Genomic DNA, 54,320 nt, shown 5'->3' with positions numbered 1-54,320 from the left:
TGCCGCCGGCCATGCCGGCGATGCCGCCGATGCCGACCTGGAGGATCTTGCCGAGCGGGGCAAGGGGCAGGAAGAAGATGATGAAGCCGCCCAGGCCGGTCCAGATCGCCGACCAGAAGGGGCGGGCGTAGCGCCAGCGGCGGAACGCGGCGCGCGCTCGGCGCGGTCGGGAGACGGGTGGTGCCGTGTCGGTGGTCATGGCGTGCCTCGCAGAAGACGGGGTGGGCGCGGTGAGGTGACACCGTGCCGTGCGGTGACGGTGGGGCGCCGTGCGGTGCGGTGACGGTGGGGCGCCGTGCGGTGCGTGACCGTGGGGTCGCGGGTCTGTGTGACGGTGGGGGGAGGGCGGGGCCGGGGTGGTGCGGACCCCGCCCGGAGCGCTGTTCCTCAGGCGTCAGCAGCCGCTGTCGCCGTGGGCGACTCCGATCGCGAGGTCGGGCAGGGTGATCGCACCGGCGATCGTGGCGCCGTTGGCGTCGGCGTTGAGGTTCTTGATGTCGGTCCGGCCGCCGGTGGCGTCGAGGCCGAACTGACCCGGCGTACCGTCCTGGATGCCGGTGGTCTTGATGTTGGCGCCGTCGGCTGCGGCACCGATGACGTTCGGTGTGGTGTCGCTGGCGTTGAGGGTGGCCGTGGCCGCCTTCAGCGACTGGGCGTCCAGGATGAGCTTGTTGGCCTGGAGGCCCGCACCCGAGGCGAGCTGGTCGGGCGTCAGCGGCGTGGCGGCCGCCGGCGAGGAGATGTTGAGCGACCAGGTGCCCAGGTTGCCGACGACGGGCAGGTTCACCGACTGCGTGGCGTGGACGCAGATGCCGTCCAGACCGGCCTTGGCGAGACCGACCTCGGCGGCGGTCTTCGCCCCGCCCGCGTCGACGGTGTGCATCACGGCGCCGATGCCGTTGGGCGCGGCCACGGTCTTGGAACTGAGTTTGAACGGAACGCTGGTGAGCGACAGGTTCGCGGCGAGCGCGCCCTGCATCATCGCCGTCACCATGCCGCCGATGGCCGCCGCCGCCGGAATCGCGAGGCAGGCGGATCTCCGCCAGCGGGTGACGCCTCTGGTCTCGTTCTGCATTTGCTCTCTCCAACCGTCGTCCTGCGCTCCTGGCGCAGGCAGGGGATGTGTCGCAGCCGGCCGACCCGACTGACAGACTGACAGATTCAGGCTGCCTGTTCGGAAGCTAGACACTTTGAGATAGACCGTCAATAGATTGGTCAGAAGCTGCCTGACTGTCGGCTCATGCGGCGGTCTAGGCTTGGCCAATGGCGAGGTTCAGAGAGACGGTGCGGACGCTCCTGCGGGAGCGGTTGTTGGACGCCGCGTACGAGGCGACGGCGGCGGACGGCTTCGACAAACTGCGCATGGCCCACCTCGCCACCGCCGTCGGCGTGAGCCGGCAGACGGTGTACTCCGAGTTCAGCTCCAAGGAGGCGCTCGGCGAGGCCCTGTTCCAGCGCGAGTTGGAGCGCTGTCTCGTCGGCATCCAGGAGAGCCTGGACGCCCACCACGACGACCTGCGCACCGCGGTCGGCGCGGCGGTCGGCTTCTGCCTCCGGCTGGCCGCGCGCAATCCGCTGGTGCGCGCGCTGCTCTCCAGCACCGACGCGGACCTGCTCCCGGTGCTCACGACCCGGCCGGACGCCGTGTTCGGCACGGCCACGGCGGCGCTCGACGCGTACGTCGCGGAGTCCTGGCCCGAGGTGGACGGCCGCTCGCGGGAGCTGGCCGTCGACGCCGCGATCCGGCTGACGGCCAGTCATATCGTGCAGGCCGCCGCGACCCCGGAGCAGTCGGCGGAGTGGATCGCCGAGAGCGTCGCACGCATCGCCCTCGGCGCGGCACGCTGACCCCCGTCGCTCGGAACCGTCCGGGCGGGCTCACGGCCCCGCCACCGCCACCGGTTCGTGCACCGGGACGAGTCCCGGCCGGTTGCCCAGCTCGTGCGGACCGGCGAGCGGCCAGACCCGTAGCGCCACCCGGCCCGTGACCCGGCGGACGTCCCCCCAGCCGTAGGCCCGGGAGTCGTCCGACAGGTCGGGGTTGTCACCCAGGAAGAAGAACGCCCCCGCCGGCACCGTGCGCATCTCCGGTCGGGCCGAGCGCAGGCCCGCCTCGGAGCAGCAGTTGCCGGTCCGCCGGGCCCGCTCCGTCCACGCCGGGTCGGTGACCCGGTACGTCGGGCCGGCGCCGCCGATCTGGAGCAGCACCTGGTACGGGTCCTGGGGCGTCGACACGATCCCGACCCGGTCGCCCGGCACGCCGATCACCCGCTTGACCACGAGGGCCTCACGGCCGGCCGGGCGCAGCAGCACCACGTCGAACCGTCGGACCTCACCGCCGGAGTCCGGTGCGGCGAGCAGCCGTTCGCCCGCCCGCAGGGTCGGCTCCATGCTGTGCCCGTCGACCCGGACGCTCAGGGTCAGGACGGCGGCCACGCCGACGGCGGCGAGCACCAGGGCCGCGCCGAACAGCCCGCCGACCACCCGACGGGCCGTCATCCGCGCCCGCCCGGCGAACCCGCCGGCTCGGCCGGGGCGACGGACACCGCGCCACCGACCCGGACATTCGGTACTTCGTTCATGCCCGGACCCTAGGGCGCGAGCGCCTCCGCTCCTGTGACCGTACCGCTCGGTCTGATTGACTCCGGACCGCTCCCGTACGACCGCGGCGTCGAACCTGTCCAGCGGCGGAACGCCCGGTGGAAGGCGCTCGGTTCGGAGAAGCCGAGCCGGTGCGACAGCTCCTCGATGGAGGCCGTGCCGCCGGCCAGTGCGGCGATCGCGTGATCCCGCCGCAGGTGGTCCCGGACCTGCTGGAACGACGTCCCCTCCGCGGCCAGCCGGCGGCGCAGCGTCTGCGGGCTGACCGAGAGCCGCTCGGCGACCGCCTCCGGCGCGGGCAGCGCGCCGGGCAGGGCCTGCCCGAGCAGCCGCCGGACCCGCGCGGCCAGGGTGCCGCCGTAGTCGATGCGGGCAAGGATGTCGCACGGCGCCCGGCGCAGGAACGCCTTCAGGTCGGCAGCGTCCTGCACCACCGGTTCGCCGAGCAGCGCGCGGTCGAAGACGACGGCGGTGCGCGGGGCGTCGAAGACGCAGGGGGCGCCGAACAGCAGGTCGTACTCCAGGACGTGCGGGGGCGCCGGGTAGGCGAACTCCAGGCGCCGCAGCGCGATCCTTCGCCGGATCAGCCAGCTCGCGAACCGGTGGGCGACCGCGAGGGTGGTCTCGGTGCCGAAGTGCAGCGGGTCCTCGTAGTCGGAGACGTCGAACTCGACGGCGGCGGCCCGCTCGTCCGCTCCCGCGGGTTCGACGAGGCGGAACCTCGGTCCGGCCGGGAAGAGCGCGTAGAAGGCCTGGGCGCGGCGGATCGCGGAGCGCAGGTCGGCGCTGCCGTGCACGACGGCGTGGCCCATCATCGCGAAGGTGCCGACCTTGCTCGGCAGCCTCCCGAAGCCGACCAGCTCGTCCTCCATCGTCGCCCACAGCGCCCTGACCAGCCGTGAGAACCGCTCCGGTGACACCCGCGCCCGGTCCTCGTCGAGCGACTCGGCCGCGATGCCGGCCTGTTCGAGCAGCGGCGCGACGGGGATGCCCTGCCGTTCGGCGCCGAGGAGCACCGCGCGCACGTGGTGCATGCTCACCGACCGGGGCGGCATGCCCGGGTCCTGCTCGTGGGCGGCGTGGACGGTGTCGAGTGCCGGGGTCATGGACGTCCCCCTCCGGTCCGGGCGCGCGGGGCGGCTTGCGTGCGGGTGGCGGGGGCGCGCCGCGACCCCGCCGACCGGGCCGCCGCGCACTCCCGCGCCCGCAGCTTCACCGACCACCCGGCCGAACGCATCGGTGTCTGCGCGTCATACGTATACGTACCTATCCGGACACGGTCCGCAGGGCGGTGCGCGAGGTGACGCGGAGCTTGGCGAGGATGCGCTCGACATGCGTGTCCACGGTCCGCTTGGAGATGACCAGCCGCTCGGCGATCTCCCGGTTGGACAGGCCCTGCGCGACGAGCCCGGCGACCTCCCGCTCCCTGGGGGTCAGGTCCTCCCCCGGCGCCCGCGCCGGCCCCTGCCTCCGGCCGGGGGGCAGCGGTCGCGCGGTCGGCGGCACGTCGGCGTCGGCGCGGACGGCGGCGAGCACCTCCGTGCCCGACATGCGGGCGCCGATCGCGCGCCAGTGCTCGTACAGCGCCTCGTCCAGCGCGGCCCGTACGGCCCTCTGCACGGCCTGCCGCTCCTCGAGCAGGGAGGGCAGCATCGCGACCGGGTCCGCGCCGAGGAGGCGCGCGCCCTCCGCGTAACCGAGCAGCCAGGCCGCCTTGGTGTACCGGCCCTGCCGGGCCGCGTGCCAGCCGAGGCCGAGGCAGCACAGCGCGGCGACGAGCACGTCCCCGATCTCGCTGACGACCTCCAGCGCCTCGCGCAGCGGCGCCTCGCTGCGGTCGTAGGCACCGTCCAGCCACAGGATGAAGCCCTGCACGGCCAGAGTGGAGGCGCGGAGCTGGTGGTCCCCGGTGCCTTCGAGGCGGGCGAGGCCCGTCCCGCACAGCTCCAGCGCCCCGCGGGCGTCGCCGAACACGGCCCGCAGCAGGGCGCTCTCGTAGTGGACCACGCCGATCCCCAGGGCGTCGTCGGCCGCCACGATGCGCAGCCTCCCCCGCTCCATGGCGGCGAGCCCTTCCTCGACCTCGCCGCCGAAGGCGCGCATCGCCCCGACGTACGGCTCGGCGAACATCGTCACCCGCTCCTCGCCGCAGCGCAGGGCGACCTCACGGGCGGCGACGAAGAGGTCCGGAGCTTCCGCCAGATCACCGGCCCACACCGCCGACACACCGCTCAGCAGCAGCGCCCAGGCCCTCTCCGGGCAGTCCTCGGGCACCAGCGCCAGTCCCTGGCGCATCCAGTACCGGCCCTCCGACAAGGTGCCGGCCGCGCGCCAGTACGGGGTGAGCTGCGTCGCCAGCCACAGTCCCCGGACGGCCCGTCCCTCGGTGGCGAACGCGAACCGCAGCGCGGCCCGGATGTCCGCGGTCTCGGCCCGCACCTCGCGGTGCAGCGCGACCTGCCGGGGCGTGACGAGCCCGTCCCAGAACCGCCACCCGAGTTCCTGGCAGTGGGCGAAATGCCGCTCGGCCAGGGACGCGTCGCCCTCCGTCGCAGCGAGCCGTTCGGCGCCGTACGCGCGCAGCGTGTCGAGCAGCCGGTAGCGCTCGCCCTCGTCGCCGGCCCGGCCCACGACCGACTTGTCGACGAGTCCGATCAGCGCCTCGAGGACCGCGCGGTGCGGCAGCTCCTCGTCCGCGCACACCCGCTCCGCCGCCACCAGCGAGAAGGAGCCCGCGAAGACGGACAGCCGGGCCCAGAGCAACCGCTCCGCCGGGGTGCACAGTTCGTAGGACCAGTCGATGGCGGTGCGCAGGGTCTGGTGCCGGGCCGGGGCGGTGCGCCGGCCGGCGATCAGGACGTCGAAGGAGTCGTCGAGCCGGCCGACCAGCTCGGCGAGCGGCACCGCCCTGAGCCGTACGGCGGCCAGCTCCAGCGCGAGCGGGATCCCGTCGAGCCGTTCCGCCAGCGTCGCGAGCACGTCCCGGTCGACGCCGGAGGGGGTGAATCCCGGCACCGCCCCGGCGGCGCGATCGACGAACAGCTCCACGGCCTCGTCGCGGGCGAGCGGCGCGATCGGCAGACAGCGTTCGCCGGGCGCGTCCAGGGGCTGCCGGCTGGTCGCGAGGACGCGGACGCCGGCGGCCTCGCCGAGCAGTGCGTCACTGAGCAGCGCGCAGGCGTCGAGGAGGTGTTCGCAGGTGTCGAGCACGATCAGCAGGCGGCGGTCCCGCAGATGCGCGACGATCGCGTCCAGCGGCCGCATGCCCGGCTGTTCCGGCAGGCCGAGCACCGAGGCGAGGGTCGCGGGCACCAGGGCCGGGTCGCGCAGCGCCGACAACTCGGCCACCCACACCCCGTCCGGGAACGTGTCGGCGAGCCCGGCGGCGGCGCGCAGCGCGGTACGGCTCTTGCCGACTCCGCCCGGCCCCACCAGCGTGACGAGCCGGGCGTCGGTCAACGCCGCGGCGACCCTGGCGAGTTCCCCGGCCCGTCCGACGAAGCTGGTCCGCTCGACCGGCAGCCGGCCGCCGTGCCGCTGCCCGAACCCGAATCCCATCGCCACCCCCGCGACCGTCGTCGGCCGTCCGTGCCTCGTTCGGCACCCAGAGTAAGCGCGACAGGTGTTCTCGGGGCCTGTGCGGAACCTTCGCGAAATCACACAGGTTCGCGCAGGTTTCAACGCGGCCCTCAAGGACCAGACCCGTTACGAGTGTTCACGCGGACGCAAGCGACCGGCCATCCCCCTGCTCCAGCCTTCCGTGGTCGGCGTCCGCGCGACGTACGTCGACGCACAGCCATGCGACCAGGAGGGGAACACGACGATGGACCGGAGAAGCTTTCTCGGGCTCGCGGCCGGAAGCACCGCGGCGGCCGGGGCCTTCGCACTGCTGCCGCCGAGCGTCCAGCGCGCGCTCGCGGCGGAGGCGCCGACCGGCGGGCTCGAGATGATCGAACACGTGGTGATCCTGATGCAGGAGAACCGTTCGTTCGACCACTACTTCGGCTCGCTGCGTGGGGTGCGCGGGTTCAACGACCCGGCCGCGATCACGGTCCCCGGCGGGCGGTCGGTGTTCCACCAGCCGGCCGCGGTGACCACCAACCTCAAGACCGGACACCCCGACGGGTACGTGCTCCCCTACGCCGTCGAAGACCAGCACATGGCGGGCACCCCGCACGGCTGGACGGACGGTCACAGCGCCTGGAACAAGGGCCGGTTCGACAACTGGGTGCCCGCCAAGGGCACCAACACGATGTCCGGCTACCGCCGCGACCAGCTGGCCTTCCACTACGCGCTCACCGAGGCGTTCACCGTCTGCGACGCGTACCACTGCGCGGAGATGGGGCCGACGAACCCCAACCGGAACTACCTGTTCTCCGGGAAGATCGGGTACGAGCCCGGCACCACGACCTGGGCCACCGGCAACGCTCCGTACGGCAACCCGAACCACACCGGGTACACGTGGTCGACCTACGCCGAGCGGCTGGAGGGCGCGGGCGTCGGCTGGAGGGTCTACCAGGAGTGGGACAACTTCACGGACAACCCGCTCGAGTACTTCAAGACCTTCGTGGACGTGGGCAAGAAGGCGCTGGCGTACACCGGTCACGCGAAGGTCGAGGCGTTCTACAACGCCGTCCTCGCCGCGACCCCGGCGGGCCGCGACGACCTGCTCGCCAAGCTCGCGCAGGGCGTGGCGACCCTCACGCCCGCCGAACGCAGTCTGTACGACCGGGCGTTGCGCCGCGAGCCGAGCGGCACGCTCGCCCAGGCGTTCCGCGCCGACGTGGCGGCCGGCCGCCTTCCGAAGGTGTCGTGGCTCGTCGCCAACACCCTGGAGTGCGAGCACTCCACGAACGGTCCCTCGCAGGGCTCGGTGCTCATCTCGAAGCTGCTGGACGCGCTCGCGGCCCACCCGGACGTGTGGAACAAGACGGTCTTCCTGATCAACTACGACGAGAACGACGGGTTCTTCGACCATGTCCCGCCGCCCTCGCCCCCCGTGATCGGCGACGGCAGCGACGGCATCAGCACCGTGCCGAACACCGGCGAGATCGTCACCGGCGCCCCGATCGGCCTCGGCGCGCGGGTGCCGCTGATCGTCGTCTCGCCGTGGACCCGTGGCGGCAACGTCTGCTCCGAGGTCTTCGACCACACCTCCGTACTCCGGTTCCTGGAGCGCTGGACCGGGGTGGCCGAGCCGAACATCTCGCCCTGGCGCCGTGCCGTGTGCGGTGACCTGATGAGCGCCTTCGACTTCGGCACGGCCGTCCCGGCGTTCCCCGCGCTGCCGACGCCGGTCGCGGTCGAGGGCCCGCGCGGCACCTACCGGACTCCCCCGTCGACCCAGAAGTTCCCCGCCCAGGAGCCCGGGGTCCGGCCGGCGCGGGCGCTGCCGTACGCGCTCGCCGCCGACGGGCGGGCCACCGGCGGCGGTTTCGTCATCGACTTCGTCAACACCGGCACGACCGGGGCGTACTTCGGCGTGTACGCGAACCGGTTCCGCACCGACGGGCCGTGGCGCTACACCGTGGAGGCGGGCAAGACGCTGTCCGACACGTGGGTGGCGGGCACGCCCACGGGCGCGTACGACCTCACCGCGTACGGGCCGAACGGCTTCCTGCGCCGCTTCGCCGGCAACCGCACCACCGCCACCACGACCGGCAACGCCAACCCGGAGGTGACGCTCCGACATGAACCGGGCACGGACTCGGTGGTGCTGGTGCTGACGAACAGCGGCTCGGCGTCCTGCACGGTGACCGTGCGCTCCGGGAACAGTGCGATACCGGCCCGCACCCACACGCTCGCGCCCGGCGCCCGGGCGGAGGACACGTACGGCGTCGCCGCCACGGGACACTGGTACGACCTGACGGCTACCGCGAACACCACGGACGGCTTCCTGCGCCGCTTCGCCGGGCACATGGAGACCGGCCGGCCCGGCACCAGCGACCCCACGATGGCGTCCGGCGCCCTGCCGTGCACCGTGGCCTTCGTCGACAGCCAGGAGGTGAGCGGCGAGAACGGAGCCGGTGCGAACGCGGTCGACGGCAGCACGGCGACGATCTGGCACACCAAGTGGACGGGCACGGCCGCGCCGCTGCCCCACGAGATCCAGCTCGACCTCGGCTTCGCCCGTACGGTGACGGGACTGCGGTACGTGCCCCGCACGGACGGTCCCAACGGCCGCGTCGGGTCGTGGGAGCTGTATCTGAGCTCGGACGGGAAGAGCTGGGGCACACGGGTGGCGTCCGGGGTGTTCGCGGACGACGCCACGCCGAAGGACATCCGGTGCGCGCCGTCCCAGGCCCGCTACGTGCGGCTCGTCGCGCTGACCGAGGCCGGCGGGCGCGGCCCGTGGACGTCGGCGGCGGAGGTCGTCCCGCTGGGCTGGTGACCCCCGGCCGGTGTGCCGCGGGTCCCGGAGGCGGCGGACGGCCGCCTCCGGGACCCGCGGGCGCCCCGTACTACTGGATGCCGGGGATCTGGCGGGCCTTGAACGCGGTGCGGACCGCGTCCGCCGCGCTCGCGCCGTACATGCGCTGCGCCGTCGCGATCGTCGTGTTCGCCGCGGCCGAGAAGCTGGTGTCGGGCGCGAAGCCGAACTGGGCGTTGACGATGATCCGGTCGGCCACCCGCGGGCCCAGGGCGGTGCGGATGTCGAGGAGGGCGCGGGACCAGATCTCGCCGTCCGCGTGGACCTCGCCGGTGCGGTCCGCGTACGTCTTGTTCCCGTCGATGCGGCGCAGGCAGTGCGGGGCGCCGCTGTACGGGACGGAGTCCCAGTCGGCGACGCACGCGAGGTCGGCCTTCAGGGGCCAGCCGTACCGGGCGGCGGCGTTGCTGCCGACCTCGACGGCGAGGTAGTCGCCGAACGCCTCGCCGATCGAGCCGGCCTCCACGGAGGTGCCGAAACCGGGCACCTGGGCGTGGTGCACGGCGTGGCCGTACTCGTGCACGATCACCTCGGCGTCCTCGGCGTCGTCGACGCCGCCCTTGCCGAAGCGGATCTCGGCCTTCTTGTCGGTGAAGAAGGAGTTGTCCGCGCCCCACTGGTTGATGCGGACCGGCTGCACGCGGTCGTTGGCGCCCGGCAGCTCGCTGCCGAAGCCGAGGCCCTGCAGGTACTCCTGCGCCTCGTTGACCCAGAAGTAGGCCATGACCTGCTCGAACTGGTCGTCGTGCCGGTCGTACGAGGCGGCGTCGGCGACCTTCGCCGAGGCGCCGGTGTCCGACCTGACGGACGCCCAGCGGCCGGAGAGACCGCCACTGGCGTCCAGGTTGCGCAGGACCGCCGAGGCGTAGGCGGAGGCGGGGACGGCGGAGGCCGCGTCCTTGCCGTCCGTCAGGGACTGGTCGCCCGAGGACTGGACGGGGTTGACCATGAAGACCCGGGCCTGGGGCCCGGTCGCTGCGGGGACGGTCCCCGAGGCCGAGGCCGAGGCGGCCGGAACGATCAGGGCCACGGTGGCGGTGGCCGCGGCGAGCAGACCGCGGGGTATGCGGCGAGCCATGTACATCCTCCCGTTGGGATGTGGGGTGGTGGAAAGCCGAAAAGCGGGGGGTGGTGTGGTGCGGGCGTGATCCTTTCGTACGCACCCCCGGTTTGACCAGGTACATGGCAGGTGACGCCCGTTACCGAGGGCCGCGCCCCGCGCCCGACAGGGGGATCTTGGTGGTTCCACGCCGCCGCTGCCGCGCGCCCCTCCCGGCACGCTGCCTGAGGGCGGCCCCACGGGCCTACGCGCGTGCCCCGGAGGCGACGAACAGCGGCACCGCGACGAAGAGCCGGTCCGCCCGCGCCCGCTCCTGCTGCTCGGCGAGCCACGCCCGGGCCTGCTCGGGGCGGACCGCGGCGGACTCCGCCGCACCCTGCGCAAGCCCGGCGAGCAGGGGCAGGGCCACCTCCCCGGTGAACACCCCGGTCCGCACCTCCACCTCGACCTCGCGGAACCCCGCCTCCAGGAGCAGGTTCCGGTGGCGCCGGGCGGTCCGCGCCCCCGGGACCCGGTCGGCGCGCGCGTGGACGAGGCGCCGGGTGAGGTCCGCGTCGTCGGCGTCGATGACGAAGGTGTCCCAGTCCTGGCCGATCAGGACGGCCCGCCCGCCGGGGGCGAGGACGCGGGCGGCCTCGGCCAGCGCACGGCGCGGATCGTCGAGTTCGTGCAGGACCTTCTCGGCCCGGTAGCCGTCGAGCGTGCCGTCCCCGAAGGGCAGCGCGTACGCGCCGGCGGTCCGGACGTCGGCGTCGGGACGGCGCCTGCGGGCCTCCGCGACCGTCCCGGGTTCGATGTCGATCCCGGTGGCCCGGGCCCCGAGGCCGGCGAGCTCCGCCACCGCACGGCCTGCGCCGCAGCCGACGTCGACGATCCGGCTGCCGGACCGGGCGGCGAGGAGTTCGTAGGAACGCGCCCTCAGTTCGCGCGCCGCGGGCAGTTCGTCGAAGGCGTCGAGGGCGGCGAGGAGCCGATGGGCGGGGTGCACGGAATCGCCGCGCCGCAGTGCGTCGGTCATGACCGTCACGCTGCCGCTTCAGGTCGACCTGAAGTCAACCGGCACCCTGGTTCGAGCATCGCTCCAAGTCTTGTACAGTATTCAACGGAAGCCCCGGTGCCGGGTATCCCCCGTGTCCGGCACCGGGGCTTCCGTCATGTCCGCGGTCAGCCCGCGAAGCGGGCCATCCACGCCTCGACGTCGTCCGCGGACCGCGGCAGGCCGTCCGACAGGTTCTCGTGGCCGCCCTCCGTCACCAGCAGGTCGTCCTCGATCCGGACGCCGATGCCGCGCCACTCCTCGGGCACCGTGAGGTCGTCCGGCTGGAAGTACAGACCCGGCTCCACGGTGAGCACCATGCCCGGCTCGAGCACGCCGTCGACGTACTCCTCGTTGCGCGCCTCCGCGCAGTCGTGGACGTCCAGGCCGAGCATGTGGCCGGTGCCGGCCATGGTGAAGCGGCGCTGCAGGCCGAGCTCGTACGCGCGGTCCGCCGGGCCCTCGATGAAGCCCCACTCGACCAGCTTCTCCGCCAGGTACCGCTGGGCGGCCACATGGAAGTCGCGGTACGCGGCCCCCGGCTTGACCGCGGCCATTCCGGCCTCCTGGGCCTCGTACACCGCCTCGTAGACCTTGCGCTGCACGGGCGTGAACGTGCCGCTGATCGGCAGCGTGCGGGTGACGTCGGCGGTGTAGAGGGAGTGCGTCTCCACACCGGCGTCGAGCAGCAGCAGGTCGCCGGGGCGCACCGGGCCGTCGTTGTCCGTCCAGTGCATGATCGTGGCGTGCTCGCCGGCGGCGCAGATCGAGCCGTAGCCGACGGAGTTGCCCTCGACGCGGGCGCGGCGGAAGAAGGTGCCCTCGATCCACCGCTCGGAGGAGGCGACGGCCCGCGAGAGCTCGAGGACGCAGTCGGTGAAGCCGCGCACGGTGGAGTCCACCGCCTTGCGCATCTCGCCGATCTCCCACTCGTCCTTCACGAGGCGCAGCTCGCTCAGCGCCTCCTCGAGGTCGGAGTCGCGCTGCTCGTCGGTGCTCACCGCTGATTCGAGCGTCGGGTCGACACCCCGGACGATGCGGGTGGGCACGCCGGCGCCCGCCGCGAGGTCGGCGGCGGCGTTGCGGACGTCGCGGCAGGGCAGGCCGAGCACGCGCTCCGACTCGGCGAGGGAGCGGCGCCGCCCCATCCAGAGTTCGGCGGTGTAGCCGATCCAGAACTCGTCGGTGTCCCGGCTGTCGCGGGGCAGCTGGTAGCAGTACGCGTCGTGGCCGCCGTCCGGGCGGGGTTCCAGGACCAGGGCCCCGTCGCGGGCCTGGTCGCCGGTCAGGTGCACGTAGCCGGTGTACGGCCGGAAGGGGTAGGTGTCGTCGTTCGAGCGGGCCTTGAGGTTCCCCGAGGGCACGACCAGGCGCTCGCCGGGGAAGCGCGCGGAGAGCGCGGCGCGGCGAGCGGCCGCGTACGGGGCCTGCTCGTCGAGCTGGAGGTCGTGCTGTTCGGTGTCCGCCCAGCCCGTCCGCATCAGAGCGGACAGTTCCTCGGAGATCCCCGAGTAGATCCCGTTCTTCCGGGCCTTCGCCACGTCGTGCACCTTCTTCCGGATGGGTTCGGCCGCCGTGCGAGCGCCTCGGCGGCTCCCGGACGGTACTGCCGTGGAGAACCCTCCAGGGGCTCCGCGGTGCCAGTGGCACCGATCGGCCATCGCAGGCCCGCGAGCGTCGATAATTGCGTGCATGGCGAACGCGAAACTGGGCGAGGCCCTGCGACTCCTGGGGATCGACGGCGCGGCCGGCCGGGTCTACCTGGCGCTCCTCGAACTGGCCCCCGCCCCGCTCGGCGCGATCGGCACCGCCGCCGGGCTGGCCGGCGAGGAGCTCACCACGGCGTACGGCCGGCTGGTCGACGCCGGTCTGGCCAGCGCCGCCGAGGAGGGCGCGGACGTGGTGGCGCCGGTGCCGCCCGCCGCCGGTCTGGAGATCCTCGCCCGGCACCGGGCGGCCGAGCTGGAGGAGTCGCGTCTCACCGTGGGGGGCGCGTTCGAGTCGTTCCGCCGGCAGCGGTTCGCCGCGCACCACGACAACCTCGTCGAGGTGGTGACCGGCGATGCCATCGGCCCGCGGATGCGCCACGCCTGGGCCAGCGCCCGCGAGCAGATCCGGCAGCTCGACTCGCCGCCGTACTTCCCGCTGGCCGGCGCCACCGACGACGCGCTGGCGACCCTCGCCCGCGGCGTGACGCAGCGGGTCGTCTACTCGCGGGCCTCGCTGGAGGAGCCGGGTCAGCTGGAGACGGCCATCGAGCCGTGCATCGAGGCCGGCGAGCAGGCACGGGTGCTGCCCGCGGTGCCGGTGAAGTTGGTGATCATCGACGAGGCGTACGCGCTGGTGTCCTTGTCCATCGAGGAGGCGGACGTGCACAGCACGATGCTGGTCGTGCAGCCCTGCGGCCTGCTCTCCGCGCTGATCGCCCTGTTCGAGCAGACCTGGCAGACCGCCCTGCCCTTCCACGGCCGCGCCACCCGCCCGGCCGGCCTCCCGCCCGCCGACCGGCGGCTGCTCCGGCTCCTGGCCGGCGGCGCGAGCGACGAGATCATCGCCCGCGAACTCGGCATCAGCCGCCGCACGTTCTTCCGCCGGCTCCAGATCCTGATGGCCCGCCTCGGAGCGGCGAACCGCTTCCAGATGGCCCTCCAGGCGCAGCGCGCCGGGTGGTTGTGATCCGGCGCGCTGCCGACCGGCCCGGTGCTCGGGCGGTGCGGCGGTCAGACGTGCGGCGGTCAGACGGTGGTGCGGCCGCGTGAGCGGGCCGTAGCGCCGAGGACGAGCGCGACCAGGCCGACGATGATGGCCACGAAGGCGCCGCCCAGACCGTTCCCGGTGCCCAGACCGCCCTCGGCCGTGGCCGCGATCAGCCCGCCGACGACCACGGCGATCACACCGGCCACCAGGGCCGTGACGATCCCCCGTCGCCTGACCCAGGTCGCGAGGTGGCCGCTGCCGGTGCGGCCGGCCAGCGCCAGGCCACCGTTGACCGCGCCGAACAGCCCGACCACCGCGGCCAGGGAGGATCCGACCCGCCCGACGCTCAGGGTGTAGACGCTCGCGGCGACCGGCCGGGCCGACGCCTCCGCGGCGGCGGCCGCCGCCGGCTCGGCGAGCGCGAGGCCGCCGATCAGGACGGTTCCGGCCACGGCAAGCACAGTACGGACGGACATGACGTGCTCCTTGATCCTCGTCGCTCCCCATCGGAACGGGACGCTTCGAGCATGTCCGCCGGACCCGCCCCCGGTCGTCCGGCGGACGCGGACACTTCGCGCTGCCACGAACGCCGTAGACCACGACCGTGTACTGCGAACGCGGTAGCCGGCCGCTCATCCGCCGGCGGGACTCGCCCGGGGGCTTCCGACGGCTACGGTGCACGCATGCGGAAATGGTGGTCCGGTGTCCCGGACGGCGTGAGGGATGCGGCGATCGCCGTGGGCGTCGCGGCGACGCTGCTGATCACCGGCCTGTCCGGGCGGCACTCCGCCGCCGGCCTCGACCTGCTCGGCTACGTGCTGCTCGCGGCCGGCGGCCTGGCGCTGGTCGCGCGCCGCCGGACTCCCGTACCGGTCCTGATCGTCACCGCGCTGTGCGCGGTGGGGTACCAGGCGGCCGGTTTCGACGTGCCCGCCGTGGCGTTCCTCTTCGCCGTGTACGCCGCCGTACGGGAGGGCCGGCGCGTCGTCACGGCGGTGACGAGCGTGGCCGTGCTGGCCACACTGCCCCTCGCGGCCCTGGCCTCCGGGCTGCACGACACGGGCGAGGCGTTCGCGCAGGCCCGCGGCGCTCTGGAGATCGCCTGGCTGGTCGCGGCCGCCGCGGCCGGCGAGGCGCTGCGGCAGGCCGAGCGACGGGCGGACGAGGCCGAGCGCACCCGGGAGGAGACCGCGCGGCGCCGTGCCGACGAGGAACGGCTGCACATCGCGCGTGAGTTGCACGACTCGCTCACCCACCAGATCTCGATCGTGAAGGTGCAGGCCGAGGTCGCCGTGCACGTGGCGCGCAAGCGCGGCGAGGAGGTGCCGGAGGCGCTGCTCGCGATCCAGGAGGCCGCGCGCGAGGCGGCCCGCGAACTGCGCGCCACCCTGGAGGCGCTGCGCGACGACGACACGAGCCCGCCGCGCGGCCTCGACGACGTGCCGCACCTCGTGGAACGGGCCCGCACGATCGGCCTCGACGCCTCGCTGACGATCGAGGGCCGGCCGCTCGACGTCCCGGCCGCGGTGGACCGGACCGTCTACCGGATCGTGCAGGAGTCGCTCACCAACATCGCCCGGCACGCCGCCGCCGACACGGCCTCGGTCCGGATCGACTGCCGCCCGGACGTGCTCGCGATCCGCATCGACGACGACGGCCGGGCCACTTCGGACGACGCCCCGGTGCCCGGCGTCGGACTGCTCGGGATGCGCGAACGTGTCACCGCGCTCGGCGGCCGGCTGCGGGCCGAGCCGCGCAGTGGCGGCGGCTTCACCGTCCAGGCCGAACTCCCCGTGGAGCAGGCGTCGTGATCCGTGTCCTGCTGGTGGACGACCAGCGGCTGCTGCGCAGCGGGTTCCGCGCGCTCCTCGACATGGAGGACGACATCGAGGTGGTGGCCGAGGCCGGCGACGGGGCGGAGGGGGTGGCCCTCGTCAGGGAGCACCGGCCGGACATCGCGCTGATCGACGTGCAGATGCCGGTCATGGACGGCATCGAGGCGACCCGACGCATCGCCTCGGACCCGGAGTTGGCCGGGACGCACGTCGTCATCCTGACCAACTACGGCTTCGACGAGTACGTCTTCGACGCGCTGCGGGCCGGCGCGGCCGGCTTCCTGGTCAAGGACGTCGTCCCGGAGGACTTCCTGCACGCCGTGCGCGTCGCGGCGCGCGGCGACGCGCTGCTGGCCCCCTCCATCACCCGCAAGCTCATCCACCGGTACGTCACCCAGCCGCCGCCCCGCTCTGACGCGGACGCGGGCCTCCATGAGCTGACGGCCCGCGAGCGCGAGGCCGTGGTCCTGGTCGCGCAGGGCCTGTCGAACGACGAGATCGCCGGTCGGATGGTGATCAGCCCGCTGACCGCCAAGACCCACGTCAACCGGGCGATGGTGAAGCTCCACGCCCGCGACCGCGCCCAACTCGTCATCCTGGCCTACGAATCCGGCCTCGTCTCGCCCGGCGGCCGCTGACCGGTCGCACAGGGCCGTTCGATGGAGATCGACCACGGAAATTCGTGGATTGTCAGGAACCGACCGCCACGGTTGCCCCTCCTGATCGTTGGAGGCGGGGAACATCGCGTCTGCCGACCCGAGTTCCCGAAGCCGCCGCAGCCCGATCTCCGGATCCCATCGAACGAAGCCGAGGAAGCAACGTGCCCTTGACTCCGCTGTCCGCGTCGTCCCCGCAGTCCCCGCTGTCCCAGCGCCGGCGCCGCCTGACCGTGAGCGCCACCCTGATCGCCGCGCTCGTCGGAGGTGCCGCCGGCACGAGCGCGTACGCCGCGCCCGCGACCACGCCGAAGGCCGCCCCCGCCGCGGCACCGGCCCCGGTGCCGGCTCCCGACATGGACGGCGTGGCCAAGGTGCTCGACGCCGCCCTGGCAAAGGGAGCGCCGGGCGCGATGGCCCGGTTCAGCGGCCCCGAGGGCGTCAGCATCCGTAAGGCCGGAGTCCGGAACCGGGTCACCGGTGCCGCCATGGACACCAGGGCGCGGTTCCGGATCGGCAGCGTCAGCAAGACGTTCTCGACCGTGGTCCTGCTCCAGCTGGTCGACGAGGGCAAGGTCGAACTCGACGCGCCGGTCAACCGGTACCTGCCGGGGCTGCTGCCCGACGAGCGCATCACGGTCCGTCACCTGCTCACCCACCGCAGCGGCCTGGCCGAGTACACCGACCCCATGTTCGAGAAGACGGTGCCGGGCTTCGAGGCCGTGCGGAAGCGGGTGTTCACGTACCAGGAGCTGGTCGCCCTCTCCCTGAAGCTGCCCCGCACCACCGAGCCGGGCGTCGCGTACAAGTACTCGAACGCGAACTTCGTCGTGGTCGGCATGCTCATCGAGAAGATCACCGGCAAGCCGGTGGCCACGGAGTACGAGAACCGGATCTTCAAGCCGCTGGGCCTGCGGAACACCTCGTACGTCCACCCCGGGACCCGGATCTCCGGCCTGCACGTCCGTGGCTACCTGCACCCCGACGAGGCCGGCGGTGCGCTGGTCGACTCGACGGAGCAGACGGTCTCCTGGGCGCAGTCCGCGGGCGCGGTCATCTCCAATCCGGTCGACCTCAGCCGGTTCATGGCGGCGCTGATGAAGGGCCGGCTGCTGTCGCCGCGGATGATGGACGCGATGACCACGGTCACCCCGACCGACCCCGTCAACGGCCGGCACTACGGGCTCGGCCTGCGGCGCTACGACCTCTCCTGCGGCGTGCAGGTCTACGGGCACACCGGAACGGTGCAGGGCTTCTACACGTACGCCTTCGCGACCCGGGACGGCCGGCGGAGCTTCGCCGCGATGGCGAACACGTCCAACAAGGGCGAGGTGAACACCACGCTGGGCGGCACGCTGGAGCCCGCGTTCTGCGGCAAGAAGCCCGCGACGGCCCGCGCCCTGCCCACGCCGACGGCGCCGGCGAAGGCCGAGGCGGACCTGCCTGAGAACCGCTGACCGGTCGACCGATCGACCGGTTGACGGTTGACCGGTTTGCGTCACCGCCTGCGCGGCCCGGGGAGCGGACTGACCACCGCTCCCCGGGCCGCTTCCGTCCTGCCGGTCAGGCCCTGGGGCGGGCGCTCTGGATGTGGAAGTTGAAGTCGAGGTGACCGAGCGAGCCCATCAGGCGCAGCCAGATCGGGAGCACCATCTCGGCGCCGCGGGCACTGGTGATGTCCCCGAGGTCGATCACGCTCTCCTCGGGCCAGCCGAAGGACATCAGCAGCTGCGCCACCGTCTTCTTGGCGCCGTCGTCGTCACCGGAGACGAAGACGTCGTGGGCGCCGGGCACCCGGGACGGGTCCACCATGATCTGCGCGTTCATGGTGTTGAGCGTCTTGACGACCTTCGCCTCGGGGAAGGTCCGCTGGATCCGCTCGCCGAGGCTGTCGGTGTCGACCGGGTCGAGGTGCGGCGGCATGCCCCGGGAGAAGTCGAGCGGGTTGGAGACGTCGATCAGGATCTTGCCGGCCAGCCGGTCGCGACCCGCGGCCTCCAGGGCCCGCAGCGAGTCGACGCCCGCCGTGGCGTTCACCACGACCTCGGCGGACTCCGCGGCGTCGGCGAAGGCCAGCAGCCGCACCTGCGGGTGGTCGGCCAGCCATTCACCGACCGGCGGATTGCCGTGGGCGTCGGCGCCGACGCGGGCCAGCGTGGCCTCGGGGTCACGGGTGCCGACGGCGACCTCGTGCCCCAACGAGGCCAGTTTGCCCGCGAGGGCCCGACCGACGGCACCGGTCCCGAGAACTGCGTAGCGCATGAGAAAGGTCCTTTCGAAGAAGCACGGAGCGACAGAGCGACATCGGTGGAGCGACGTGGAGCGACGTGGAGCGACAACAACTCCGACCACGGAAAGTATCCCGGCGGCGACCTCGCGTACACATACATGGACAACCGGCCCCGTGGACGGACACTGGAGTCGGGACACCACCGCTCCGCTCCGAGGAGGCCGTCATGAGCACCGCCGCCGTCCCCAAGGTCAGCACGCTTCCGGCAGAGCATCGGGAACGGCTGATGGCTTTCGCGGAAGACGTGTACTTCGAGTCCGGCCACCGGCTCTTCGAGGAGCAGGAGCGCGCCGACCGGTTCTGGATCGTGAAGACGGGCGCGGTCACCCTGGACGCCAAAGTGCCCGGCCGCGGCGCTCCGGTGATCGAGACGCTGCGGCACGGCGAACTGGTCGGCCTCTCCTGGCTCTTCCCGCCGCACCTGTGCCAATCCGGCGCGGAGGCGATGACCCCGGTCCGGGCCCACGAGTTCGACGCGGCGGCCGTACGGTCGATGTGCCACACGGACCCGGAGTTCGGCGCGGCGGTGTTCTTCTGGGTCGGCCGGATCCTGGCACACCGGCTCCACGTGACCCGGGTCCGCCTCCTCGACCTCTACGCCCCGCACGGCAGCGGCATCCTCGCCTGACCGGCCTCGTGCGGGCGGCTGCGTCATACTGATCGCCGGAGCACAGGGGGAGGCTTACAGCGCATGAGGCACGGGGCGGACGGCACGGGCGCGGGGCTGCCGGAGCGCATCGGCGGGTACGCCGTCGAACGGGAGTTGGGCGCCGGTGGGATGGGCACCGTCTACCTGGCGCGCTCCCGCGGCGGGCGCGCGGTCGCCGTGAAGGTGGCGCGCCCGGAGCTCGCCGCCGACCCGCACTTCCGGGAGCGCTTCCGCGCCGAGGTCGCGGCGGCCCGCAGCGTCGGCGGCTTCCACACGGCGCCGGTGGTGGACGCGGACCCGGCGGCGCCGGCCCCCTGGCTGGCCACGGCGTACGTACCGGGGCCCACGCTGTCCGCACTGCTCGAGGCCGAGGGGCCGATGGACGAGGCGCGGCTGCGGCAGCTGGGCGCGGCACTCGCCGAGGCGCTCGCGGCGATCCACGGCTGCGGCCTGGTGCACCGCGACCTCAAGCCCGGGAACATCATCATGGCCGCGGACGGCCCGCGGGTCCTCGACTTCGGCATCGCGCGGGCGCTGGAGTCGACCCGCCTGACGGCCACCGGCACGGCCTTCGGCACGCCGGGGTTCCTGGCCCCCGAGCAGGCGCAGGGGCAGGAGGTCGACGGCGCCGCCGACGTGTTCGCCCTGGGCGCGGTGCTGGTCGCGGCGGCGGGCGGCAGCGCGTTCGGCGCGGGGACGCCGATGGGTCTGATGTACCGGTCGGTCCACGAGGCACCCGACCTGACCGCGGTACCGGACGGCCTGCGGCCGGTCGTGGCATCGTGCCTGGCCAAGGATCCGAGCCAACGGCCCACGCCGGACGGCTTGTTGGACCTGTTCGCCCCGGAGACGGCGGCACCCGTTCCCACCCCGTACTCCCCCACGGCGGCGTACCCGCCGGCGGTGACGCCGCCCCCGCCCCCGGCGTATCCGCCCTCGGCGTACGCACCGTCGCCGTTCTCGCCCTCGCCGTTCTCGCCCTCGCCGCATCCGTCCCCGTACTCGGCGTCCCCCTATCCCCCGTCCGACGCGGTCCCGCCGCACATGGCGCCGACCGCGGCCGCCCGCGGGGGCGGCTCGCCGGCCGACGCCGAGCTCGCGTTCGTCGCGGTGGCCGCGACGCGGTCCCTCCTGATCGACGCCGGGGGCGTCATGCTCGGCCTGGAGACCGGGGACGTGCAGTTCGCCTGGGCGGAGATCCACTCTGTCGGGTTCGCGCCCGAGGGTCCCAAGCACCTCCGGGTCACCGTCCACCTCCACAACGGCGCCGCCCCTCAGATCCTGCTCGCCGCCCGCCGGCGGGCCCAGCTCCGGGAGTGGCTGGAGGACCTGCCGCTGATCCTGGAGTGCTTCGCGTAGGCCGGGCCGGGAACCTCGAAGATCCTTCGCACGTTGGGGGTGCGACCTGATCGTTCGTCGGATGCTTGTTGTGTGACACGACGGCGGCGGCGCCGCCGTCGGGGGAAGTGAGCAAAGCCATGGCCATGGTGGGGCTGTTCTGGATCGCCGAGGGCGACGTGTACGTGGGCGCGAAGCCGTCCGGAATGGCTCCCGGGGTGCGCCTGACCCCCGAGGGCGTGCTGGGCCTCGGCGACGGGCAGTCCAGCCTCCATCTGTGGGAGGACGTGCGGGCCCTGACGGTGGCGGACGTCCCCGTGAAGACGCTGATGCGACAGGTGGGCGCGGCCAAGGACATGGCCATCGGCACCTTGCTGGAACTGGCCCTGCCGTCGGGCATCGGCCCGGGCGTCGACGCCCCCGCCCTGATGACGGTCTCCGTGGAAACCCCCGAAGGAACCCACGAACTGAGCACCTACGTCGCCGCCGCCGTCGGCTACTCCCAGACGGAGGTCGACCTGTCCCGCACCCTCCTCACCCGTCTCACGGCGGGCGCCGCCACCCTGAACACGACCCTGGCCGCGATGTCGGACTGGGGCCGCGCCTGGGAAGGCGGCTCCCCCCGCCGCGCGGATCGCGAGGAACTCCTGCGGAAGTGGCTCGACTGACCCCGGTCCGCCGCTGAGCGGCCGGACGCGCCTGCCGCGCGCGGTGTACGCGTCGCGGCGCGTTCCACGGCGCGGACTCACCGGGACGGCGGCCCTCGGGAGGGGCGTGCGGGGGTACACATCCCCACCGGGGTCGCAGCAGTCGTCGCCTTCCCGCGGCGTCCACGGCGCCCGCCGAGACACCGGAAGGAAGCCGTCATGAAGGCACTGCAGTACCGGACCGTGGGCGCCGAACCCGAGGTCGTCGACGTTCCCGATCCCGAGCCCGGTCCCGGGCAGCTGCTTCTCAAGGTCACTGCCGCGGGCGTCTGTCATTCGGACATCGCCGTCATGAGCTGGCCGGCCGAACAGCTGCCGTTTCCGCTTCCGCTGACCCTCGGTCACGAGGGAGTGGGCACCGTCGCCGCCCTCGGTCCCGGCGCCACCGGGTTCGAGGTCGGCGACGCCGTCGCCGTGTACGGCCCCTGGGGCTGCGGCAGCTGCCACATGTGCGCGCAGGGCAAGGAGAACTACTGCCTCCGGGCTGCGGAGTTGGGGATCAGGCCGCCCGGTCTCGGCGCGCCCGGCGCCATCGCCGAGTACCTGCTCGTGGACAACCCCCGGCACCTCGTGCCGCTCGGCGTTCTCGACCCCGTCCGGGCCGCGCCGCTGACGGACGCCGGCCTCACCCCGTACCACGCCATCAAGATCTCCCTGCCGAAGCTCCTCCCGGGCAGCACCGCCGTCGTCATCGGCACGGGCGGACTCGGGCACGTCGCCATCCAGCTGCTGCGCGCGATGACCGCCGCGCGGGTCGTCGCCCTGGACCTCACGGAGGAGAAGCTCGCCCTCGCCCGGGCCGTGGGCGCGCACGAGACCGTCCTCTCCGGGGCCTCGGCCGCCGCGTCGGTGCGGGAGCTGACGAACGGCCGGGGTGCCGAGGTCGTCCTCGACTTCGTGGGTGCCCCGCCCACCACGACGGCCGCCGGCGCGATGGCCGCGGTCGAGGGCGACGTCACCATCGTCGGCCTCGGCGGCGGCACCCTGCCCGTGGGCTTCGGGGCCCTGCCCTACGAGGCCTCGGTCACGTCCCCCTATTGGGGGACCCGGGCCGAACTGATCGAGGTCCTGGACCTCGCCCGGGCCGGCAGCGTCGACGTCCACGTCGAGACGTACACGATGGACGAGGCACCGAGGGCGTACCAGCGCCTCCACGACGGCCTGGTGAACGGCCGGGCCGTCATCCTCCCGAACGGCTGACCGTCGGGAGCCGGGGGCGCCGCCCGCCGGGGACCGCCCGCACCCACGCGATGGCACGTCACCGCAGGTCAACCCTTGTCCGTAACCCCTCGTGCGACATCCCGCGGATATTCCCGCGGATCCATCGGAAAGCCGATGCCGGACATCGACTTCCCCATTGGTCACGCCTCCGAGACGGGTCTAGGTTCGATGACGTCGCCGCCGCCGCACCGACGATCCGCACCGAGAACGCCACCGGGAGCGGCGCGGCCCTTGTCCCCACTCTCCTCTCCCCGGCCCCGGGCCGGCCCGCATCCTCGGAGTGACCACCCATGTCGAAGATCCTTTTCGTGCTGACCGGCGCCGACCACTGGACCCTGGCCGACGGCACGAAGCACCCGACCGGCTTCTGGGCCGAAGAGGCCGTCGCCCCGTACGAGGCGTTCACCGCGGCCGGCCACGAGATCGTCGTCGCCACGCCGCGCGGCGTGGTCCCCACCGTCGACAAGGGCAGCCTGGCGCCCGAGTTCAACGGCGGCCAGGAGGGCGCCGACCGGATCGCCGCGGCCCTCGACTCCTTCACCCAGCTCAAGAGCCCGATCCGGCTGGAGGACGTCCGGCTCGACGAGTACGACGCCGTCTTCTACCCCGGCGGCCACGGCCCCATGGAGGACCTCGCCGTCGACGCCACCTCCGGCAAGCTGCTCGTCGACGCGCTCGACTCGGGCAAGCCGGTCGCCGTCGTCTGCCACGGCCCGGCCGCGCTCCTCGCCGCGACGCACGCGGACGGCACCAACGCCTTCGCCGGCTACAAGGTCGCGGCCTTCACCGACGCCGAGGAGACCCAGGGCGGGCTCGCCGACCGGGCGAAGTGGCTCCTGGAGTCCCGGCTGGTCGAGGCCGGCGTGGACGTGCAGGTCGGTGAGCCGTGGGTGCCGAAGGTCGTCGTCGACCGCAACGTGGTCACCGGTCAGAACCCCGCCTCGTCCGCCCCGCTCGCGGCCGAGGTCCTCAAGAAGCTGGCCTGACGCCGGCGGGGCGGCGGGGCGCTCACGCGCCCGCCGAGTTCCCCGCCTCCCCGGCCTCGCGGGCGATCCGCTCGAACTGGGCCCCCATGGCCTCGGACAGCGCCTTGGCCGCCGAGAGCGGGCGGACCATGACGGTGAAGTCGTCGATCCGTCCCTCCTCGTCGAAGTGGAGGAAGTCGCACCCCTGGATCCGACGACCGTCGACGGTGGCCGTGAACACGAAGGCGTGGTCACGGCCGTCCGGGTTCGCGATCTCGCGGACGTACGCGAAGTCCTCGAAGACACGCAGCACTCCGCGCAGGATCGCGGCGGTGATCGCCTTGCCGGCGTACGGCTTGAAGGCGACGGGGCTGGTGAAGACGACGTCCTCGGCGAGCAGCGCCTCGATGGCGGCGACGTCGCGGCGCTCGACCGCGGCGCGGAAGGGGTGCGTGTGCATGGACGGACGCCTCGCTTCATCTCGTACCCAACAAATTGAATAGGTGCACCGGAGACTACGCCCGCCCCGACCGCGCCGCCAGACCCGCAGGCGGGCCGGCGCGGCAGCCATCGGCAAGCAGATAGTGTTCCGACATGTCCCATAAGGATCCCGATGGCACGCCCCCGGTGGGGCCTTCCGGCGCGGTGCCCGTTTCGGACCTGAACCTGCTGCGCACGTTCCTGGCGGTGTACCGCTCCGGCTCGTTCACCGCCGCCGCCGGAGTCCTCGGCCTCTCACAGCCCACGGTCACCGCCCAGATCCGCTCCCTGGAGCGCCAGACGGGCCGCGAGCTGTTCGCCCGCCAGCCGCGCGGCGTCGCCCCGACGGCCGTCGCCCACGACCTCGCGGCCCGGATCGCCTCACCTCTCGACGCGCTCGCCGCCACGACGGGACACCAGGCCGCGCCCGACGAGCACGCCACCCCGGTCCACCTGGCCGGCCCCGCCGAACTGCTCTGCACCCGCGTGCTGCCCGCCCTCGCACCGCTGACGGCCGACGGCGTGCGGCTGCGGGTCTCCCTGGGCCTGACCGACCCGCTCCTCGACGAACTGCGCGCCGGCCGCCACGACCTGGTCGTCGCCACGTTCCGCCCGCGCGGCCGAGCCCTGACGGCGGTACCGCTGATGGACGAGGAGTTCGTCCTGGTAGCCGCCCCCGACTGGGCCGACCGCCTCAAGGACAGGCTCGCCGCGGACGTCCCGGCGGCCCTGCAGGCGGTCCCCCTGATCACGTACGCCGAGGACCTCCCCATCGCCCGCCGCTACTGGCGCCACGTCTTCGGCACCCGCCTGTCCTGCCCCGCCGCCGTCACGGTCCCGGACCTCCGCGGCGTCCTCGCGGCGGTCGCCGCGGGCGCCGGCTTCACTGTCCTCCCCCGCTACCTCTGCGAACCGGAACTCGCCTCGGGCACCCTGGTCCCCCTGCACACCCCGGAGGACCCACCCATCAACACCGCCTACCTGACCCAACGCCCCGGCCGCCCGAACAACCCCGACGTCACCCGAGTCCGCGACACCCTGCTCACCGCGGGCCGCTCGTGGTGACGCCCCGAGGCGAGGGTTGATCCGGTAGCGCTTCGCCAGGGCCGCAGATCCATCGGGCCCGACGAACGGTCAGCCGCCGTGGAGCCCCCACTCGTCGAGGCCTTCGTCAGGCCCCCGCCGCCGCGGAGGCCATCAAGGCTGCGGCTGCGCGATCCAGACCCGCCACTGATCCGCCAGGACGAGATCGGCCAGACGCCGGTAGCCGCCGCTGCCCGGGTGGGCGCCGTCGCCGGCCAGGGCCTCCTCGGTCCAGACGGGGTCCGCGGCCAGGCGGTGGGTCGTGGGGATGAACGGGATGCGGTGCGACTGGCACAGCACGCTCATGGCGTCGGCGAGCTTCGCGGTGCGCGCCAGGTGTTCGGGGCCTGCGTCGACGACCGGTGGAGGGCCGACCACCAGGGGTGCGACGGCCCTGCGCCGGCTCTCGTCCAGGATCGTGGCCAGGTTCCCCAGGGACCGGGCCGGATCGACGCGCACCGCGCCGTTCTCCTCGATCGTGTCGTTGCTGCCGAAGGAGACGACGAGCCGGTTGTCGGCACCGGGCAGTGTCCTCGGCAGCATCTCCTGCCGGCAACGACGCACGACGTCCTCGGAAGTGTTGCGCCTGACACCGAGGTTGAAGGCCGTGAGGTCCCCGCCGGTGGCCTCCAGCACCCTGCCGACCCATCCCCGGTACTCGGGGTCGCCGATCCCCTGCACGAAGGAGTCGCCGATGAAGCAGATACGTATGTCCTGGATCATCCGGCAGACCCTAACGGCCGCCCGGGCAACGGCTCGTCATCGGTCAAAGAGTGGACAAGTGGACCACGCAGGGGATCGCCGCCGACGAGACCTGGCAGCTGACGCCCCATCAGCACCACTGGCGCCTCACCGCCGGCCGCCTCGCCCAGGGCGATCACCGAGAGCGGCCGCGGCCGTCGTGGGCTCGTCGGGTTCCACCGCTCCGGACGGCCGTCGGCGACCCGCGCGGTCAATGTAGATTTACACACTCCAGCACGTCACGACCGGAAGGACGACGACATGGGTGTGAGCCTGTCCAAGGGCGGCAACGTCTCGCTGAGCAAGGAGGCGCCGGGGCTGACCGCGGTCCTCGTGGGCCTGGGCTGGGACGTCCGTACGACCACGGGCGCGGACTACGACCTCGACGCGAGCGCCCTGCTGCTCAACGACACGGGCAAGGTCGTCTCCGACCAGCACTTCATCTTCTACAACAACCTGACCAGCCCTGACGGTTCGGTCGAGCACACCGGCGACAACCTCACCGGTGAGGGCGAGGGCGACGACGAGTCCATCAAGGTCAACCTCGCGTCCGTGCCGGCCGACATCACGAAGATCGTGTTCCCGGTCTCCATCCACGACGCCGCCAACCGCGGCCAGAGCTTCGGTCAGGTCCGCAACGCGTTCATCCGCGTCGTCAACCAGGCCGGCGGCGCCGAACTCGCCCGCTACGACCTCTCCGAGGACGCGGCCACCGAGACCGCGATGATCTTCGGCGAGCTGTACCGCCACGGCACCGAGTGGAAGTTCCGGGCCGTCGGCCAGGGCTACGCCTCCGGTCTCGCCGGAATCGCCTCGGACTTCGGCGTCAACGTCTGAGCCACACAGCTGTGTGCGAGACGGCCGCCCCTTTCCCGGCGTGAGGGTGTGCGTCCGGGAAGGGCGGCCGGACGCAGTGCGAGCAGGAGAGCGACGATGACGACCGACCCGGTCGGCCACGGGCCACAGGCCCTCCCGGCGGAGCAGCCCACGCGGGAGCAGCCCGCGCAGGAGCGGACCCCGCAGATCCAGTCCCCGCATCCCCCGGCGGCCGCGACGATTCGGGTGTTCATCGCCCTCGCCCCGCCCGACGAGGCGAAGGACGAGCTGGCGCGCGCCCTCGGCCCCGCGTACGCGGCGTACCCGCGCATGCGCTGGAACCGCATCGAGGACTGGCACATCACCCTGGCGTTCCTCGGTGAACTCCCGGTCACGACCGTGCCGTCGCTCCAGCCCCCGCTCGCGGCTCTCGCGGCGGCGCGCCCGCCGCTGGAGCTGGCATTGCGCGGCAGCGGGCACTTCGACGAACGGGTGCTGTGGAGCGGTGTCGAGGGGGACCTGGACGGGCTGTACCAGCTCGCCACGGAGGTGCGCGCCGCGGTCGCGGAGTGCGGGATCCCGTTCGAGGGCAGGCCGCTGCGGCCGCACCTCACCCTGGCCCGCGCCCGCCGCGACGACACCTCGTGCATCGTGGCGGCGGCAGAGGGTCTCTCGGGGTTCACCGGCCGGCCGTGGCGGGCGGCGCGGCTGCACCTGGTCGGCAGCAACTTCGGTCGCGGCCCGGGGCCGATCCGCTACCGCGACATCGTGTCCTGGGACTTCGAGGGCCGCTGAACGGCGGTCCCCCGTCACCACACCCCCCGTCACCGCCCCTCCGTCACCGCCCGCCCTCCGCCTCCCCCGCCGTCCCGGCCACTTGCCGGGTCGGCACGGTGTGGGCGGTGGCAGCAGCCGCCGCCGCGTAATGGGCGGGCGTGGGCGGGCCCGAGGGGCGGATCCGGCCGACCAGGAGGGCCAGGGCGACGCCGAACGCGCAGAACAGTGCGAGCCCGATGGAGGCCCGGGAGAACCCGCTCGCGAGGGCGTCCGTCACCTCGGCCCCGCCGGTGTGGTGGCGGGTGTACACCGAGTCGAAAAGCGCTGCCGTCACGGCGGTGAGAACCGCCGCTCCGACGTAGCGGCCCATGTTCGAGATCCCGGAGGCCGCGCCGACCTGGTCCCCCGCGACGCTCGCGGTGGCGATGGAGGACGAGGGGCCGTTGGCCAGTCCCAGCCCGACGGCGAGGACGATCAGCGGGACGACGAACGTGGCGTAGCCCCAGGAGGCGTCCACGAAGGCGAACACGATGAAGGCCGCTGTCGCGATCCCGAAACCTCCGGCGATCACCGCCCGCGCGCCCAGCTTGTCGACGAACGGCGTGATCAGGGGCGCGGTGACGACGATGCCGGCCGCCGCGGGCAGGGTGGCGACGCCCGCCTCGAGCGGACTCATTCCCAGGCCCTGGGGGTTCTGGAAGTACAGACTGCTGATGTACATGATCGCGTTGATGCAGCCGGCCACCACGAGAATGGCGACGGTCGAGCCGACGAGGTACTTGTTGCGCAGCAGTGCCAGGTCGATCAACGGCGTGCGCACCCGCTTCTCCACCACCACGAAGCCGACCACCGCCACCGCCGAGATCACGAAGCACACCAGGGTCGGGGCGCTGAGCCAGCCCCAGTCGGAGCCCTCGGTGACCGCGAAGACGAACGGGACGAGCACGGCGGCGACGAGCGCGGTCCCCAGGAGGTCGACGGAGCGCGGACGCGACGGGTCGCGTGATTCCGCCACGGTGCGCAGGGTCAGCGGCACACAGGCGGCGGCGATGCCCGCGTCGATCCAGAACAGCCCCTGCCAGCCGGTGATGTCGACGAGTACACCGCCGAGCAGCGGCCCGGCGGCGGCGCCGGCCGCCGAGGCGGCTCCCCACAGCGACACCGAACGCATCTGCGCCTCGCCGGAGATGCCCGCCGACAGCAGGCTGAGCCCGCAGGCCAGGATGGTCGAGCCGGCCGCACCCTGGATCGCGCGACCGGCGATCACGAGCCCGGCCCCCTGGGCCAGCGCGATCACCACGCACGACGCCACGAACAGCAGCAGGCCGCCGATGAAGATGCGGCGTCGCCCGAAGATGTCGCCGAGGGCGCCCGACGTGACGATGACGGCGGCGCCGACCAGCGAGTATCCGGTGACGGCCCACTGCAGGGTGGCCAGGGAGGCGCCGGTGTCCTCGCTGATGGCCGGCAGCAGAATGCTGACCGCGGAGGTGTTCGCGTTCACCACGAACGCGGAGACGCAGGTGGCCGCCAGTACCCCGCCCGCCGCTCGCGCGGGGGCCGCCGCGGCCTCGGCGCCGGTGGTCACCGCGCGGTCCCGCGTCGGTACGAGCCGTGCACCATGTCAGTCCTCCCGACTGCGACCGTCCGATCGGGCAGCCGGCCCCCTGGTGATCACCGGGACTCCATGGTCGGCGGAGTCGCCGCGCCCCGTCCCGCCGGACAGGTCCGTACGGGTGACCCGGGCAGGCATGACTCGTCGGTCGCCACGGCCTCGCGGGAGCTCAGCGGGCGGGAGTCTCCCGTACCGGGTGCTTGCTGAGGATCGAGACCCGGTTGAAGGCGTTGATGGTGATGGCCACCCAGATCACGGCCGAGATCTCGTCGTCGCCGAGCACCTCGCGGGCCGCCTCGTACGCCCGCTCCTGGGCGAGGGCCTCGGCGGGGTGCGTGGTGGCTTCGGCGAGGGCGAGGGCCGCGCGCTCGCGGGCGGTGAAGAGCTCGGTGTCCCGCCAGGCGGCCAGCACGCCCAGGCGCCGCGTGGTCTCGCCGGCGCGCAGCGCGGCGCGGGTGTGCACGTCGAGGCAGAACGCGCAGCCGTTGAGCTGGGAGACGCGCAGGTTCACCAACTCGATCAGGATCCGGTCGAGTCCGGCCTCGGCGGCCGTCGCGCGGACGGCGTCCGAGGTCTCCACGAGCGCGCGGTACGCGGCGGGGCTCTGCTTGTCGAGGTAGACCCGGCCGTTCGTCCTGCGGGCTGCCGTGACCTGCACGGTCTCGCTCACCTTGTGCTCCTCCGACTGTTGTCCTGGCTTGTGTTGTCGTGGCTTGCCATCGGGACTATGATCATCCATGATAGTTGAAATCGCAACTACATGGTGAAGAAGGGCCGGAGATGGATCATACGGAGATCGAGATCCTCACCGCCCGGGACGTCCCGCTGGGCGGACCGCGCGCGATGACCGTACGGCGCACCCTGCCGCAGCGGGCCCGTACGCTGATCGGCGCCTGGTGCTTCGCCGACCACTACGGCCCCGACCGGGTCTCGGAGTCCGGCGGCATGGACGTGGCCCCGCACCCGCACACCGGACTACAGACGGTCAGCTGGCTCTTCAGCGGTGAGATCGAGCACCGCGACAGCCTCGGCACGCACGCCTTCGTCCGGCCCGGCGAGATCAACCTCATGACCGGCGGGCACGGCATCAGCCACACCGAGGTCTCCACGCCCGGCACCACCGTGCTGCACGGCGTCCAGCTCTGGGTGGCGCTGCCCGACGAGCACCGCCACGCCCCGCGCGACTTCCAGCACCACGCCCCGAAGTCCTTCCGCGTCGACGGCGCCGAGATCCGGGTGTTCCTGGGCACGCTGGTCGGCGCGACCTCCCCCGTCCGGACCTTCACCCCGCTCCTCGGCGCCGAGATCCTGATCGACGCCGGAGCCACCGTCACCCTCGACGTCGACCCGGACTTCGAGCACGGCCTCCTCGTCGACGAGGGCGACGTCCGCCTCGACGGCACCGTGCTGCAGCCCGCCGAGCTGGGCTACACCGCCCCCGGCCGCGCCGCCCTCACCCTCACCAACGCCTCCGACCGTCCGGCCCGGACGGTCCTCCTGGGCGGCCCGCCCTTCGGAGAGGAGATCGTCATGTGGTGGAACTTCATCGGCCGCAGCCACCAGGACGTCGTCGAGGCACGGGAGGAATGGGAGCGGGCCTCCGACCGCTTCGGCCACGTCGACGGCTATCCCGGCGAGCGGCTGCCCGCCCCGGCCCTTCCGAACGCCGTCATCGCACCCCGCAAGAACCCCGCCCACCACTGACCCCCGTACCGAAAGGTCCGTCATCATGAGCGAGCAGGCCACCACCGCCCCCGTCGTCCGTCGCGTCGACGCCCGCCACCGCTACGAGATCCTCGTCGACGACAACCGCGCCGGCCTGACCGCCTACCGCGACCGCGACGACCGCCGGGTCTTCTTCCACACCGAGATCGACGACGCCTACGCGGGCCAGGGGCTCGCCTCGATCCTCGTCGAGCAGGCGCTGACCGACGTCCGCGCCGCCGGGATGCGAATCGTGCCCGTGTGCCCGTACGTGGCCAAGTTCCTGAAGAAGCACGACGAGTTCGCCGACATCACCGACCCGGTGACCCCCGAGGTGCTGTCCTGGCTCGACGCCCAGCTGGGGCGCTAGGGGCGCCGGCCGAGGCCCCCGGCAGCGGCCGCCGGGGCTCCGGCGGCCGCCTCCCGGCGGGCGGCGCGTACAGTGGGGGCCGGCGCGGCGTGATCACGAGGAGTATGTGTGACCGCGGTCAGCTTTGAGCACGCCACCGTCCCCGCCGACGCGGGCGAGGTGACGCTCCTGATAGCCCGCCGGGTGGAGCCCGGCCACGAAGCCGCCTTCGAGGTATGGGCGAAGGGCATCCTCGACACGGCGGCCACCTTCCCCGGCCACCTCGGATACGGGCTCTTCCGCTCCTCCGGCGGCGACGCCCCCTGGTTCCTCGTCCACCGCTTCCGGGACGCGGAGGCCTGCCGGATCTGGCAGGAGTCGCCCGAGCGGGCCGCCTGGTTCGCCGACTGCCAGGGACACCACCACACCGAGATCGCCCGCCGCAAGCTCACCGGCATGGAGACCTGGTTCGCCAAGCCGGGCTCGACCCGCCCCGCGCCGCCCCGCTGGAAGATGGCGATCAGCGCGACCCTGGCGATCTACCCGATCTCCGTGCTCGGCAGCCTCTTCCTCGTCCCCCACCTGACCGCGCTGCCGCTCCTGCTCAGCAGCGCGGTCGTCGCCGGTGTCTTCAACGTGCTCATGACGTACGTGGCGATGCCCGCCGTGAGCAGACTCCTGCGCGACTGGCTCACGCCGTGACACCCGGCGAGTGCCGGCGTCGCCGGCACTCGCCCGGGGGTCGGCACTCGCCGGGGGGCCGGAGCGGGACTACGGGGCGTCGAGCTGCGCCTTGCTGTGGGCGTAGAGCACGCGCTCGCACACGAGGTACAGGCACTTCGCCGACTGCCCGTCCTCGAGGGCATCGGCGTTCACCGCCGGGCCGTAGTGCTCGGACACCGACCACAGGCGCTGCGCGCCGCGCTCCCAGTAGAGGTCCTCGGCACCCGTGGCGGTCTTGATCGCGGAGCCGTTGGACACCAGCGCACCGCTGCTCCACCTGTACCGCAGCAGGTTGCCCGGATCGTTGTGACCGTTGCTCTGGTTGACGTACAGCTTGTCGCCCATCGCCAGCGCACCCTGGGCGCCACCGTCCGTCATCGGCAGGAAGTTGGCCCAGCCTTCGGCCGCCACCTCGCCGGAACGGTTCTCCAGCGACTTGACCGGGTACGAGGCGATCCGGCCGGGCGACATGAAGCCGCTCTCCGGACGGCAGTACTCACCCATCAGCAGCCGGTCCGGGGTCGTGCTGCGGTCGAGCGAGAGGTAGGACGCCTTCGGGGCGCCGGCGTCGACGCACTTGAACTCACCCAGGGGGTTGTCCTGCGGGGCCTTGAACTTCCAGGCCGCCACCTGCGGCATCACGTAGCGGTAGCCGAAGCTGTACCAGACGTTGTTCTGGCGGCCGACCTTGGTCTTGTCGTCGATGTCGGACGTGGTCTGCACCCCGTCGGTGTCCGCGCCCATCGCGTCACCGCCCTTGCCGTCCCCGTTGGGGTCCAGATCCATGATCTTCTCCATGTCGAAGATCCGGATGCCGTTCCGGGTGTCGGCGACGTAGAGGTAATGGCCGTACCAGACCATGCCGCCCGCGTGCAGGCCGTTCTGCATGTTCTTCGGGTCCGGCGCCGTGGAGCCCTCGGCGGAGTGCACGCCGTCGAAGGAGATGTGCTGGGAGTTGTTCACGTACGCCCAACCCAGCAGCACATGACGGTACTTCACCGTGCCGTCGGCGCGACGCTGCACGAAGGAGATCCGCACGCCCTTCTGGTTGCAGGCGTCGTTCGCCTCCAACTCGTCGGGGTTGCAGTCGCCGACCTCGTTGTCGTTGCTGTCGCGGCCCGGGTCCCAGTTGTCGTAGGACGCGTAGAGCTGGATGTTCGTGTCGTTGCCGACGCCGTACTGCTCACTGTCCGCGGCGTCCGAGACGCCGGTCATGGCCTGCGGGATCCACTCGCGCGAGGTCGAATCGTCGATCTCCAGGCACCACTTGAGGGCCGGAGGGGGCGCCGAACCGAACGGGTCGCGCGCGCACGACGAGGTGTTGATGTCGCGGTTGGCCTCGGAAAGGAGCTTCGACACGCCCGACTTGGGCAGGACGCCGTCGAGGCGGGCGACGCGATCGGCGGTCGTCCCGTTCATCGCGCCGGCCTGCAGAGTGAAGCCCGAGGGGTCGGCCGCCCCACCGGGGTCGGCCGCCGACGCCATGAGGCGCGGGGCATCGGGCACCCCGTCACCCACCGTCGCCCGCGGGTCCTGGCGCCACGATCCGGGCAGCGGCGAAGGAGGCGGAGGAGTCTTTGCGGCGTGAGCCGGAGCGCTCAGGCAGGTCAGCGCCAGCGTGGCCGCGGTGGCGACCGTCAGCCACACCCGGTGTATTCGGAAAGGGGACGTGCGCGAGGGCACGCGTGGGGACATGCCTGAGGACATGCGTGGGGACATGCGAATTGCCTCCGTTGTTGCTGCTGTTGCCGCTGATGCGGCGACAGCTGGATCGAACGAAGGCTTTCAGGACGCATGTACGGAAGCAAGTCTGACCGACAGTCAACTCCCTTCAGTTGAACGGGATGTGACACATTGCCCCGGAGTCCCTGATTCCGGGGCAACGTCCCAGGTCATGGGGTTATGGATGGCAGCCGGGAACCCGTGGCCCGGGACAGGGAACCGGTCCCGGCGGCGGCGTGCGGGCCGGGGGACTCAACCGAGGGCGCGGTCGAGGTTGAAGGCGGCGCTGATCAGCGAGAGGTGCGTGAACGCCTGCGGGAAGTTGCCGAGTTGCTCTCCGGTCCGGCCGATCTCCTCGGCATAGAGACCGAGGTGGTTGGCGTAGGTCAGCATCTTCTCGAAGGCCAGCCGGGCCTCCTCCAGGCGTCCGGCGCGGGTGAGCGCCTCGACGTACCAGAAGGAGCAGATCGAGAACGTGCCCTCGGAACCCCGCAGGCCGTCCGGGCTGGCCTCCGGGTCGTAGCGGTAGACAAGGGAGTCGGAGACCAGATCCGTGGTGAGCGCGTCGAGCGTCGCGAGCCACTTGGGGTCGGTGGGCGAGATGAACTTGGCCATCGGCATCATCAGCACGGCGGCGTCGAGCACGTCCTCGTCCAGCGCCTGGACGAACGCGCCGCGCTCGGCCGACCAGCCCTCGCGCATGATCTGCCGGTAGATCGCGTCCCGGCTCTGCCGCCAGCGCGGAAGGTCGGCCGGCAGACCGCGCCGGTTGGCCATCCGGATGCCCCGTTCGATCGCCACCCAGCACATCAGGCGCGAGTAGACGTAGTCCCTCCGGCCGCCCCGGGTCTCCCAGATGCCCTCGTCGGGCTGGTCCCAGTGGTCGCAGAGCCAGTCCACCACCGCGCCGACCTCGTCCCAGTGCCCACTGCTGATGGGCTGCCCCCACTTGTCGTACAGGTAGACGGAATCGATCAGCGCTCCGTAGATGTCCAGCTGGAGCTGCTTGGTGGCGGCGTTCCCCACCCGCACGGGAGCGGACCCCAGGTGCCCCTCGAGGTGAAGCAGCTCGGACTCGGGCAGGTCCCTGCGGCCGTCGATGCCGTACATGATCTGCAGCGGACCGGTGGGGCCGGGGCCCTGCATGATGCCCCGGTCGGAGAGGAAACCCATGAAGGCCTCGGCCTCGGAGGTGAAGCCCAGCCGGAGCATGGCGTAGACGCAGAAGGCGGCGTCGCGGACCCACACGTACCGGTAGTCCCAGTTGCGCTCGCCACCGACCTGCTCGGGCAGGCTGGTCGTCGGCGCGGCCACGATCGCGCCGGTCGGCGCGTAGGTGAGCAGCTTCAGCGCCAGCGCGGAGCGGTGCACCATCTCCCGCCAGCGGCCGCGGTAGCGCGATTGACCGAGCCAGTGGCTCCAGAACTTGACCGTGGCCTGGAACTGCTCCTCCGCCTCGGAGCGCGGGCAGGCCCGAGGGTGGACGTCGTCGGTGATCCGGTCGAGGGCGAACACCACGGACTCGCCCTCGAGGAGCTTGAATCGCGACCACACGTCGGTGCCGTCGCATTCGAGCGGCGCGGTGGCGGTCAGCGCCAGAGAGAGCGACGAGGACTCGAAGACGGCCTCTTGGGCCTGCGCGCGTACCGTGTGCGGCTCGGCGCCGTAGCCGAAGCGGGGGGCTATCCGCGCGCGGAACGGAAGGTTTCCGCGGACGCAGATGACACGCCGGATCAGCCGGTGCCGGGCCGCCTCGCGCGACTCGTGGACGATCGGCAGGAAGTCCTGGATCTCCGCCACGCCGTCCGCGGCGTAGAACCGGGTGATCAGCACGTTGGTGTCGGGGAAGTAGAACTGGCGCGTCCGGGCCGGCACGTCGGCGGCCAGCTCCCACGATCCGCCCCGGTCGGCGTCGAGGATGGACGCGAACACGCTCGGTGAGTCGAAGCGCGGACAGCAGTACCAGTCGATCGTGCCGTCGGTCCCCACGAGCGCGGCGGTGCGGAGATCACCGATCAGGCCGTGCTCGGAGATCGGCACGTAGCGTGAGCCGTCCGCCCGGACGGATCCGTTCCCGAATTCCATGCCGAGCCTCCCTACCGCTGCGGGCAGGTACGAGGATCGAGAAGACCCTGTCTTTCATGGTAGATCGTCCCGGGCCCTCGTCGTCAGGCGACGGCCGCGCCGCCGATCATCTCCTGGACCCCGCCCAGGAGCGCCGGATCCTGCCGCAGGATCCGCTCGTGGAGCGCGCGCAGGGCCGGCCCCGGATCCGCGCCCATCGTCTCCGCGATCCGTCGCCGGGCCTCCTCGTACGCGAGGAGGGCGTCGGAGGAGCGCCCGTTCCGGTACAGCGCCAGCATCAGCAGCGCAACCGGCCGCTCCCGCAGCGGATGCGCCGCCACCAGCCGTACGAGCTCATGGACGCACTCCTCGTACCGGCCCAGCGCGATCCCGCCCTCCAGGCGCGCCTCCAGGACGAGCATCCGCTTCTCCGCCCACCGGCGCCGCTCGGCCTCCAGATACGGCCCGGCCAGACCCTCCGCGTACTCGCCGCGCCACAGCGCCTCGGCCGCACCGGCCAGTTCTCCGGCGCGGCCGAGATCACCCAGGTCGCGTGCCGCGACGGCGGCCCGCACCAACTCCCGCCGGTCGTGCAGGTCGTCGATCCGGGCTCCGCACAGGCGGTACCCGCTCCCCGTCCACACCAGTTCGGTGACGGTGCCGGCGCCCGCGCCGTCATCGCGCAGGGCGCGGCGCAGCCCGGAGACGTACTTCTGGACGAGGTTTCGCACGTGTGCGGGCGGCTCGGCGCCCCAGACGGCGTCGACGAGACCCCCGAACGACATGGACTTCCCGTCGAGATGCAGGAGCACGGCGAGGACGGTCCGCTGCATCGGCGGCCCGAGCGGGAGTTCCTCCTGCCCGCGCAAGGCCCGCAAGGGACCGAGGAGTTCGAAGCGGATCGTGTGGGCGGCCATGCGCCGAGCCTAACCCCCGCCCCGGCCCGGGCCCCGAGTGGAGCCTTCCAGCGGATCTTCCAGCGGCGTTCCAGCGGGCGTTCCAGCGGCTGGTCAGCGCGCCGTCCGAGCCTGGTCCCATGCAGCAAGAACCGCCTACGATTCCCGGCCCCCTGGCCCGCCTCGGCGCCCTCGCCGTGCGCCGCAGCCGTGCCGTGCTCCTCACCGCCCTGCTCCTCTTCCTCGGTCTGGGCGCCTACGGCGCCGGCGCCCAGGCCGATCTCGACCTCGCCCGCTGGGACGCCCCCGGTACCGAGTCCGTCGAGGCAGCCCGAATGCTGCGCGAGGACTTCAGGACCGGCAACCCCAACCTGGCCCTCCTCGTCACCGCCCGGCGCGGCGACGTCGACGCCCCGGCCGCCGACCGGGCCGCACGCGCCCTCGTCGCCGAGGTCGCCGCCCTGCCCCACGTCACCGACACCCACGCGTACTGGGACGACCGAAGCCCCGCGCTGCGGTCCGAGGACGGCCGCCGTGGCCTGATCCTCGCCCGCCTCGAAGGCACCGCCACCGCGACCCGCGCCCAACTCGCCGCACTCTCCCCGCTCCTGACCCGCACCACACCCGAACTCACCGTCCGGGTCGGCGGACAGGAGGAGATCTCCCGCCAGGTCGGCGAGCAGGCCCGCACCGACTTCCTCACCGCCGAGGCACTCGTCCTGCCCGCCGTCGTCCTGCTGCTGATCCTCGTCTACCGTCGTACCGCGGCCGCGCTGATCACGGTCGGCACCGGGCTGCTCGCCGTCGTCGGCACGCTCGCCGGACTGCGCCTCCTGGCGCAGTTCACCCAGGTCTCCACGTTCGCCGCCAACATCGCGCTCGTGCTGGGGATAGGTCTGGGCATCGACTACAGCCTCTTCGTCATCACCCGCTACCGCGAGGAACGCATCGCCGGCCACGCCCAGCCCGAGGCCGTCGTCCGGGCGACCGCGGCGGCCGGGCGGACCGTGATCTTCAGCGGCGTCACCGTCGCCGTGTCGCTCTCCGCGCTGCTCGTCTTCCCGTTCTTCTTCCTCAGCTCCTTCGCCTACGCGGGCATCCTCGTCGTCCTGACGGCGGTCGGCGGCGCCGTCCTCGTCCTGCCCGCCGCTCTCGCCCGGTGGGGCCACCGCATGGAACGCGCCACCCCACCCGCGGCGAGCGGACTGTGGCACCGGATCGTTCTGCGTGCCCTGCGTCGCCCCGCGCTGAGCGGCGCCGCGGTCCTCGGCGTCCTGCTGCTCGCCGCCTCACCCGTGCTCGGCCTGCGGTTCGGGCTGCCCGACGAGCGCACGCTGCCGGCCGGTGCTTCGTCCCGTACGGTCTCCGAGACCGTCCACCGGGAGTTCGCCGCCGAACCGACCGACACCGTCCAGGTCGTCGTCCCCGCGCCGGTGGACCGGCGCGCGGTCGCCGCGTACGCCGCCGAACTCGCTCGCGTTCCGGGGGTCTTCCGCGTCGAGCCGCCCGAGTACGGGAAGAGTGGCGCGGCCCTGCTCGCCGTCGTCCCCACGCAGGAGGCGATGTACGGAGACGTCCCGGCGTTCGTCGAACGCATCCGCACCACGGACGGTCCGCCGGGGAGCCCGGACGTGCTGGTCGGTGGCTACCCCGCCGAGACCACCGACTTCCGCACCACCCTCCTCGACCGGCTGCCGCTCGTGGTCATCCTGATTCTGGCCTCGACCTTCGTCATCCTGTTCCTTCTCACCGGCAGCGTGCTGCTGCCCGCCAAGGCGACGGTGCTGAACCTGCTCAGCCTGTCCGTGATGTTCGGATGCCTGGTGTACGTCTTCCAGGACGGCCACTTCGCCACAGTGCTCGGGTTCACGCCCACGGGCTCCATCGAACCGAGCATTCCCGTGCTGATGTTCTGCGTCGTCTACGGCCTGTCCATGGACTACGAGGTGTTCCTGCTGGCCCGGATCAAGGAGGAGTACGAGCGCACCGGCGACACCGAGCGGGCCGTCGTGACCGGCATCCGTCGCAGCGCCCCGCTGATCACGGCCGCCGCCGGCATCCTCGCCCTGAGCTTCGCCGCGTACGCGACCGGCGGCGTCGTCTTCCTCAAGGAACTCGGCGTCGGCACCGCGCTCGCGGTCCTGGTCGACGCCACGCTCATCCGCGTCGTCCTCCTGCCGGTGACCATGCGGCTCGCGGGCCGCGCCAACTGGTGGGCACCGGGGCCGCTGCGCCGCGCCCACCGCCGCTTCGGCCTGAGCGAGACGCCACGGGGCGCGCCGGCGTGACCCGCGGCGTTCACATGCTCGACATGCCACGTCCGGCCGCAGGTTTGAGCGGCGCTCTATTCATAACGGGTCTAGCCCAAAGGGGCCGGCGGTGTCGTCACCTCGGTGTCGTCACCGTCGGCCCCGCACACCGGAAGGACCTCCATGGATCGCAGATCCCTCCTCACCTCCGCTGCCGCCGGCGCGGTGACCTCGGTCACCGTCGTTCGGACGCCGGCGGTCGCCGCTCCCGCGGCCGGGCCGGCGGCCGGACGGCCCGTCACCGCGTTCAACGTCATCAGCGACATCCAGGGCGACCTCGGCGACCTCGGAGTGGCGCTGAAGGACATGGCCGTCACCAATCCGCGCAGCGCCGGGATCGCCATCGCGGGTGACATCACCCCGCGCGGCTACGACGCCGAGTACGCCGCGGTCAAGGCGGAGTTCGGGAGGCACAGCCACCCGGAGACGGTCGCGTGGGCCATCGGCAACCACGAGTTCTACGTACCCAAGTGGAGCAGCCCCACCACGCTGTCCCAGGCGACCTGGCCCAACGGCACCACCGAGGACTCGCTCTTCCGCAGCTTCTACAACTTCGCGGGACGCAACAAGGTCTACGCCGAGCACTCGTTCGGCGGCATCCCGGTGCTGAGCATCGGCACCGAGAAGTACATGCACTACCACGACCCCACGCTGTGGGACGAAGTCTGGCTCAGCGACGAGCAGTTCGCCTGGCTGGAGGACCGCCTGGCGCACTGGGCACGGCTGCGCAGGCCCGTCATGGTGATCACCCACCACCCGCTGCCCAACACCGTCTCCGGCACCCGCAACAAGCTGTACATGCGGGACTACCTGCAGGCGGAACGACTCTTGGGCATACTCGGACGCCACCGCGACGTGTTCCTGTTCAGCGGGCACACGCACTGGGACCTCGGCCTGTCCGACTGGTACGCGCGCAGAGTCGTCCCGGGCACCGCCAATCTCGACGGCTTCTCCGTGATCAACACGGGCGCGGTCCAGACCGGTTACACCGACAACGGCCAGGGTGGAGAGGCCTCGGTCCCGGGCACGTTCAACCAGGGCCTGCAGGTCGAGGTGTTCCGTCACAGCGTCGTGATCAAGGCGCGCGACTTCGCGGCCGGGACGTGGCTGAAGCAGATCACGGTCCCGCTGTCGACCACCATGTGACCCGCCACCGCCCACGGTAGGCAGCCGTCGCGGGTCACCCCGGTCAGGCGACGGGACGGGAGACGAAGGCGCGTTCCAGCAGGGCGTGCAGGCGGTCCCGGTCCTCGGCGCTGAGACTGTCGAGGCCCTCCTGCGTGACGTGCATCTTCGCGCGGATAGCGTCGGTGACACGCTCGCCCTCGGCCGTGAGGACCAGGTTCTTGACCCGTCGGTCGGACGCACTGGCCTCGCGGCGCACGAGGCCGCGCTTCTCCAGCCGGTCGATGATCCCAGTCACGTTGGAGGCGTCGCAGGCCAGGTTCTGGGCCAGGGCGCGCATGGCGGCCGGTCCCCGGCGCAGCACGGTCAGGGCCCTGCCCTGGCTCGCCGTGAGGTTCTCACTCGCCGCCGCGACCGTGAAGTCGCCGTAGTAGGCGCCGAGCGACATCGAGAGCACCTCCATGAGCTGGGCCGTGCCGACGTGGGGTGCTTCTGCCATGCGAGCCACTGTACCCGGAGAAACTTGACTATCTCAAATATCTACCTCTACCGTCCTGTCACTGCTTGACGTTCTCAAGCATCAAGGTTGTCAAGTAGCTACGAGGAGCGTTCCCGTGACCGTCACCGCGTCCCCCGCCTCCCGCGCGGCCGAGATCCTGTCCCGGCCCGTCGCGCTGAACGGCCTGACCGTCCCGAACCGCATCGTGATGGCGCCGATGACGCGCATGTTCTCCCCCGGCGGCGTTCCCGGCGAGGACGTGCGGTCCTACTACGCCCGCCGCGCGGCCGCCGGCGTCGGCCTGATCGTCACCGAGGGGACCTACGTCGGCCACGAGTCCGCCGGGCAGAGCGATCGTGTGCCGCGGTTCCACGGCGAGGAGCAGCTGGCGGGGTGGGCGAAGGTCGCCGAGGCCGTGCACGCGGAGGGCGGCACGATCGTCCCGCAGCTGTGGCACATCGGCATGGTGCGCAACCAGGGCGACGCACCCTACGCCGACGCCCCCGCGGTCGGCCCCTCCGGCATCCGCGTCGACGGCACCGAGGGTGCCGGCAAGGCGATGACCCAGCGCGACCTGGACGACGTCATCGGCGCCTTCGCCGAGGCCGCCGCGGCCGCCGAGCGCATCGGCTTCGACGGCGTCGAGCTGCACGGTGCCCACGGCTACCTCCTCGACCAGTTCCTCTGGACGCGGACGAACCGCCGCACGGATGCCTACGGCGGCGACTCCGTGGCCCGCACGCGGTTCGCGGCCGAGATCGTGGCCGCGGTCCGCGCAGCCGTCTCGCCCGACTTCCCGGTGATCTTCCGCTACTCCCAGTGGAAGCAGGAGGCCTACGACGCGAGGCTCGCCGAGACCCCGCAGGAGCTGGAGGCGATCCTGACGCCGCTCGCCGCAGCGGGCGTCGACGCCTTCCACGCCTCCACCCGCCGCTACTGGCTCCCGGAGTTCGAGGGTTCGGACCTGAACCTGGCCGGCTGGACCAAGAAGCTCACCGGCAGGCCCACCATCACGGTGGGCTCGGTCGGCCTCGACGGCGACTTCATCCACGCCTTCGCGGGCAAGGGCGCCGAGCTCGGCAGCCTCGACAACCTCCTCGACCGCCTGGAACGCGACGAGTTCGACCTGGTCGCCGTCGGCCGCGCCCTGCTCCAGGACCCGGAGTGGGCGTCCAAGGTCCTCGCGGGGCGGACCGACGAGCTGAAGCCGTACGACGCCGCGGCCATGCGGACGCTGAGCTAGGACACCTGGACGTGGGCGTCGCATCGGGCGCCGCCCACGTCGGCGCAGGCGCCGTCAGCCGCGCGACAGGAGCGCCGGGGCCAGCTCTCGCCACTGCGGCACCGGGAGCACCGCCGGATCGGCGGTCAGAACCTGCAGGCAGACGTGGTCGGCGCCGGCGTCGAGATGACGCCGGACGCGTTCGCGCACCGCGTCGACGTCGCCGTAGGCCGTGATGGCGTCGACCAGTCGCCTGCTCGGGCCGCCGATGATGTCGTCGTCGCCGAAGCCGAGGCGACGCACGTTCACCTCCTGGTGGGGTGCCGAGGAGACGTACCCCGCGACGTGCGCCGTGGCCAGTTCACGGGCCCGCGCGCGGTCGGTGTCCAGGACCACGGCCTGCTCGACGCCGAGGAAGGCGTCCGGGCCCATGATCTCGCGGGCCCGGGCAGTGTGTTCGGCGGACACGAAGTACGAGTGGGCGCCCCAGGTGCGTTCGCCGGCGAGCCGCAGCATCTTCGGACCCAGTGCGGCCAGTACCCGGCGCGGCGTCGGGTCGGGCACGGGGCCGTGGGCCGGGACCGCGTCCATCGCGTCCAGGTATCCGCCCATGGTGGTCACCGCCCTGCCCCGGGCCGGCATCGGGTAGCCGTCGAGATGGTGGACCGTGTCGTCCACCCGGTGTCCGCCCAGTCCCAGCAGATAGCGGCCGGGGAACGCCTCCCCGAGGGTTCGCTCCGCGGTCGCCATGGCGATCGGGTCCCGGAAGGCGATGTTGGCGATCCCCGAGGCGACCACGATGCGCCGGGTCGCCGACAGCAGCAGCCAGCCCTGCCCCACGGTGTCGCGTCCGAACGCCTCCCCGTACCAGATGGCTCCGTAGCCCAACTCCTCGACCTCCGCCGCGGCTTCGCGGACCCGCCCGGCACTCTGCCCTTCGAAGGCGAAGGTCCAGATCCCGACCCGGCCCAGCTCACCCCGTGCGTCACGCGTCATCACATGCCCCCTGGACGAACGTACCGGAGAACCTCTCCGGTATCACTCCGGTACGATACGGAGAAGCTCTCCGCTTGGCTACCCCGGCCCGCCGCGACGCGAGCGGTGGGAGAGGAGGACACGATGACGCCCGCACACAGCCGGCCCGGGCCCGAGGCGCCGCGCCGCTCGGACGCACGCCGCAACCGCGAGCGCCTGGTCGACGCCGCCCGCGCGGTCTTCACCGAGTCCGGCCCCGAGGCGTCGCTGAACGAGATCGCCCAGCGCGCGGGCGTCGGGCCCGGCACCCTCTACCGGAACTTCCCCAACCGCCAGACCCTGCTGGCGGCGGTGCTCAGGGACCGGATCGACACGCTCTGCGGGCATGCCGAGCGGCTGCTGACCGCCGACTCCCCCGACCGGGCACTCGCCGAGTGGCTCCGGGCCTTCCTGGAGCACGCCCGGGTCAACCAAGGCCTGGGCGGTTCGCTCCTGCTCGACGAACCGGAGACGCTGGGTCTGGACTGCCACCGGCGGATCGAGGACGCGGCCGCCGCCCTCCTCGTCCGGGCTCAGCGCTCGGGAACGGCCCGGGGCGATCTGGCCCCCGATGACCTCGTGCAACTGGTGGTGGGAATCGCGCTGGCCACGGTGCGCGTCGAGGACGCCGCCCAGCCCGGCCGACTGCTCGAACTGGCCCTGGACGCGGTGCACGCGGCGCCTCGTCCCGCCTGAACATCGGACGGGACGGCGGCGGATCTAGGACCCGCGGATGCGGCGCCAGAAGCCGCGGCGCTCCTCCTGGGGCGGGACGCTCCCGGGGGGACGGACCTCCAGCGACCAGTCGCCCGCACCTTGGACGACCGCCACGAGCAGCGGCCCCTCCGGGAGCTCTCGCGCGTCCCTCGGGCTCCGGCCGGACTCGTACGCCAGCGTGACCGGGTACCTGGTGGGGGCACCGGGGCGACGGGGCTCGTACCCCTCTACACGCACGGACCCGGTTGTCTCCGTCGGACTCAAACGGGAGACCAACTCGCCGGCGGGACCCGTGTGGAGCAGCACCTCGGAGCCCCGGCCGGTGGCCGCCTCGCCGAGCACGCGCACCGTGCTCACGGGCCGGATCACGATCGTCCACTCGTCGCTGTCGTCGCAGCTGACGCGGAAGCGCAGCGGGTACAGGCTGTCGCACCACATCGCCCGCCGCTCGAACCGGTGGGACGTGCTCCAGTCCCCGAGGTCGACGGCCTCCCTGCCGTTCCAGTCGATGGAGTCCAGGTCGAAGTGGCCCTTGCCCGTCCTGGCGAAGTCGACCAGGACGTAACCCGGCGGCGGGGTCGTGTCCATGGCGAACTTGGCGCTGCCCCGCCCGCTGTACACGATGTCGTCGAACTCCCCACCGAGGATCCCGGCGGCGGCGACCGCCTCGGGCGACGGGGTCGGCGAGGGAACCACCGAAATCGCTCCGGGCCGCCGGGACGGAGCCTCGGGCGAGCTCTGGGTCGAGCGCCGGGACGGGGCCTCGGACCGGGCCTCGGACTGGGCCTCGGACTGGGCCTGGGCGGAGGCATGCGGTGCATGCGGGCCCCGGCCGTGCGCCTGAGCCTCGCCCTCCGTCGGTCCCGAGCCGCCGCCGTGCCCCTGGCCCAGGGCCGAACCCGAGCCCTGCCCCCACTCCGTATCAGCAGCCGGCCCAGAGGACTTGCCCACGGCCCCGCGTGGAAGCTCCACCGGCCCCGGCGCGGCCGGGCCCGCAACCTTGCCCACGGCCCCGTGCGGAAGCTCCACCGGCCCCGGCCCGCCCGGGGCCGGAGTCGGCACCGAGATGCCGAAGTCCTCCGCCAGCGCCACGAGCCCCGCGTCATAGCCCTCGCCCATCGCGCGGAACTTCCAGCCACCGTCGCGCCGGTAGTACTCGCCGAGAACGAGCGCCGACTCGGTGGTCGCGTCGTCGATCTCGTACAGGGCGAGTTGCTCTCCGGTCACGGCGCTCAGCGTCCGCACCGACAGGCCGGGCACCTGTCCGAGCGTGCCGTTCCGGCCGACGGCAACGATCACGATGCGCCGGACGTCCGATCCGACACGCTCGGTGTCGAGGTCCAGCCGATCGACGGAGCGGTCGTCCACTGCGCCGGCCCGTTCGAGGACGATGTGTTGGACGGCCTTGCCGGCGGCGTCCAGGAGCAGCGCGAAGACCGCCACCTCCGGCACCCCCTCGCCGGCCGCCTGCCGGCCGACCTCGATCCGCCACTCCTGCCCGGGGACCGGCAGGTTCTCCCCCTTGATCATCTGCGTCACCGCGTCATGCTGGCACGCCGCTCCCAGTCCGGTCCACGCCCCGGTGCGGCAATACGGAAACGCCCAGGTCGTCCCGCACCTGCTTGAGATCGTCCGGATCCCACCGGTGGTTCACCGGTGCGCGCACGCTCCCCTGCGTCGATAATTGCGCCGTGACGCGCCTTCGCACACCTGCTCTGACCTGCGAAGACTCAGCTCAGCGGCTTGCCTGCCAGTCTCACCAGGAGGTACCCATGAGGATGCTGATCAACGTCCCCGAGACCGTCGTCGCCGATGCCCTGCGGGGGATGGCCGCCGCTCATCCCGAACTGGCCGTCGACGTGGAGAACCAGGTGGTGATGCGGCGGGACGCGCCCGTGGAGGGAAAGGTCGCGCTGGTGTCGGGAGGCGGGTCCGGGCACGAGCCGCTGCACGGCGGGTTCGTGGGGCCGGGGATGCTCGCCGCCGCGTGCCCCGGGGCGATTTTTACGTCGCCCGTGCCTGACCAGATGGTGCGGGCAGCCGCCGCGGTGGACAGCGGGTCCGGGGTGTTGTTCGTCGTCAAGAACTACACCGGTGACGTGTTGAACTTCGAGATGGCCGCCGAACTCGCCGAGGACGAGGGCGTCCAGGTCGCCAAGGTGCTCGTGGACGACGACGTCGCGGTGACGGACAGCCTGTACACGGCGGGCCGGCGTGGCACGGGCGCGACGCTGTTCGTGGAGAAGATCGCCGGAGCCGCCGCCGAGGAGGGGCAGCCGCTGGAGCGGGTCGAGGCGATCGCGCGTCAGGTGAACGCGAGTTCGCGCAGCTTCGGCGTGGCGCTGAGCGCCTGCACGACCCCCGCGAAAGGCAGTCCCACCTTCGATCTGCCGCCGGGCGAGCTCGAGTTGGGGATCGGCATCCACGGCGAGCCGGGGCGCGAGCGGCGCGCCATGATGACCTCCCGGGAGATCGCCGACGTCGCCGTCGACGCCGTCCTGGAGGACCTGCGACCGGACGGCCCCGTCCTCGTACTCGTCAACGGCATGGGTGCCACCCCGCTCCTCGAGCTGTACGGGTTCAACGCCGAGGTCCAGCGGGTGCTCGCCGAACGCGGGGTTCCGGTCGCCCGGACGCTCGTCGGCAGCTACGTGACCTCGCTGGACATGGCAGGCTGCTCGGTGACCCTGTGCCGGCTGGACGAGGAACTGCTGCGGCTGTGGGACGCACCGGTGGAGACGCCCGCCCTGCGCTGGGGCCGGTGAGGAGGGGAGTGCCCGACGTGACCTCGTACGATGCCGAACTCGACGCCCTGTTCTTCCGACGCTGGCTCACCGCCGCCGCTGACGCCGTGGACCGCGAGGCCGGCCGGCTCACCGAGCTGGACTCCGCGATCGGCGACGCCGACCACGGCGTGAATCTGCAGCGCGGCTTCGCCGCCGTCACGGCCGTGCTGGAGAAGGAGGAACCGGCCACCCCGGGCGCAGTCCTCGTACTGGCCGGGCGGCAGCTGATCTCCACGGTGGGCGGCGCCTCCGGTCCGCTGTACGGGACGCTGCTGCGGCGTACCGGGAAGGAACTCGGCGACGAGCCGGCGGTGGGCCGGCAGCGGCTCGCCGAAGCGCTGGGTGCCGGGGTGGCGGCGGTCGCGCAGCTCGGCGGGGCGAAGGCCGGGGACAAGACGATGCTCGACGCGCTGCTGCCCGCCGTCGCGGCGCTGGCCGAGTCCTTCGGGGCGGCCCGGGACGCCGCCGGGCAGGGCGCCCTGGACACCGTGCCGCTGCAGGCGCGCAAGGGCCGCGCCAGCTATCTCGGCGAGCGCAGCATCGGGCACCAGGACCCGGGGGCGACGTCCTCGGCCCTGCTGATCGGCGCCCTGGCGGAGGTGGCCGCGTGACGGGCGATCACTCCGCGAACCGGGTCGGGATCGTGCTCGTCTCGCACAGCGCCGCCGTCGCCGACTCCGTGGCCGAACTGGCCCGGGGACTCGCCGGCGGCGGCCCGTACGCAGCGCTCGCCGCCGCCGGCGGTACTCCCGACGGCGGCCTCGGCACCAGCTCCGAGCTGATCGCGGAGGCGGCGCGGGCGGTGGACGAGGGCGCCGGGGTGGCGCTCCTCGTCGACCTCGGCAGCGCTGTACTGACGGTGAAGGCAATGCTCGCGGAGGGTGACGAACTGCCCCCGGACGCACGGCTCGTGGACGCCCCGTTCGTCGAGGGGGCCGTCGCCGCGCTCGTCACGGCGAGCGCCGGCGGGGACCTGGACGCGGTGACCGCGGCGGCGTCGGAGGCGTACGGCTACCGCAAGGAGTGACCCGCGTACGGGAGCGGGCGGACGACGTGGGGCACCGGCCGGACGACACCGCCGAAACCCGGCCATGTTGTGATGCGCCTGGTCAACGCACTAATGTCGCAGGGCCTTGGTGTACGGGAAACCGGTGAAGTACCGGTGCGGCCCTCGCCACTGTGATCGGGAGGTCCGGCTCCATCCCTCGCGGGAAGCCACTGGACCGCTGCGGAGAACCGCTGCGGTGTGGGAAGGCGGAGTCCGGGCGGCATGACCGTCAGCCAGGAGACCGGCCAAGGTGCGTTGTCCATCCACGAGGTGCTGGAGAGGGTCTCCCAACCATGCATATAGCCGAGGGGTACCTGCCCCCCTTGCACGCGGCGGCGTGGGGTGCGGCGTCCGCCCCCTTCGTCGTCCACGGCGTCCGTGCCCTGACCCGTGAGGTCAAGGCGCATCCCGAGTCGACCCTGCTGCTGGGTGCCTCCGGCGCCTTCACGTTCGTCCTGTCCGCACTCAAGCTGCCGTCCGTCACGGGAAGTTGTTCGCACCCCACCGGCACCGGGCTCGGCGCGATCCTGTTCCGGCCGCCGATCATGGCGGTGCTCGGCACGATCACGCTGCTGTTCCAGGCCCTGCTGCTCGCCCACGGCGGGCTGACCACACTGGGCGCGAACGTCTTCTCGATGGCGATCGCCGGGCCGTGGGCGGGGTACGGGGTCTACCGGCTGCTGCGGCGCTTCGACGTGCCTCTGATGGTGACCGTGTTCTTCGGCGCGTTCTTCGCCGACCTGACGACGTACTGCGTCACCAGCGTCCAGCTCGCGCTGGCGTTCCCCGACCAGGGCACCGGATTCCTCGGAGCGCTCGCGAAGTTCGGGTCCATCTTCGCCGTCACGCAGATCCCGCTCGCCGTCAGCGAGGGGCTGCTGACCGTGCTGGTCATGCGGCTCCTGATCCAGTCCAGCAAGGGTGAACTGACTCGGCTCGGCGTCCTGCTGCGGGGCGGAACCGACGGCGGGAAGGCGACGACGAAGGAGGCCGTGGTCCGGTGATGAGTCGTAACGCGAAGATCAACACGTTGCTGCTGCTCACGGTGGCGGCGCTCGCCGTCCTGCCGCTGGTGCTGGGCCTCGGCGACCACAAGGAGCAGCCGTTCGCGGGGTCGGACGGGGAGGCCGAGGCGGCGATCACCGAGCTGGAACCGGACTACGAGCCCTGGTTCAGCCCGCTGTACGAGCCTCCGTCGGGCGAGGTCGAGTCCGCGCTGTTCTCACTGCAGGCGGCGATGGGCGCAGGGGTGCTCGCGTACTACTTCGGCCTGCGGAAGGGGCGGAAGCAGGGGGAGGCGAGGGCGCTGGCCGCTTCGGCGACGCGGGACGGGGCCGCGGGTTCGGGTGCGGACGGGGACGCGGGTGTGGATGGGGACGCGGGCGGGGGCGTGGACGACGACGCGCGCGCGAACGCGGCCACGGACGTACCCGCCGCCGGGGCTTCGGGGACGTCCGCGGAGGGGCCGTCGCGGCGGCCGTCCGCCGACGGGCTGTCGCGGCCCGCTGCCGACACCGCCTCCCGGCCGTCCGCCGACGGGCCGTCGGCTCCCCCCGCCGACGGGGCCTCGACGCCGTCCACCCGCCGGCCCTCGGCGCCGTCCACCGGCGACGCGTAGCCGCCGCCCGTGCTGCCGATCGACGCGGCCGCGCACAGCAGTCGCTGGCGCCGCCGCCATCCTCTCGACAAGGCCGTGCTCGGCTTCGGTCTCACGCTCTGCGCCGTGTGCCTGCCGCCGTGGCCCGGCGCGCTGCTGGTCGCCGCCACGACGCTGACCGTGCTGCTCGGCCCTGCCGGGGTGCCGCCCCGTCAGCTGTGGCGGGCGTTCCGGATCCCGCTGGGGTTCTGCGTGACGGGCGCGGTGCCGCTGCTGTTCCAGGTGGGCGGGCCGGGCTCGTTCGTGGCCCTGGCCCCGGACGGCCCGGTGCACGCGGGCGAGTTGCTGCTGCGTACCTCGGCGGCCTCGCTGGGCGTGCTGCTGTTCGCGTTCACCACACCGGTCTCGGACGTGCTGCCCCGGCTGGTCGGGGCGGGCGTGCCCGCGCCGGTCGTGGACGTGGCCCTCGTGATGTACCGGATCAGCTTCCTGCTCCTGGACGCGGTCTCCCGGATCCGGCAGGCGCAGGCGGCCCGGCTCGGCCTGACCACCCGGGCCGCGACCTGGCGTTCGCTGGCCGGCCTCGGCGCGACCGCGTTCGTACGCGCCTTCGACCGGGCTCAGCGGCTGCAGACCGGTCTCGCCGGGCGCGGCTACGACGGCACGCTGCGGGTCCTGGTGCCGCAAGCCGCGGTCTCGCGCCGGTTCCTCGCGGCGACGGCGGCCCTGCTGACCGGACTGGTCGCCCTCACTCTCGTACTGGAAAGGTCCCTCCCGTGACACCCGCAGCCAACCCCTCAGCGCCCCCTCCGCCCCCGGTCGTCGAGCTCGTGCGGGCGGGGTTCGCGTACGAGGACGGTCCGCCGGTCTTCGACGGGATCGACTTCGCCGTGCCGGACGGGCGTGCGATGGCGCTCCTGGGCCGCAACGGAAGCGGAAAGACGACCCTGATGCGCCTGCTGAGCGGCGGCCTGCAGGTCGCCCGCGGCGCGCTGCGGCTGGCCGGCGAGGACGTGTCGTACGACCGCAAGGGGCTGACCCGGCTGCGCACGACGGTGCAGTTGGTGGTGCAGGACCCGGACGACCAGCTGTTCGCCGCGTCGGTCGGTCAGGACGTGTCGTTCGGGCCGTTGAACCTGGGCCTGCCGGAGGACGAGGTACGGCTGCGGGTCCGCGAAGCGTTGGAGGCGCTGGACATCACGGCGCTGGAGGACCGGCCGACGCACCTGCTCTCGTACGGGCAGCGCAAGCGGGCGGCGATCGCCGGCGCGGTGGCGATGCGTCCGCGTGTGCTGATCATGGACGAGCCGACGGCGGGACTCGACCCGCACGGGCAGGAACGACTCCTCGAGATCCTGGGCCGGCTACGGGATGGGGGCACGACGGTGGTGATGGCGACGCACGACGTGGACCTGGCGCTGCGCTGGGCGGACGACGCCGCGGTGCTCTCCCCCGCCGGCCTGCGCACGGGCCCGGTCGAGGAGCTGCTCGCCGACGACGCCCTGCTGGCCGCGGCGCGCCTGCGCCGCCCCTGGGGCATGGCCGTGACCCGCCTGCTGCGAGAGCGCGACCTGCTCCCGGACGGCGTACCCGGCCCGCGCACGGCGGAGGAGCTGGACGCGTGGGCGGCGCGGGAGTCCCCCACCGCCTGAAGCAGCGGAAGCTGCCACGGCCTCCTCAGTCGTCGGCCGCGACCAGCACCGTCACCCGCCCCGCCTTCCGATCGACGGCCACGAACTCGTGGAACTCCCCGTGCACCCCGCCCCAGTCGTGGAAGTCCTCCTCGCCGAGCCCACTGAGCCGGTAGACGCGGTCCGCCGCGACCCACCGGTCGATCGCCTCCCTCCGCAGCTCCGCCGCCAGTCCGGCGGGGACGGTCTCGTACTGGTTCGCCCACTCCCACAGCGACCGCGCGGCCTCGTCCGCGCCCACGTGCTCGTACGCCTCGGGCGTGACGCGACTCAGCCAGTACGGCCCATGCCGCGTCCCGTCCGACGTGACTCCCCCGCCCGCGTAGTCGTCCCGGAACTGCTCGTGCCCGATGAGCGCGGCCAGCAGGGCTCGGTCTGCCAGCGCCGCCGCAGGCATCCGCAGCCGCTTGACGTCGACCCACCGATACCCATGCGCGGAAGCGCTTGCGAAGGGGTGGTCCCGGAAGTTGATGAAGGCGCTGCCTTCGTGGGTGAGTACGTCCCGCATGACCCCAGATCCGTTCCGTCAGACGCCGGAGGCCAAGCGGCTCGCCGCCCGGTCCCACGGCTGTGGTTCGGCCACATCGTCCCTGTCGAAGGCGTCCTCCTCGAACCAACCTGCTCCCGCGAGCCAGGTCTCCAGCCACGCGGCCAGACCGGCGGAGTCGAGAAACCAACACTCGTCCCACGACCCGCCGCTGTACGGATTCGGCTCGAAGAGCAGGACCTGGCCGTCCTCACTGAGGCAGTCGACGCCGGCATACATGGCACAGCCCCAGGTCAGAATCGGCAGAACGCCTTCGGGCCACTCCGGGTGCTCCGCTCCGACGGACGCCTCACGTCGCGCGAGGTATTCGCCGACGACACTCGAACCCGGGCCGAGCAACGGCAACAGCCGGTAGTCGGGGCCGAAACCACCATCAGCGACCTCGCGGTAGAGGCGGGCCAGCAGCGGATGCAGCGCAAAGCCCAGTCGCCCCTCGGCCTCCGCTATCTGCCCGTCGCCGACGGGCGCGGGAAGCTGCTCGTTCTCCGATACGGCCCGGGCGGCAACGCGTTGCACGAGGTCATCAACGGTGGTCATGACCGTGATGCTGACAGAGCCCACTGACAAGTCGACCAACAGTGCTGCGCAGGCCAGGCGTCACGCCGCACGGCAGGCGTCGCATGTGTGGCTGTCGATCGCTGCCGCCAGGCCCCGGGTCGCCGCTCGTACCGCCGGGTCCCTGTCGCTGGTCAGCAGGTCCACGGCGCCGCCGCCGCTGAGCACGGATCGGTGAGCTGCGTGTTGCACGTCGATGTGTTGACTGCCGTGTTCGAGGATCGCCTGCAGCAGTGCGATCACTTCGGGTCGGGTGGCCACGGATTCGGTCACGGCGAGATCCCACAGGAAGGGCACCGCGGCAACCGTCGCGTCGAAGACGGCCAGGTCACCGAGCCACAGCCCGAGATCACACAACGCATCGGCACTCGTCGTGGCGTCGCCCCAGGCCACCCGCGACAGTCGGCCCGGAACGTCTTCTGCGGATCCGTAGGCATGAGTCAGCTCGTGCCACCGAACGCGGCTCATGCCCTTGAGAATCGTCCCCACCAAGCCCACTACTGGATACCCATGCCCCACCGGTATGCGCGCCACGCGGCCCTCAGAGTTTCGAGCTCCGTGCGGGGGAAATGCCCACCCCACTTGCTGCGATAGGCACTCTCGCCGTACTCCGTGACTACCCCGTCGAAGCAACGGACCACTGCTCTGGCAACGACGTCGACGCTCTGCCGGGTGGACCAGATCTCACTTCCAGCGCTGTCGTCGTCACTGCTGTGGGCCAACTCCAGCAGTCGAATCGACACGTTGGCGTCTTCACGGTGGAAGATCCACCGGAACGCGGTGGGCTCGGCCTCGAGCCTCGTCATGGGTCCCCGACGTCGATCGGTGGATCGCTTGCACCCGTCTGAGTCTGGGGGATCGCGAGTCTGCCGACCACCGACTTCTGCGAAGCGGGCCGGCGCTCAACCGCCCGGCTTCACGGCCGAGGGCGGCGCGCTGACAGAACGGACGCGCCAGTCCCCTGAAGGGTGACGTCCCGCAGGTCCCGCAGTCAGGCGCCGGGGCGGCGTCTAGCGTCGGTCCCATGGGCAACGCCAACCACGCCACGCTCTGGGGCTCACCATGACCCGTACCCGTATCTCCCTGGCCGCGCTCGGGGTCCTGTTCGTTCTCGGCGGCGGTGCCGGTGGCTACTACTGGTACGCCGGGCTCGACGCGGCCTCCGGTGTCAGCGGGGTGTGTGTGCCCGAGGACGCCACCGATCGGGACAAGGCCGGTAACGTCGCCACGGTCGCGGTCGTGACCGTCGACGCGCACGTCGCCAACGGCGGCGGCGTGCGGTTGTCGCGGGTCACTGTGCATGACGTGCTCAAGGGGGATCCGGGCGCGACGTTGGTGATCGGGCGGTCAGTGCCCGTGCCAGGAAGCCACGACGACGCGTTCGTCCCGCTCGCGCCCGGGCATCGGTACGTCGTCGGGCTGAAGGAGGCCACGGAGTACCGCGACGGCTGGGTCTGGTTCGCGACGTCCGCCGACAATGACCTGACCGCCGCGCGTGCGCGCTGGGCCGATGCCGTCGCGCATCAGAACCCGCCCCGTCCCGACCGCCGCTGCGACGACCGGCGTGTGGCCCCGTAGCCTCTTCGGCTACGTGGCCGATCTTCGGTCATGCGGGCGCTGCTAGATTCGGCCGCCATGCGATCACGTGAGTACGACCTCGACTTCCGCGACCGGGCCAGTCGCACGCGCGCCTGGGGCATCGGGCTGTTGTCCTTGGCCGCGCTCCTGTGGGCATGGGGATTCCTGCTGCTCCTGACCCCGTACGAGGTGGACCGGAAGCCCGACGACCGGCACCCCGAGGAGTGCGAATCGCGGTTGTTCACGGACCTCGGCACGGCCAACGAGGGTGTGTACCGACACGACTGGTGCGAGAACGAACGCGACTGGCCCGAGGCACTGGCCGTGCTCGGGCTCTCCCTGCCCCCGACCGCCGCCGGGGTCACGCTCTTCACGATCGGTACGGTGAGCCGCCGCATGAGCGCCCACTCCGAGGCCATGCGGGAACTCGACAAGCTCGCCGCCACGCCGGAGGCGTCGCCGGAGGCTTAGCGCCTTCCGACCGATCATGGTCGTGGGCGGTTCGGCATGATCGCTGGGTGAGCATCATCAGCAGCTCTGGTTCGTCAGACCGGGCCGCTACGCGCATTCGAGTCGCTCTCCTTCGGCAACTTCGATCCCGAAGAGGCTGTGATCGAGTGGGAGTGCCTGATCGCCGGCGTCGGCTTCGACGACCTCGTCGAAGCCGACGGGCCTCGTCTCGTCGCCGGCCAGTATGGCGACGGGTGCGTCATCAGCGCCCGACGCCAGGGCCTGAATGTCTACTGTCGGGTCGCGTAGGCGATCACTTTCGGAGCCAGTAACAACGGACGCCGCGGTGGCGGTCGCCGAGGCAGACGTAGCCGCGCTTGGCGCAGCGCGTGACAACGGCTCGGGTGCTTGAGCGGTTGATCGCCCGTTCGACGGTGTTGCGCTACTTGTAGCGGTTCTCGGCATCCGCCAGATCACCATGCCCCCCGTGTCGTCATGGGCGAGCCTTGACGTAGGTCTGCGGCAGGAGCGCCTGCGGCCTCACCACCAGTCGTGGGACGCTCCGAACCCCCAGAGCAGCAGCAGCGTCATCAGCCCGATGAAGACCGCCAGGACGGCCGGGATGACCAGCGCGCGCCAGGCCCCCGGGCCGGCGATCGTCGCCAGCTTCTCGGGGGCCGCCGGGTCGTACGACACCCGTACCGGCGCCCCCTCCTCGAAGCCGAAG

55 protein-coding genes, 1 pseudogene and 1 riboswitch (2 of these 57 cut by a window edge) are annotated in these 54,320 nt (G+C 72.4%); of the genes and pseudogenes, 31 read left to right on the top strand and 25 right to left on the bottom strand.

From position 1 onward, the window contains the following. On the bottom strand, window positions 1-199 hold the start of the coding sequence (locus R2D22_RS33845) for a DUF6114 domain-containing protein (protein WP_318108996.1). Its footprint begins 281 nt before the window's first position; the window shows 199 of its 480 coding nt (coding positions 1-199); its start codon is at window positions 197-199; its stop codon lies off the left edge, out of view. A gap of 195 nt (window positions 200-394) precedes the next feature. Beyond that, window positions 395-1,075, bottom strand: coding sequence for a DUF6230 family protein (locus R2D22_RS33840; RefSeq protein WP_318108994.1), 681 nt, complete (start codon window positions 1,073-1,075; stop codon window positions 395-397). 188 nt (window positions 1,076-1,263) lie between these two features. Here R2D22_RS33840 and R2D22_RS33835 point away from each other — a divergent pair, with 188 nt between their 5' ends. After that, window positions 1,264-1,848 (top strand): TetR/AcrR family transcriptional regulator, encoded by a 585-nt coding sequence (locus tag R2D22_RS33835; protein WP_318108992.1) that lies wholly within the window; start codon window positions 1,264-1,266, stop codon window positions 1,846-1,848. A gap of 30 nt (window positions 1,849-1,878) precedes the next feature. Here R2D22_RS33835 and lepB read toward each other — a convergent pair whose 3' ends face one another. The 3 genes from lepB to R2D22_RS33820 form a co-directional block, all read right to left on the bottom strand. After that, window positions 1,879-2,499 (bottom strand): signal peptidase I, encoded by a 621-nt coding sequence (lepB, locus tag R2D22_RS33830; protein ID WP_318108991.1) that lies wholly within the window; start codon window positions 2,497-2,499, stop codon window positions 1,879-1,881. A gap of 92 nt (window positions 2,500-2,591) precedes the next feature. Further along, the gene (locus R2D22_RS33825) at window positions 2,592-3,707 is read right to left on the bottom strand and encodes an AraC family transcriptional regulator (protein WP_318108989.1); all 1,116 of its coding nucleotides are present in this window, start codon (window positions 3,705-3,707) and stop codon (window positions 2,592-2,594) included. Between the two features lie 160 nt (window positions 3,708-3,867). After that, window positions 3,868-6,159 carry a LuxR C-terminal-related transcriptional regulator gene (locus R2D22_RS33820; protein WP_318110143.1) on the bottom strand — a complete coding sequence of 764 codons (2,292 nt, stop codon included), beginning with the start codon at window positions 6,157-6,159 and terminating at the stop codon, window positions 3,868-3,870. A 265-nt stretch (window positions 6,160-6,424) separates the two neighbouring features. Here R2D22_RS33820 and R2D22_RS33815 point away from each other — a divergent pair, with 265 nt between their 5' ends. Next, entirely contained in the window at window positions 6,425-8,992 is a 2,568-nt protein-coding gene (locus tag R2D22_RS33815; protein WP_318108987.1) for a phosphocholine-specific phospholipase C, read from the top strand. A gap of 70 nt (window positions 8,993-9,062) precedes the next feature. Here R2D22_RS33815 and R2D22_RS33810 read toward each other — a convergent pair whose 3' ends face one another. From R2D22_RS33810 to R2D22_RS33800, 3 genes are all read right to left on the bottom strand, one after another. Continuing rightward, window positions 9,063-10,109, bottom strand: a complete 1,047-nt coding sequence (locus R2D22_RS33810; protein ID WP_318108985.1) for a M4 family metallopeptidase — start codon at window positions 10,107-10,109, stop codon at window positions 9,063-9,065. A gap of 226 nt (window positions 10,110-10,335) precedes the next feature. Continuing rightward, a complete protein-coding gene (locus R2D22_RS33805; RefSeq protein WP_318108984.1) occupies window positions 10,336-11,109 on the bottom strand; it encodes a methyltransferase domain-containing protein in 774 nt (257 codons plus the stop codon). Window positions 11,110-11,255: 146 nt separating this feature from the next. Beyond that, on the bottom strand, window positions 11,256-12,668 hold the full coding sequence (locus tag R2D22_RS33800) for an aminopeptidase P family protein (RefSeq protein ID WP_318108982.1): 1,413 nt from the start codon (window positions 12,666-12,668) through the stop codon (window positions 11,256-11,258). Window positions 12,669-12,819: 151 nt separating this feature from the next. Here R2D22_RS33800 and R2D22_RS33795 point away from each other — a divergent pair, with 151 nt between their 5' ends. Next, window positions 12,820-13,803, top strand: a complete 984-nt coding sequence (locus tag R2D22_RS33795; protein WP_318108981.1) for a helix-turn-helix transcriptional regulator — start codon at window positions 12,820-12,822, stop codon at window positions 13,801-13,803. Between the two features lie 59 nt (window positions 13,804-13,862). On the opposite strand, the gene R2D22_RS33790 is transcribed toward R2D22_RS33795, so the two are convergent. Next, the gene (locus R2D22_RS33790; protein WP_318108980.1) at window positions 13,863-14,300 is read right to left on the bottom strand and encodes a DUF6223 family protein; all 438 of its coding nucleotides are present in this window, start codon (window positions 14,298-14,300) and stop codon (window positions 13,863-13,865) included. A gap of 207 nt (window positions 14,301-14,507) precedes the next feature. On the opposite strand from R2D22_RS33790, the gene R2D22_RS33785 reads away from it, so the two are divergent. The 3 genes from R2D22_RS33785 (at window position 14,508) to R2D22_RS33775 (ending at window position 17,772) form a co-directional block, all read left to right on the top strand. Further along, window positions 14,508-15,635 (top strand): sensor histidine kinase, encoded by a 1,128-nt coding sequence (locus R2D22_RS33785; RefSeq protein ID WP_318108979.1) that lies wholly within the window; start codon window positions 14,508-14,510, stop codon window positions 15,633-15,635. Continuing rightward, complete coding sequence (locus R2D22_RS33780; RefSeq protein ID WP_318108978.1) at window positions 15,632-16,297, top strand: response regulator; 666 nt, start codon at window positions 15,632-15,634, stop codon at window positions 16,295-16,297. The genes R2D22_RS33785 and R2D22_RS33780 overlap by 4 nt, the downstream gene beginning before the upstream one ends. Before the next feature lie 182 nt (window positions 16,298-16,479). Then, on the top strand, window positions 16,480-17,772 hold the full coding sequence (locus tag R2D22_RS33775; RefSeq protein WP_318108977.1) for a serine hydrolase domain-containing protein: 1,293 nt from the start codon (window positions 16,480-16,482) through the stop codon (window positions 17,770-17,772). Window positions 17,773-17,878: 106 nt separating this feature from the next. Here R2D22_RS33775 and R2D22_RS33770 read toward each other — a convergent pair whose 3' ends face one another. Next, entirely contained in the window at window positions 17,879-18,577 is a 699-nt protein-coding gene (locus R2D22_RS33770; RefSeq protein ID WP_318108976.1) for an NADPH-dependent F420 reductase, read from the bottom strand. A 194-nt stretch (window positions 18,578-18,771) separates the two neighbouring features. On the opposite strand from R2D22_RS33770, the gene R2D22_RS33765 reads away from it, so the two are divergent. The 5 genes from R2D22_RS33765 (at window position 18,772) to R2D22_RS33745 (ending at window position 23,506) form a co-directional block, all read left to right on the top strand. Continuing rightward, window positions 18,772-19,233, top strand: a complete 462-nt coding sequence (locus R2D22_RS33765; RefSeq protein ID WP_318108975.1) for a Crp/Fnr family transcriptional regulator — start codon at window positions 18,772-18,774, stop codon at window positions 19,231-19,233. Between the two features lie 63 nt (window positions 19,234-19,296). Further along, window positions 19,297-20,613, top strand: a complete 1,317-nt coding sequence (locus R2D22_RS33760; RefSeq protein WP_318108973.1) for a serine/threonine-protein kinase — start codon at window positions 19,297-19,299, stop codon at window positions 20,611-20,613. A 119-nt stretch (window positions 20,614-20,732) separates the two neighbouring features. Beyond that, window positions 20,733-21,260, top strand: coding sequence for a hypothetical protein (locus R2D22_RS33755; protein WP_318108972.1), 528 nt, complete (start codon window positions 20,733-20,735; stop codon window positions 21,258-21,260). Between the two features lie 198 nt (window positions 21,261-21,458). Next, window positions 21,459-22,499: an NAD(P)-dependent alcohol dehydrogenase gene (locus tag R2D22_RS33750; RefSeq protein ID WP_318108971.1), complete on the top strand. Its 1,041-nt coding sequence runs from the start codon at window positions 21,459-21,461 to the stop codon at window positions 22,497-22,499. A gap of 311 nt (window positions 22,500-22,810) precedes the next feature. Next, window positions 22,811-23,506, top strand: coding sequence for a type 1 glutamine amidotransferase domain-containing protein (locus R2D22_RS33745; RefSeq protein ID WP_318108970.1), 696 nt, complete (start codon window positions 22,811-22,813; stop codon window positions 23,504-23,506). Window positions 23,507-23,528: 22 nt separating this feature from the next. On the opposite strand, the gene R2D22_RS33740 is transcribed toward R2D22_RS33745, so the two are convergent. Beyond that, entirely contained in the window at window positions 23,529-23,945 is a 417-nt protein-coding gene (locus tag R2D22_RS33740) for a nuclear transport factor 2 family protein (protein ID WP_318108968.1), read from the bottom strand. 134 nt (window positions 23,946-24,079) lie between these two features. Here R2D22_RS33740 and R2D22_RS33735 point away from each other — a divergent pair, with 134 nt between their 5' ends. After that, a complete protein-coding gene (locus R2D22_RS33735; protein ID WP_318108967.1) occupies window positions 24,080-25,030 on the top strand; it encodes a LysR family transcriptional regulator in 951 nt (316 codons plus the stop codon). Window positions 25,031-25,162: 132 nt separating this feature from the next. Here R2D22_RS33735 and R2D22_RS33730 read toward each other — a convergent pair whose 3' ends face one another. After that, window positions 25,163-25,771 carry a GDSL-type esterase/lipase family protein gene (locus R2D22_RS33730; protein ID WP_318108966.1) on the bottom strand — a complete coding sequence of 203 codons (609 nt, stop codon included), beginning with the start codon at window positions 25,769-25,771 and terminating at the stop codon, window positions 25,163-25,165. Between the two features lie 279 nt (window positions 25,772-26,050). On the opposite strand from R2D22_RS33730, the gene R2D22_RS33725 reads away from it, so the two are divergent. Together R2D22_RS33725 and thpR are read left to right on the top strand one after the other, a co-directional pair. Beyond that, complete coding sequence (locus R2D22_RS33725; protein WP_318108965.1) at window positions 26,051-26,626, top strand: TerD family protein; 576 nt, start codon at window positions 26,051-26,053, stop codon at window positions 26,624-26,626. 96 nt (window positions 26,627-26,722) lie between these two features. Next, window positions 26,723-27,400 (top strand): RNA 2',3'-cyclic phosphodiesterase, encoded by a 678-nt coding sequence (gene thpR, locus R2D22_RS33720; protein ID WP_318108963.1) that lies wholly within the window; start codon window positions 26,723-26,725, stop codon window positions 27,398-27,400. 43 nt (window positions 27,401-27,443) lie between these two features. Here the strand turns inward: thpR and R2D22_RS33715 are convergent, their stop codons facing one another. Together R2D22_RS33715 and R2D22_RS33710 are read right to left on the bottom strand one after the other, a co-directional pair. Then, on the bottom strand, window positions 27,444-28,970 hold the full coding sequence (locus R2D22_RS33715) for an MFS transporter (protein ID WP_318108961.1): 1,527 nt from the start codon (window positions 28,968-28,970) through the stop codon (window positions 27,444-27,446). 196 nt (window positions 28,971-29,166) lie between these two features. Then, window positions 29,167-29,667, bottom strand: coding sequence for a carboxymuconolactone decarboxylase family protein (locus R2D22_RS33710; protein WP_411977108.1), 501 nt, complete (start codon window positions 29,665-29,667; stop codon window positions 29,167-29,169). A gap of 110 nt (window positions 29,668-29,777) precedes the next feature. Here R2D22_RS33710 and R2D22_RS33705 point away from each other — a divergent pair, with 110 nt between their 5' ends. The 3 genes from R2D22_RS33705 to R2D22_RS33695 all read left to right on the top strand — a co-directional run bounded on the left by R2D22_RS33705 (window position 29,778) and on the right by R2D22_RS33695 (window position 31,752). Next, entirely contained in the window at window positions 29,778-30,701 is a 924-nt protein-coding gene (locus R2D22_RS33705) for a pirin family protein (RefSeq protein ID WP_318108960.1), read from the top strand. 25 nt (window positions 30,702-30,726) lie between these two features. Beyond that, window positions 30,727-31,071, top strand: coding sequence for a GNAT family N-acetyltransferase (locus R2D22_RS33700; protein ID WP_318108959.1), 345 nt, complete (start codon window positions 30,727-30,729; stop codon window positions 31,069-31,071). Window positions 31,072-31,179: 108 nt separating this feature from the next. Continuing rightward, window positions 31,180-31,752 (top strand): antibiotic biosynthesis monooxygenase, encoded by a 573-nt coding sequence (locus tag R2D22_RS33695; protein ID WP_318108957.1) that lies wholly within the window; start codon window positions 31,180-31,182, stop codon window positions 31,750-31,752. Between the two features lie 69 nt (window positions 31,753-31,821). On the opposite strand, the gene R2D22_RS33690 is transcribed toward R2D22_RS33695, so the two are convergent. The 3 genes from R2D22_RS33690 to R2D22_RS33680 all read right to left on the bottom strand — a co-directional run bounded on the left by R2D22_RS33690 (window position 31,822) and on the right by R2D22_RS33680 (window position 36,476). Then, window positions 31,822-33,279, bottom strand: coding sequence for a hypothetical protein (locus R2D22_RS33690; RefSeq protein WP_318108955.1), 1,458 nt, complete (start codon window positions 33,277-33,279; stop codon window positions 31,822-31,824). Window positions 33,280-33,747: 468 nt separating this feature from the next. Beyond that, entirely contained in the window at window positions 33,748-35,580 is a 1,833-nt protein-coding gene (locus R2D22_RS33685) for a glycoside hydrolase family 15 protein (protein ID WP_318108953.1), read from the bottom strand. Between the two features lie 83 nt (window positions 35,581-35,663). Beyond that, window positions 35,664-36,476 carry an AfsR/SARP family transcriptional regulator gene (locus R2D22_RS33680; protein WP_318108951.1) on the bottom strand — a complete coding sequence of 271 codons (813 nt, stop codon included), beginning with the start codon at window positions 36,474-36,476 and terminating at the stop codon, window positions 35,664-35,666. Window positions 36,477-36,595: 119 nt separating this feature from the next. On the opposite strand from R2D22_RS33680, the gene R2D22_RS33675 reads away from it, so the two are divergent. Next, complete coding sequence (locus R2D22_RS33675; protein ID WP_318108950.1) at window positions 36,596-38,743, top strand: MMPL family transporter; 2,148 nt, start codon at window positions 36,596-36,598, stop codon at window positions 38,741-38,743. 144 nt (window positions 38,744-38,887) lie between these two features. Beyond that, window positions 38,888-39,910 (top strand): metallophosphoesterase family protein, encoded by a 1,023-nt coding sequence (locus tag R2D22_RS33670; RefSeq protein ID WP_318108948.1) that lies wholly within the window; start codon window positions 38,888-38,890, stop codon window positions 39,908-39,910. Between the two features lie 43 nt (window positions 39,911-39,953). On the opposite strand, the gene R2D22_RS33665 is transcribed toward R2D22_RS33670, so the two are convergent. After that, window positions 39,954-40,388 carry a MarR family transcriptional regulator gene (locus R2D22_RS33665; protein ID WP_475638841.1) on the bottom strand — a complete coding sequence of 145 codons (435 nt, stop codon included), beginning with the start codon at window positions 40,386-40,388 and terminating at the stop codon, window positions 39,954-39,956. A gap of 115 nt (window positions 40,389-40,503) precedes the next feature. Between R2D22_RS33665 and R2D22_RS33660 the strand changes: the two genes are divergently transcribed. Next, window positions 40,504-41,631: an NADH:flavin oxidoreductase gene (locus R2D22_RS33660; protein ID WP_318108946.1), complete on the top strand. Its 1,128-nt coding sequence runs from the start codon at window positions 40,504-40,506 to the stop codon at window positions 41,629-41,631. Window positions 41,632-41,685: 54 nt separating this feature from the next. On the opposite strand, the gene R2D22_RS33655 is transcribed toward R2D22_RS33660, so the two are convergent. Beyond that, a complete protein-coding gene (locus R2D22_RS33655; RefSeq protein WP_318108945.1) occupies window positions 41,686-42,606 on the bottom strand; it encodes a TIGR03620 family F420-dependent LLM class oxidoreductase in 921 nt (306 codons plus the stop codon). Window positions 42,607-42,729: 123 nt separating this feature from the next. On the opposite strand from R2D22_RS33655, the gene R2D22_RS33650 reads away from it, so the two are divergent. Further along, a complete protein-coding gene (locus tag R2D22_RS33650; protein WP_318108943.1) occupies window positions 42,730-43,320 on the top strand; it encodes a TetR/AcrR family transcriptional regulator in 591 nt (196 codons plus the stop codon). A gap of 24 nt (window positions 43,321-43,344) precedes the next feature. On the opposite strand, the gene R2D22_RS33645 is transcribed toward R2D22_RS33650, so the two are convergent. Continuing rightward, the gene (locus tag R2D22_RS33645; RefSeq protein WP_318110138.1) at window positions 43,345-44,871 is read right to left on the bottom strand and encodes a TerD family protein; all 1,527 of its coding nucleotides are present in this window, start codon (window positions 44,869-44,871) and stop codon (window positions 43,345-43,347) included. A gap of 242 nt (window positions 44,872-45,113) precedes the next feature. Here R2D22_RS33645 and dhaK point away from each other — a divergent pair, with 242 nt between their 5' ends. The 7 genes and pseudogenes from dhaK (at window position 45,114) to R2D22_RS33610 (ending at window position 50,424) form a co-directional block, all read left to right on the top strand. Continuing rightward, complete coding sequence (dhaK, locus tag R2D22_RS33640) at window positions 45,114-46,106, top strand: dihydroxyacetone kinase subunit DhaK (protein ID WP_318108941.1); 993 nt, start codon at window positions 45,114-45,116, stop codon at window positions 46,104-46,106. 8 nt (window positions 46,107-46,114) lie between these two features. Further along, the gene (gene dhaL / locus R2D22_RS33635) at window positions 46,115-46,738 is read left to right on the top strand and encodes a dihydroxyacetone kinase subunit DhaL (protein ID WP_318108940.1); all 624 of its coding nucleotides are present in this window, start codon (window positions 46,115-46,117) and stop codon (window positions 46,736-46,738) included. Further along, complete coding sequence (locus R2D22_RS33630; RefSeq protein ID WP_318108938.1) at window positions 46,735-47,154, top strand: PTS-dependent dihydroxyacetone kinase phosphotransferase subunit DhaM; 420 nt, start codon at window positions 46,735-46,737, stop codon at window positions 47,152-47,154. The genes dhaL and R2D22_RS33630 overlap by 4 nt, the downstream gene beginning before the upstream one ends. Window positions 47,155-47,244: 90 nt before the next feature. Then, a riboswitch (cobalamin riboswitch) is annotated at window positions 47,245-47,439 on the top strand. A 29-nt stretch (window positions 47,440-47,468) separates the two neighbouring features. After that, window positions 47,469-48,179 carry an energy-coupling factor ABC transporter permease gene (locus tag R2D22_RS33625; protein ID WP_318108937.1) on the top strand — a complete coding sequence of 237 codons (711 nt, stop codon included), beginning with the start codon at window positions 47,469-47,471 and terminating at the stop codon, window positions 48,177-48,179. Continuing rightward, window positions 48,179-48,535, top strand: a pseudogene (locus R2D22_RS33620) (energy-coupling factor ABC transporter substrate-binding protein); the annotation flags it as partial. The gene R2D22_RS33625 and the pseudogene R2D22_RS33620, both read left to right, overlap by 1 nt. Before the next feature lie 267 nt (window positions 48,536-48,802). Continuing rightward, window positions 48,803-49,552: a cobalt ECF transporter T component CbiQ gene (gene cbiQ / locus R2D22_RS33615; protein ID WP_318108936.1), complete on the top strand. Its 750-nt coding sequence runs from the start codon at window positions 48,803-48,805 to the stop codon at window positions 49,550-49,552. Then, complete coding sequence (locus tag R2D22_RS33610; protein WP_318108934.1) at window positions 49,549-50,424, top strand: ATP-binding cassette domain-containing protein; 876 nt, start codon at window positions 49,549-49,551, stop codon at window positions 50,422-50,424. Before cbiQ ends, R2D22_RS33610 begins: the two co-directional genes overlap by 4 nt. A 25-nt stretch (window positions 50,425-50,449) precedes the next feature. On the opposite strand, the gene R2D22_RS33605 is transcribed toward R2D22_RS33610, so the two are convergent. Genes R2D22_RS33605 through R2D22_RS33590 form a run of 4 tightly spaced genes read right to left on the bottom strand, consistent with a single transcriptional unit; the run spans window position 50,450 to window position 52,371 of the window. Further along, complete coding sequence (locus R2D22_RS33605; RefSeq protein WP_318108932.1) at window positions 50,450-50,971, bottom strand: hypothetical protein; 522 nt, start codon at window positions 50,969-50,971, stop codon at window positions 50,450-50,452. Between the two features lie 18 nt (window positions 50,972-50,989). Next, complete coding sequence (locus R2D22_RS33600; protein WP_318108931.1) at window positions 50,990-51,547, bottom strand: SMI1/KNR4 family protein; 558 nt, start codon at window positions 51,545-51,547, stop codon at window positions 50,990-50,992. Window positions 51,548-51,607: 60 nt separating this feature from the next. Beyond that, the gene (locus R2D22_RS33595) at window positions 51,608-52,033 is read right to left on the bottom strand and encodes a hypothetical protein (protein WP_318108929.1); all 426 of its coding nucleotides are present in this window, start codon (window positions 52,031-52,033) and stop codon (window positions 51,608-51,610) included. A 29-nt stretch (window positions 52,034-52,062) separates the two neighbouring features. Continuing rightward, window positions 52,063-52,371, bottom strand: coding sequence for a hypothetical protein (locus R2D22_RS33590; RefSeq protein WP_318108927.1), 309 nt, complete (start codon window positions 52,369-52,371; stop codon window positions 52,063-52,065). A gap of 256 nt (window positions 52,372-52,627) precedes the next feature. On the opposite strand from R2D22_RS33590, the gene R2D22_RS33585 reads away from it, so the two are divergent. The 3 genes from R2D22_RS33585 to R2D22_RS33575 all read left to right on the top strand — a co-directional run bounded on the left by R2D22_RS33585 (window position 52,628) and on the right by R2D22_RS33575 (window position 53,902). After that, window positions 52,628-53,143 carry a hypothetical protein gene (locus R2D22_RS33585; RefSeq protein WP_318108925.1) on the top strand — a complete coding sequence of 172 codons (516 nt, stop codon included), beginning with the start codon at window positions 52,628-52,630 and terminating at the stop codon, window positions 53,141-53,143. Between the two features lie 57 nt (window positions 53,144-53,200). After that, window positions 53,201-53,614 carry a hypothetical protein gene (locus tag R2D22_RS33580; RefSeq protein ID WP_318108923.1) on the top strand — a complete coding sequence of 138 codons (414 nt, stop codon included), beginning with the start codon at window positions 53,201-53,203 and terminating at the stop codon, window positions 53,612-53,614. Between the two features lie 138 nt (window positions 53,615-53,752). After that, window positions 53,753-53,902 carry a hypothetical protein gene (locus tag R2D22_RS33575; protein ID WP_318108922.1) on the top strand — a complete coding sequence of 50 codons (150 nt, stop codon included), beginning with the start codon at window positions 53,753-53,755 and terminating at the stop codon, window positions 53,900-53,902. Between the two features lie 231 nt (window positions 53,903-54,133). On the opposite strand, the gene R2D22_RS33570 is transcribed toward R2D22_RS33575, so the two are convergent. Further along, on the bottom strand, window positions 54,134-54,320 hold the final stretch of the coding sequence (locus tag R2D22_RS33570; RefSeq protein WP_318108921.1) for a DUF3592 domain-containing protein. Its footprint extends 260 nt past the window's final position; 187 of the gene's 447 nt are visible here — the last part of the coding sequence; the start codon falls outside the window, past its right edge — the gene reads right to left on this strand; the stop codon is at window positions 54,134-54,136.

Source organism: Streptomyces sp. HUAS YS2, from assembly GCF_033343995.1.
In the GTDB taxonomy this organism is placed as follows: domain Bacteria; phylum Actinomycetota; class Actinomycetes; order Streptomycetales; family Streptomycetaceae; genus Streptomyces; species Streptomyces solicathayae.
Note: the sequence above shows the minus strand (reverse complement) of the source record. Positions and strands in the feature narration are given on the sequence as shown.

Bases quoted from the DNA above. Each gene is read 5' to 3' on its own strand.
- R2D22_RS33840 (WP_318108994.1), bottom strand. From the start codon at position 1,075: ATGCAGAACGAGACCAGAGGCGTCACCCGCTGGCGGAGATCCGCCTGC.
- R2D22_RS33835 (WP_318108992.1), top strand. From the start codon at position 1,264: ATGGCGAGGTTCAGAGAGACGGTGCGGACGCTCCTGCGGGAGCGGTTG.
- lepB (WP_318108991.1), bottom strand. From the start codon at position 2,499: ATGACGGCCCGTCGGGTGGTCGGCGGGCTGTTCGGCGCGGCCCTGGTG.
- R2D22_RS33825 (WP_318108989.1), bottom strand. From the start codon at position 3,707: ATGACCCCGGCACTCGACACCGTCCACGCCGCCCACGAGCAGGACCCG.
- R2D22_RS33820 (WP_318110143.1), bottom strand. From the start codon at position 6,159: ATGGGATTCGGGTTCGGGCAGCGGCACGGCGGCCGGCTGCCGGTCGAG.
- R2D22_RS33815 (WP_318108987.1), top strand. From the start codon at position 6,425: ATGGACCGGAGAAGCTTTCTCGGGCTCGCGGCCGGAAGCACCGCGGCG.
- R2D22_RS33810 (WP_318108985.1), bottom strand. From the start codon at position 10,109: ATGGCTCGCCGCATACCCCGCGGTCTGCTCGCCGCGGCCACCGCCACC.
- R2D22_RS33805 (WP_318108984.1), bottom strand. From the start codon at position 11,109: ATGACCGACGCACTGCGGCGCGGCGATTCCGTGCACCCCGCCCATCGG.
- R2D22_RS33795 (WP_318108981.1), top strand. From the start codon at position 12,820: ATGGCGAACGCGAAACTGGGCGAGGCCCTGCGACTCCTGGGGATCGAC.
- R2D22_RS33790 (WP_318108980.1), bottom strand. From the start codon at position 14,300: ATGTCCGTCCGTACTGTGCTTGCCGTGGCCGGAACCGTCCTGATCGGC.
- R2D22_RS33785 (WP_318108979.1), top strand. From the start codon at position 14,508: ATGCGGAAATGGTGGTCCGGTGTCCCGGACGGCGTGAGGGATGCGGCG.
- R2D22_RS33770 (WP_318108976.1), bottom strand. From the start codon at position 18,577: ATGCGCTACGCAGTTCTCGGGACCGGTGCCGTCGGTCGGGCCCTCGCG.
- R2D22_RS33765 (WP_318108975.1), top strand. From the start codon at position 18,772: ATGAGCACCGCCGCCGTCCCCAAGGTCAGCACGCTTCCGGCAGAGCAT.
- R2D22_RS33760 (WP_318108973.1), top strand. From the start codon at position 19,297: ATGAGGCACGGGGCGGACGGCACGGGCGCGGGGCTGCCGGAGCGCATC.
- R2D22_RS33755 (WP_318108972.1), top strand. From the start codon at position 20,733: ATGGCCATGGTGGGGCTGTTCTGGATCGCCGAGGGCGACGTGTACGTG.
- R2D22_RS33750 (WP_318108971.1), top strand. From the start codon at position 21,459: ATGAAGGCACTGCAGTACCGGACCGTGGGCGCCGAACCCGAGGTCGTC.
- R2D22_RS33745 (WP_318108970.1), top strand. From the start codon at position 22,811: ATGTCGAAGATCCTTTTCGTGCTGACCGGCGCCGACCACTGGACCCTG.
- R2D22_RS33740 (WP_318108968.1), bottom strand. From the start codon at position 23,945: ATGCACACGCACCCCTTCCGCGCCGCGGTCGAGCGCCGCGACGTCGCC.
- R2D22_RS33735 (WP_318108967.1), top strand. From the start codon at position 24,080: ATGTCCCATAAGGATCCCGATGGCACGCCCCCGGTGGGGCCTTCCGGC.
- R2D22_RS33730 (WP_318108966.1), bottom strand. From the start codon at position 25,771: ATGATCCAGGACATACGTATCTGCTTCATCGGCGACTCCTTCGTGCAG.
- R2D22_RS33725 (WP_318108965.1), top strand. From the start codon at position 26,051: ATGGGTGTGAGCCTGTCCAAGGGCGGCAACGTCTCGCTGAGCAAGGAG.
- thpR (WP_318108963.1), top strand. From the start codon at position 26,723: ATGACGACCGACCCGGTCGGCCACGGGCCACAGGCCCTCCCGGCGGAG.
- R2D22_RS33705 (WP_318108960.1), top strand. From the start codon at position 29,778: ATGGATCATACGGAGATCGAGATCCTCACCGCCCGGGACGTCCCGCTG.
- R2D22_RS33700 (WP_318108959.1), top strand. From the start codon at position 30,727: ATGAGCGAGCAGGCCACCACCGCCCCCGTCGTCCGTCGCGTCGACGCC.
- R2D22_RS33685 (WP_318108953.1), bottom strand. From the start codon at position 35,580: ATGGAATTCGGGAACGGATCCGTCCGGGCGGACGGCTCACGCTACGTG.
- R2D22_RS33680 (WP_318108951.1), bottom strand. From the start codon at position 36,476: ATGGCCGCCCACACGATCCGCTTCGAACTCCTCGGTCCCTTGCGGGCC.
- R2D22_RS33675 (WP_318108950.1), top strand. From the start codon at position 36,596: ATGCAGCAAGAACCGCCTACGATTCCCGGCCCCCTGGCCCGCCTCGGC.
- R2D22_RS33670 (WP_318108948.1), top strand. From the start codon at position 38,888: ATGGATCGCAGATCCCTCCTCACCTCCGCTGCCGCCGGCGCGGTGACC.
- R2D22_RS33665 (WP_475638841.1), bottom strand. From the start codon at position 40,388: ATGGCAGAAGCACCCCACGTCGGCACGGCCCAGCTCATGGAGGTGCTC.
- R2D22_RS33655 (WP_318108945.1), bottom strand. From the start codon at position 42,606: ATGACGCGTGACGCACGGGGTGAGCTGGGCCGGGTCGGGATCTGGACC.
- R2D22_RS33650 (WP_318108943.1), top strand. From the start codon at position 42,730: ATGACGCCCGCACACAGCCGGCCCGGGCCCGAGGCGCCGCGCCGCTCG.
- R2D22_RS33645 (WP_318110138.1), bottom strand. From the start codon at position 44,871: ATGATCAAGGGGGAGAACCTGCCGGTCCCCGGGCAGGAGTGGCGGATC.
- dhaK (WP_318108941.1), top strand. From the start codon at position 45,114: ATGAGGATGCTGATCAACGTCCCCGAGACCGTCGTCGCCGATGCCCTG.
- R2D22_RS33625 (WP_318108937.1), top strand. From the start codon at position 47,469: ATGCATATAGCCGAGGGGTACCTGCCCCCCTTGCACGCGGCGGCGTGG.
- R2D22_RS33605 (WP_318108932.1), bottom strand. From the start codon at position 50,971: ATGCGGGACGTACTCACCCACGAAGGCAGCGCCTTCATCAACTTCCGG.
- R2D22_RS33600 (WP_318108931.1), bottom strand. From the start codon at position 51,547: ATGACCACCGTTGATGACCTCGTGCAACGCGTTGCCGCCCGGGCCGTA.
- R2D22_RS33595 (WP_318108929.1), bottom strand. From the start codon at position 52,033: ATGAGCCGCGTTCGGTGGCACGAGCTGACTCATGCCTACGGATCCGCA.
- R2D22_RS33590 (WP_318108927.1), bottom strand. From the start codon at position 52,371: ATGACGAGGCTCGAGGCCGAGCCCACCGCGTTCCGGTGGATCTTCCAC.
- R2D22_RS33585 (WP_318108925.1), top strand. From the start codon at position 52,628: ATGACCCGTACCCGTATCTCCCTGGCCGCGCTCGGGGTCCTGTTCGTT.
- R2D22_RS33580 (WP_318108923.1), top strand. From the start codon at position 53,201: ATGCGATCACGTGAGTACGACCTCGACTTCCGCGACCGGGCCAGTCGC.